47 protein-coding genes and 1 pseudogene are annotated in these 56,197 nt (G+C 45.6%); 11 read left to right on the top strand and 37 right to left on the bottom strand.

All coding sequences use genetic code 11. The features are described 5' to 3' along the window. Positions 1-118: 118 nt before the first annotated feature. The 9 genes from KVG29_RS09655 to rbsK all read right to left on the bottom strand — a co-directional run bounded on the left by KVG29_RS09655 (position 119) and on the right by rbsK (position 10,255). A complete protein-coding gene (locus KVG29_RS09655) occupies positions 119-394 on the bottom strand; it encodes an ADP-ribosylglycohydrolase family protein (protein WP_252228211.1) in 276 nt (91 codons plus the stop codon). A 51-nt stretch (positions 395-445) separates the two neighbouring features. Continuing rightward, positions 446-1,825, bottom strand: coding sequence for an alpha-amylase family glycosyl hydrolase (locus tag KVG29_RS09650; RefSeq protein ID WP_252228210.1), 1,380 nt, complete (start codon positions 1,823-1,825; stop codon positions 446-448). A gap of 151 nt (positions 1,826-1,976) precedes the next feature. Then, a complete protein-coding gene (locus KVG29_RS09645) occupies positions 1,977-3,761 on the bottom strand; it encodes an extracellular solute-binding protein (RefSeq protein WP_252228209.1) in 1,785 nt (594 codons plus the stop codon). 65 nt (positions 3,762-3,826) lie between these two features. Continuing rightward, the gene (locus tag KVG29_RS09640; RefSeq protein ID WP_252228207.1) at positions 3,827-4,720 is read right to left on the bottom strand and encodes a carbohydrate ABC transporter permease; all 894 of its coding nucleotides are present in this window, start codon (positions 4,718-4,720) and stop codon (positions 3,827-3,829) included. A gap of 15 nt (positions 4,721-4,735) precedes the next feature. After that, positions 4,736-5,689: an ABC transporter permease gene (locus KVG29_RS09635; RefSeq protein WP_252228206.1), complete on the bottom strand. Its 954-nt coding sequence runs from the start codon at positions 5,687-5,689 to the stop codon at positions 4,736-4,738. Between the two features lie 117 nt (positions 5,690-5,806). After that, the gene (locus KVG29_RS09630) at positions 5,807-7,606 is read right to left on the bottom strand and encodes a sensor histidine kinase (RefSeq protein WP_252228205.1); all 1,800 of its coding nucleotides are present in this window, start codon (positions 7,604-7,606) and stop codon (positions 5,807-5,809) included. Beyond that, positions 7,603-8,340, bottom strand: coding sequence for an AraC family transcriptional regulator (locus tag KVG29_RS09625; protein ID WP_252228204.1), 738 nt, complete (start codon positions 8,338-8,340; stop codon positions 7,603-7,605). The genes KVG29_RS09630 and KVG29_RS09625 overlap by 4 nt, the downstream gene beginning before the upstream one ends. After that, on the bottom strand, positions 8,322-9,239 hold the full coding sequence (locus KVG29_RS09620; protein ID WP_252228202.1) for a response regulator: 918 nt from the start codon (positions 9,237-9,239) through the stop codon (positions 8,322-8,324). Before KVG29_RS09620 ends, KVG29_RS09625 begins: the two co-directional genes overlap by 19 nt. 92 nt (positions 9,240-9,331) lie before the next feature. Continuing rightward, positions 9,332-10,255: a ribokinase gene (gene rbsK / locus KVG29_RS09615; protein WP_252228201.1), complete on the bottom strand. Its 924-nt coding sequence runs from the start codon at positions 10,253-10,255 to the stop codon at positions 9,332-9,334. A 219-nt stretch (positions 10,256-10,474) separates the two neighbouring features. Here rbsK and KVG29_RS09610 point away from each other — a divergent pair, with 219 nt between their 5' ends. Continuing rightward, the gene (locus KVG29_RS09610; protein ID WP_252228200.1) at positions 10,475-10,909 is read left to right on the top strand and encodes a hypothetical protein; all 435 of its coding nucleotides are present in this window, start codon (positions 10,475-10,477) and stop codon (positions 10,907-10,909) included. Positions 10,910-11,025: 116 nt separating this feature from the next. Here KVG29_RS09610 and KVG29_RS09605 read toward each other — a convergent pair whose 3' ends face one another. The 5 genes from KVG29_RS09605 to xylB form a co-directional block, all read right to left on the bottom strand. Beyond that, on the bottom strand, positions 11,026-11,268 hold the full coding sequence (locus KVG29_RS09605) for a hypothetical protein (protein ID WP_252228217.1): 243 nt from the start codon (positions 11,266-11,268) through the stop codon (positions 11,026-11,028). A gap of 221 nt (positions 11,269-11,489) precedes the next feature. Continuing rightward, positions 11,490-12,497 carry a uroporphyrinogen decarboxylase family protein gene (locus KVG29_RS09600; protein ID WP_252228199.1) on the bottom strand — a complete coding sequence of 336 codons (1,008 nt, stop codon included), beginning with the start codon at positions 12,495-12,497 and terminating at the stop codon, positions 11,490-11,492. Beyond that, positions 12,494-13,099, bottom strand: a complete 606-nt coding sequence (locus KVG29_RS09595) for an FGGY family carbohydrate kinase (RefSeq protein WP_252228198.1) — start codon at positions 13,097-13,099, stop codon at positions 12,494-12,496. The genes KVG29_RS09600 and KVG29_RS09595 overlap by 4 nt, the downstream gene beginning before the upstream one ends. A gap of 116 nt (positions 13,100-13,215) precedes the next feature. Further along, positions 13,216-13,353 (bottom strand): hypothetical protein, encoded by a 138-nt coding sequence (locus KVG29_RS09590; protein WP_252228194.1) that lies wholly within the window; start codon positions 13,351-13,353, stop codon positions 13,216-13,218. Between the two features lie 29 nt (positions 13,354-13,382). Next, positions 13,383-14,864 (bottom strand): xylulokinase, encoded by a 1,482-nt coding sequence (gene xylB, locus KVG29_RS09585; RefSeq protein WP_252228192.1) that lies wholly within the window; start codon positions 14,862-14,864, stop codon positions 13,383-13,385. A 247-nt stretch (positions 14,865-15,111) separates the two neighbouring features. Between xylB and KVG29_RS09580 the strand changes: the two genes are divergently transcribed. Both KVG29_RS09580 and KVG29_RS09575 read left to right on the top strand, forming a co-directional pair. Beyond that, positions 15,112-16,464 carry a uroporphyrinogen decarboxylase family protein gene (locus tag KVG29_RS09580; RefSeq protein ID WP_420840550.1) on the top strand — a complete coding sequence of 451 codons (1,353 nt, stop codon included), beginning with the start codon at positions 15,112-15,114 and terminating at the stop codon, positions 16,462-16,464. Continuing rightward, on the top strand, positions 16,461-17,393 hold the full coding sequence (locus KVG29_RS09575; RefSeq protein WP_252228189.1) for a CobW family GTP-binding protein: 933 nt from the start codon (positions 16,461-16,463) through the stop codon (positions 17,391-17,393). The genes KVG29_RS09580 and KVG29_RS09575 overlap by 4 nt, the downstream gene beginning before the upstream one ends. 140 nt (positions 17,394-17,533) lie before the next feature. Here the strand turns inward: KVG29_RS09575 and KVG29_RS09570 are convergent, their stop codons facing one another. From KVG29_RS09570 to KVG29_RS09490, 18 genes and pseudogenes are all read right to left on the bottom strand, one after another. Then, complete coding sequence (locus KVG29_RS09570; RefSeq protein ID WP_252228188.1) at positions 17,534-18,169, bottom strand: cobalamin B12-binding domain-containing protein; 636 nt, start codon at positions 18,167-18,169, stop codon at positions 17,534-17,536. A gap of 176 nt (positions 18,170-18,345) precedes the next feature. Continuing rightward, complete coding sequence (locus tag KVG29_RS09565) at positions 18,346-19,671, bottom strand: PocR ligand-binding domain-containing protein (protein ID WP_252228187.1); 1,326 nt, start codon at positions 19,669-19,671, stop codon at positions 18,346-18,348. A gap of 114 nt (positions 19,672-19,785) precedes the next feature. Further along, positions 19,786-21,522, bottom strand: a complete 1,737-nt coding sequence (locus KVG29_RS09560) for an LCP family protein (protein WP_252228186.1) — start codon at positions 21,520-21,522, stop codon at positions 19,786-19,788. 126 nt (positions 21,523-21,648) lie between these two features. Next, on the bottom strand, positions 21,649-22,839 hold the full coding sequence (locus tag KVG29_RS09555) for a LysM peptidoglycan-binding domain-containing protein (protein WP_252228184.1): 1,191 nt from the start codon (positions 22,837-22,839) through the stop codon (positions 21,649-21,651). Positions 22,840-23,088: 249 nt separating this feature from the next. Beyond that, a complete protein-coding gene (locus tag KVG29_RS09550; RefSeq protein ID WP_252228182.1) occupies positions 23,089-24,924 on the bottom strand; it encodes an ABC transporter ATP-binding protein in 1,836 nt (611 codons plus the stop codon). Next, positions 24,925-26,766: an ABC transporter ATP-binding protein gene (locus KVG29_RS09545; protein WP_252228181.1), complete on the bottom strand. Its 1,842-nt coding sequence runs from the start codon at positions 26,764-26,766 to the stop codon at positions 24,925-24,927. An 81-nt stretch (positions 26,767-26,847) separates the two neighbouring features. Continuing rightward, complete coding sequence (locus KVG29_RS12630; RefSeq protein ID WP_420840549.1) at positions 26,848-27,039, bottom strand: 4Fe-4S binding protein; 192 nt, start codon at positions 27,037-27,039, stop codon at positions 26,848-26,850. Between the two features lie 159 nt (positions 27,040-27,198). Further along, positions 27,199-27,882: pseudogene (locus KVG29_RS12625) on the bottom strand (DUF362 domain-containing protein); the annotation flags it as partial. A 591-nt stretch (positions 27,883-28,473) separates the two neighbouring features. Then, complete coding sequence (locus tag KVG29_RS09535; protein ID WP_252228178.1) at positions 28,474-29,322, bottom strand: rhomboid family intramembrane serine protease; 849 nt, start codon at positions 29,320-29,322, stop codon at positions 28,474-28,476. Between the two features lie 14 nt (positions 29,323-29,336). Further along, a complete protein-coding gene (locus KVG29_RS09530) occupies positions 29,337-30,515 on the bottom strand; it encodes an aminotransferase class I/II-fold pyridoxal phosphate-dependent enzyme (protein WP_276576503.1) in 1,179 nt (392 codons plus the stop codon). Next, the gene (locus tag KVG29_RS09525) at positions 30,512-30,994 is read right to left on the bottom strand and encodes an Lrp/AsnC family transcriptional regulator (protein WP_252228177.1); all 483 of its coding nucleotides are present in this window, start codon (positions 30,992-30,994) and stop codon (positions 30,512-30,514) included. The genes KVG29_RS09530 and KVG29_RS09525 overlap by 4 nt, the downstream gene beginning before the upstream one ends. A 63-nt stretch (positions 30,995-31,057) precedes the next feature. After that, on the bottom strand, positions 31,058-32,431 hold the full coding sequence (locus KVG29_RS09520) for an RsmB/NOP family class I SAM-dependent RNA methyltransferase (RefSeq protein ID WP_252228175.1): 1,374 nt from the start codon (positions 32,429-32,431) through the stop codon (positions 31,058-31,060). Beyond that, positions 32,428-33,507, bottom strand: a complete 1,080-nt coding sequence (locus KVG29_RS09515; protein ID WP_252228174.1) for a type I phosphomannose isomerase catalytic subunit — start codon at positions 33,505-33,507, stop codon at positions 32,428-32,430. Before KVG29_RS09515 ends, KVG29_RS09520 begins: the two co-directional genes overlap by 4 nt. Positions 33,508-33,693: 186 nt before the next feature. After that, positions 33,694-35,253, bottom strand: a complete 1,560-nt coding sequence (locus tag KVG29_RS09510) for a VanW family protein (RefSeq protein ID WP_252228173.1) — start codon at positions 35,251-35,253, stop codon at positions 33,694-33,696. 238 nt (positions 35,254-35,491) lie between these two features. Beyond that, positions 35,492-36,232: a PRC-barrel domain-containing protein gene (locus KVG29_RS09505; protein ID WP_252228171.1), complete on the bottom strand. Its 741-nt coding sequence runs from the start codon at positions 36,230-36,232 to the stop codon at positions 35,492-35,494. Positions 36,233-36,277: 45 nt separating this feature from the next. Further along, positions 36,278-36,916 carry a redox-sensing transcriptional repressor Rex gene (locus KVG29_RS09500; RefSeq protein ID WP_252228214.1) on the bottom strand — a complete coding sequence of 213 codons (639 nt, stop codon included), beginning with the start codon at positions 36,914-36,916 and terminating at the stop codon, positions 36,278-36,280. Between the two features lie 168 nt (positions 36,917-37,084). Further along, the gene (locus KVG29_RS09495; protein WP_252228213.1) at positions 37,085-37,750 is read right to left on the bottom strand and encodes a GntR family transcriptional regulator; all 666 of its coding nucleotides are present in this window, start codon (positions 37,748-37,750) and stop codon (positions 37,085-37,087) included. 74 nt (positions 37,751-37,824) lie between these two features. Beyond that, positions 37,825-39,756, bottom strand: coding sequence for an aconitate hydratase (locus tag KVG29_RS09490; RefSeq protein WP_252228169.1), 1,932 nt, complete (start codon positions 39,754-39,756; stop codon positions 37,825-37,827). Between the two features lie 211 nt (positions 39,757-39,967). Here KVG29_RS09490 and KVG29_RS09485 point away from each other — a divergent pair, with 211 nt between their 5' ends. Then, on the top strand, positions 39,968-41,239 hold the full coding sequence (locus KVG29_RS09485; RefSeq protein WP_252228167.1) for a methyl-accepting chemotaxis protein: 1,272 nt from the start codon (positions 39,968-39,970) through the stop codon (positions 41,237-41,239). Next, entirely contained in the window at positions 41,223-41,390 is a 168-nt protein-coding gene (locus tag KVG29_RS09480) for a hypothetical protein (protein WP_252228166.1), read from the top strand. The genes KVG29_RS09485 and KVG29_RS09480 overlap by 17 nt, the downstream gene beginning before the upstream one ends. A gap of 93 nt (positions 41,391-41,483) precedes the next feature. Here KVG29_RS09480 and KVG29_RS09475 read toward each other — a convergent pair whose 3' ends face one another. From KVG29_RS09475 to KVG29_RS09465, 3 genes are all read right to left on the bottom strand, one after another. Beyond that, the gene (locus KVG29_RS09475) at positions 41,484-42,380 is read right to left on the bottom strand and encodes an ABC transporter ATP-binding protein (protein ID WP_420840548.1); all 897 of its coding nucleotides are present in this window, start codon (positions 42,378-42,380) and stop codon (positions 41,484-41,486) included. 13 nt (positions 42,381-42,393) lie between these two features. Then, entirely contained in the window at positions 42,394-43,077 is a 684-nt protein-coding gene (locus KVG29_RS09470) for an ABC transporter ATP-binding protein (protein ID WP_252228163.1), read from the bottom strand. A 253-nt stretch (positions 43,078-43,330) separates the two neighbouring features. Continuing rightward, the gene (locus KVG29_RS09465) at positions 43,331-44,620 is read right to left on the bottom strand and encodes a Gfo/Idh/MocA family protein (RefSeq protein WP_252228162.1); all 1,290 of its coding nucleotides are present in this window, start codon (positions 44,618-44,620) and stop codon (positions 43,331-43,333) included. Positions 44,621-44,791: 171 nt separating this feature from the next. Between KVG29_RS09465 and KVG29_RS09460 the strand changes: the two genes are divergently transcribed. The 4 genes from KVG29_RS09460 to gatB all read left to right on the top strand — a co-directional run bounded on the left by KVG29_RS09460 (position 44,792) and on the right by gatB (position 49,354). After that, positions 44,792-45,679 (top strand): AraC family transcriptional regulator, encoded by an 888-nt coding sequence (locus tag KVG29_RS09460; protein ID WP_252228161.1) that lies wholly within the window; start codon positions 44,792-44,794, stop codon positions 45,677-45,679. Between the two features lie 234 nt (positions 45,680-45,913). Continuing rightward, positions 45,914-46,213: an Asp-tRNA(Asn)/Glu-tRNA(Gln) amidotransferase subunit GatC gene (gene gatC, locus KVG29_RS09455; RefSeq protein ID WP_252228160.1), complete on the top strand. Its 300-nt coding sequence runs from the start codon at positions 45,914-45,916 to the stop codon at positions 46,211-46,213. Between the two features lie 194 nt (positions 46,214-46,407). Next, positions 46,408-47,874: an Asp-tRNA(Asn)/Glu-tRNA(Gln) amidotransferase subunit GatA gene (gene gatA, locus KVG29_RS09450; protein WP_252228158.1), complete on the top strand. Its 1,467-nt coding sequence runs from the start codon at positions 46,408-46,410 to the stop codon at positions 47,872-47,874. 31 nt (positions 47,875-47,905) lie between these two features. Further along, on the top strand, positions 47,906-49,354 hold the full coding sequence (gatB, locus tag KVG29_RS09445; RefSeq protein WP_276576502.1) for an Asp-tRNA(Asn)/Glu-tRNA(Gln) amidotransferase subunit GatB: 1,449 nt from the start codon (positions 47,906-47,908) through the stop codon (positions 49,352-49,354). A gap of 235 nt (positions 49,355-49,589) precedes the next feature. Here gatB and KVG29_RS09440 read toward each other — a convergent pair whose 3' ends face one another. Both KVG29_RS09440 and asnB read right to left on the bottom strand, forming a co-directional pair. Then, positions 49,590-50,864: an adenylosuccinate synthase gene (locus tag KVG29_RS09440; RefSeq protein ID WP_252228157.1), complete on the bottom strand. Its 1,275-nt coding sequence runs from the start codon at positions 50,862-50,864 to the stop codon at positions 49,590-49,592. A 138-nt stretch (positions 50,865-51,002) separates the two neighbouring features. Further along, complete coding sequence (asnB, locus tag KVG29_RS09435; RefSeq protein ID WP_252228156.1) at positions 51,003-52,853, bottom strand: asparagine synthase (glutamine-hydrolyzing); 1,851 nt, start codon at positions 52,851-52,853, stop codon at positions 51,003-51,005. Between the two features lie 678 nt (positions 52,854-53,531). Here asnB and KVG29_RS09430 point away from each other — a divergent pair. Then, the gene (locus tag KVG29_RS09430) at positions 53,532-53,870 is read left to right on the top strand and encodes a P-II family nitrogen regulator (protein WP_252228152.1); all 339 of its coding nucleotides are present in this window, start codon (positions 53,532-53,534) and stop codon (positions 53,868-53,870) included. A gap of 301 nt (positions 53,871-54,171) precedes the next feature. Continuing rightward, the gene (locus KVG29_RS09425) at positions 54,172-55,437 is read left to right on the top strand and encodes an ammonium transporter (protein WP_252228151.1); all 1,266 of its coding nucleotides are present in this window, start codon (positions 54,172-54,174) and stop codon (positions 55,435-55,437) included. The last annotated feature ends 760 nt before the right edge of the window (positions 55,438-56,197 follow it).

The following is a 56,197-nucleotide window of genomic DNA, read 5'->3' as shown; positions in this document are numbered from 1 at the left end:
TGAGGATGAACCTTAGCCGGTCTTTTTGGCGTAAAAGAGAGAGAAATATACTGGAAATATTTAACATAGAAAATTAAGGCAAAATGTTATTATATGGTATTGTTAAAAAATTTACTCCTCATGGCTGTAGCAAGGTAAGTCCTATTTGCTCTGCTGTAATATCGGAAGTATAGGTATAATCCTCCAGAGCTCTTATGAAGAACATGGGTCCATTAGTGTCATCATCAGCCGCAAATTCCCGGTAATCCACCAAGTAACCATCAATCTCCCCATATACCTTTTCCAATCTTTCATAACTCCATCCCTCCACCGGTGCACCGTGCCGAACGCCAATAATTTTACCCAACAATCCTGCATAAACCTTTTCTATATAATTCTCAGGTATTCTTCCCATTACTTACTACACCTCTCCTTTTAATATAGTAGTATACACCATTTACGATAATTAGCTAGTTATTAAATATATGCCATACCCATAAGGTGGTAAGGAAATCTGTGCATTCTTTGACACTCTAATTTCTCTATTTGTAAAGACATCCTTTAATATCAATGAAGTATCAAGTTCTACATTTATATCAGCACTTACTTTCTGAAAATTCAAGACTACTAACACGCTCTGTAACCCATCCTTACTAGTACGAATGAATGCATAATATTTGGAATCATCATTTGTCCTTAACCTCCTTCTGCTGCCTGCCGTTTGAAGCGCGGGATAAGACTGTAAAGCCCTTATAATACTTTTGGCTTTATGCACATCCTCTTCAGGCCATGCTAAATTCAGAAGCCTGCTATCGGCATGAAACAGCTCACCCACTGTTGCGATGGTAGCTATTTCTAAAAGCCTCTGTTCATTCGATACTTCCTTATTCCAATAAGGCCCGAGATAGGTTACGCCTCTAGCAGCCACCACCCGGTCACGATATCTCCGTAGAGCTTCTTCAATCCCCGACGGATCTCCGGATTGTATGGCTTCTCCGATGACGTCATGCCCGCTCCACCATATGGAAAGCCCGTAATCCTGCACAGAATTATATCCACCTTCTGTGATCCACAATACGGAATCATCATTAAACCCGCCGGCTCCCTCGGGCTGAATATATTGATTAGGGTATTGACGAATAGCATCCGTTATGACTCTTTTGTTGATCTCCCAGTTGCAGTTGAGATACCAGTTAACAGCATCAAGGATCATGCCGTCAATCCCGGTCTCCAACCAGAATTTCAAAACCTTTGAGCACTCCTCCTGCCACCCCGGATCGCCAAAATTGAATTGCGGCAGTTCTACATCTCCATGAATCCCATTCCATTTTACCCAGTAATATTTCCCCGCCTCTTCATTATAGCACCAGTGTCCGTCGGTATCATTCATAAAATAAGGAGCCAGGCTTTTATCTAACTTCTCTGTGCCAGTATCACTCCAAAGAAACCACCGGGATTCCGTACTGTTAATACCTGCTTTGATATCCCTACATGCTTTGAGGAACGCCGGACAGTCCATTGCACAATATCCCATGTTTATAAAAATAATTATCGCCAACTCCTTTTCATGGCTGATTCTAATTAACTCCAAGAAGTCATCCATAGTACCGATTGCTGGGTCAATTGAATAATAATTGTAAACATCCAGCCCTCCATACTCTTTGCCGCCATGGTAAGGTGCAAATATCTCTATTGCATCAAACCCCCATTCCTTTACTTCATCGAGGCACTTTATGATATCTCTAATTGTTTGGCTATTCACTTTCGGCATAAACCTCATAATTCCCAAACACTGCTCCCACCACTGTTTCCTCATATCCCGGCGCATCATTCTCTCTTCAGGCATTTTTTCAACTCCCGCTAGTAATTAAAATAATCGAAATCAAATGTCGATTAATCCCGTTCAAAAATAAAAGCAAAAAACTTAAAACAGGAGAAGATATATAAAGCCGGGAAGGCCTTCCCGGCTTTTTTGTAACCCTCACAATCTTAGTATCTCATTGATTGTTATTGGACCTCCGGGAAGCAATTGTGTCATTAATGTATTTTTCCCACAGCGCTATCCCGTTTGTCTCCATCTGTTGAAGAGTCTCTTGATAGATCTGCTCTACTTCCACTTCGGACTCTGCCAATACCATCTTGGAAACAGCATCATCGATCAAGGCTTGCGCCTGTGCCAGCGCCATCGCCTCTGGGGATTCTGCGTCAACATAAATATCAACCTCATCATAGTCCTTGTAAAAAGTACCTACCCAGTCATTATGCCAGTTCAGGGGTGACTGTCTGACTTTCAAATCACGGGGATCCTTACCTTCCTCCGATTTATAATAAGGAGCCATCCAGTTATTAGCACCCTGTCCATCAGTAGTATAAGCGGGAATATTAATAACGCCTTGGAAAAATTGCAAACCACGCTTCCATCCATATTCCGGATCGGCCTGCATTTGTTGGTCTATTTCTGGGCTTATATCACGTTTGCCTTCGCTATTGATGATATAGTCTTCTCCTTCAATTCCCCAGCCATTCAGCACCAGACCTTCATCGCTGTACAGCCACTCAAAGAATCTAAACAACCGCGCAGGATCCGGACACTTATTTGTGACAACCATAGCGTTATTCCCTGTATACGCATAGTTGTACTGCCAGTGCTGTGTCACTCCCGGTGCCATCAGCTTCTGCGGGATATAAATCTTGTCTTTGGTACTCTCATCACGCAACAAACTATCATTTGCTGTATAGATCACGTCCCAGTTTCCAATCATGGAGAAGACCTTTCCACTGTTCATCTTCTGCTGGAACTGGTCATGCGTTTGAATAGGACCTTCTGGATCCATGAGTCCCTCCCTGTATAACTTATTGAGGAATTTAAAAAATTCCAGAAGTTCAGGAGCTTTGAAAACATACATGTAATTCTGCCCGTCTTTCGTTGCATACACCCCGCCGTATATCCCATGACTCAATACCTTGTACCCATACATGGATAAGGCTGCCCAAATCATATGCCCTCCCATCGTGCTGGACATGGACATGGCATAGTGATCGTTGTCTGGATACTTTTCCTTGTACGCTACCAGCGCATCATATAATTCATCCAGGTTGGTAATTTTTTTGCCGTAGACCTCTTCAACTTCCGGATACAGAACATACAGGACTCTATGCCACGGGAGCCACACCTGTTCATAATCGGAAGCCTCTAGATTTTCAACCGGTTCTTCTCCTTCCCTTAAGAGTTCCAGATCCTGAGTTAAATAATATAGCTTCCCTTCTTCATTTGAAAACCGATCAATGAGACTACCATTTTGAGGAAGATTGTATAGCTTATAAACCGTAGGAGCATACTTTTGAAGCAGGGGCTTTAAATCAATTAAATCGCCAGAACTTAAATATCTGTAGAACAAATTATCTCTCGGAAGCATGACAATATCAGTATAATCTTTGCTTGCAAGCATAATGCTCAATATTTCGCTGTCCTGTCCTCCACTTCCGCGAATGTCAAATGATACACCCGTCCTCTTAGCCATTTCGGCCAGAATTGGTGCATCACCTTTCATAGGATTTGCTCCACCTACAAAAATTGAAAAAGTTATTGGATTCTTGGCATCCTCAGCAATTGAAGGAATACCTTCTGTACCTGAGGCAGAGCCTTCTCCTTGCTGTTCATTTGAGCTCTGTTCCTCCTGAACCGATTCATTTTCTGTCTTGGCTCCACACCCCGCCAATAACGAAAGCAGTAAAGCCGCCGTCAAAATAATTACCAGAAACTTCCTAAACTCTTTTACCATTCATATCCCTCCTAAAATACAGTTTATGCAGGTTATTAACATGAAAGGTATTATCAGGTTATCCCTCACCCCTTCATGGAACCTACTAGCATTCCTTTGATGAAATATTTCTGAAGAAAAGGATAAACACATACAATAGGAACAGTTGTAACGATGGTGATAGCCATTCTAACAGATACTGGGTCTGCGGTCTGTACCTGTCGAATTCTTTGCATCTTCATTGCAGCTCTGGTAATCATCGTTCTGGCCTGGGCTTTCTGCATAACCTCCATCATTACAAACTGAAGGGTTTTAAGCGATTCCTTGGATGTAAAAAACAGAGTATCACGCCAGGAATTCCACTGATCCACAGCTGCAAATAAGGCAATTGTAGCAATCATAGGAGTAGATAATGGAAGTATAATTGTAAAGAAGATTCTCAGCTCATTTGCACCATCTATCAATGCAGCCTCTTCTAGAGCCTTCGGTAGCTGTATATAATAGGTCCTGAATAGTATGACAAACCACAGATTCACAAGGTAGGGTATAATGTAAACGGCAAAACTGTTTAAAAGGCCTAGAGACCGGTATAACATATAGACCGGGATCAAAGCTCCTCCACCCAAAAACATTGCCATAAAAAAGATGACCTTCATAGGTTTGTAGATTATATATTCAGGTTTTGTAAATACATAGGCAAACATGGCAGAACATAAAACAGTCAGTACAGTTCCTATAACAGTTCTACCCACGCTTACCAAGGCAGCATTCACAAGATCATTATTCTCAAAAACAATTCTGTAACTGTCCAAGGTAAACTTTCGGGGTAGAAAAAAGATCCCTCCCCTATTACTGTCGGCTGCCTCATTCAGCGATATGGCCAATACATATATAAATGGATATACCATGGAGGCAGCCATAACAGTCAACAGCACACCATTTACCCAATCAAAGATTTTCTCTCCCAAACTCTTTTTCATTTAGCTCCTCTCCTTCTACCATAGTGAATAGTCAGTAAATCTTTTGGCTAAGGTGTTGGATATGAATATGAGAATGAAACCTATGAAAATTTGCATTAAACTGACAGCAGTAGTAAAAGAATACATCCCCATATTTATACCATATCGATAAACATAGGTAGCAATGACATCTGAGGTATCCCGCGTCGCCGGATTACCCAGCAAATAGGATGCATCAAAACCTGCATTAAAGATATCTCCAAGACTTAAAATCCATAGCACAATTACAGTGGGTAAGATGGAAGGAATGGTGACATACCATATTTTCCTAAATCTACCACAGCCATCAACAGTAGCTGCTTCATATAGTTCTTGATCTACTCCTGCTATTGCTGCAAGATATATTATTGCTCCCCATCCGACCTCTTTCCACACATTGACCCCTGTTAACATATACCAGAATGTATTCTTATTCCACCAAAACTTGATTGGCTGTTTGACCAAGCCCAACTTTATCAGAATCTCATTTACCGGTCCCTGTAATCCAAGAATGGTAAGGAATAGATTTGCAATAACCACATAAGATACAAAATGAGGTAGGTAAGATATTGTTTGAATAGTCCGTTTAAACAGGATATTATTCACTTCATTAAGCATTAATGCCAATACCAATGGAAAAATATTTCCTGCTATAATATTTAAACCACTAATGGCTACTGTATTTCTCACAGCTCTTAACGCTTCAGGATTTTGGAAAAATGATATAAAATGGCGCAATCCTACCCATTCGCTCTTCCAAACCCCTTTATTAGGGTCATAATTTTGAAACGCCATTAGCCACCCATACATTGGCCCAAAGCAGAAAATAAAAATCCAAATTATAAACGGGACCGACATCAGTATAAGATATCGTTGTCTATACACGGTTCCCCATATTCGACTATTTGTAGCTCTTCCTGACTGGAGCTCCCTTCTTTTCTCCAATTTCATTGATTTCTCCCCCATAAGCTTAATCAACTTTGTTTTCATTATAGGCTACAAATAGTCAAAAAACAATATAAGAAATTTATCATTTCTATCGTAATTCAACACAATTGAGGCAACAATTCAAACATCTTGTTGAAGTGGAAGTAATATTCTAACTATTGTACCCACACCAGGCATGCTATTTAAACTTATTCCATACTCCGGCCCAAAATGGAGTTTTATCCTCTCGTCCACGTTCATAATTCCATATCCCCTCTGACTCTCGTGTTTATTCCTACTACCATTAAGAATGCTAATGATTTCTTCTTCATTCATTCCAATACCATCATCAATTACTTCTAATACTACATGATTGCCTTCGATATATCCTTTGATTTCTATATTCAATACGGATTCATCTTCCCTAATGGCATGATTGTAGCAATTTTCCACCAGTGGTTGCAAGGTAAGTTTCAAAATTTTGTAATTGTATAGGCATTCCTCAATGTTATAAGAAACGTATACTTTATCCCCAAAACGCATCCTCTGGATTCTTACATATGTCTTGATGTGCTCAATCTCTTGATGAAGCGTTATAATGTCAGTCCCACGGCTAAGGGAAAAGCGATAAAACTTAGCCAAATCAATAGCGGCATCTCTCAGTTCAGGAACGCCTCGCTTCAACGCAAGCCACCCTAAAGAGGAAAGCGAATTGTATAGAAAATGAGGATTGATCTGCGCCTGAAGGGCCCATAGTTCGGCTTGCTTTCTCTTAATATTGGCTTCATATACTTCTTCAAACATATATTCCAGTTTTTCAGTCATCTGATTATACAAAAGAGCAAGTTGTCCCACCTCATCACTACCGGTAAGGTTTATCTTATTCTTATAGTTGCCTTCTCCAACCTTTCGAACACCCTCCGCCAGCAAATTCAACCGTTGTGTTAGTTTCCCTGCCAACAGACGGGTCAGCACCCATAGACCAGCAATTGTCATCAAGCATATCATGAGGATAAAGTAATTTAATTTGGATGTATCCTTCATCAGATTTTTTAAAGGAATAACATATACAATCTTCCACTGATTATACATAGTGTTGTAAACAATCAGCGATTCATGTCCATTGACATTGAAAACAAACTCGCCACTATCATTTTCAAACACTCTTTTAATGTAGGGGAGGTTAACCAGGTTATCCCCAATAATTGTCTTGTCGCTTGCCGTAATCACATGTCCATTTGAGTGCAGAATATAGATGTCTTTATTATTGGATTCTGCTTCGATATACTCATGGATAATCTTCTGAGGTATCTCGATCTGCAAAATGCCAGCAATGTGAAAACCCCTCTTAAATTCATATAAAAGCGTGTGAAGTGCAATTACATCTTCTTTCTTCCAATTTTTATAGGTACTTGTCCATAGTTTTCCCGTATCGGTCTGCATTATTTCATGAAATAATGATGCCATGGTTTCTTCGTCTGCCAGTATAAAATATTCTCCATCGAACAAAAAGCTGTCATTAAAAAGCTGGACCGATATCCGACTGATATTGGAGTCTACAACCTTCAAAGTGTCCAATATAGTTCTCCCTTTCACAAAAGCATCATATGCTTCCAGTCTTCTTCTGTATCTCTTTGTTATCAGGTCTATCAATTCCTTATTAAAAAACACGCTCCTCGATATCTCCTCATACAATCCCAGCCTGTTTTTTATATTCTCTTCCAACTGAAGAACCGAGTAGCGTGCGTCCTCTTTTGCTAGCTCCAAAAGCACGGTGTTAATTCTCACATAAGAAAGAAACGCAATTGATAGGACAGCTATGGACACAAGAGCAAAATAGGAAACCGCCAGCTTTTTTTTAATCTTTGTGTTTTCCTCCCAGTGCTTGATTAAACCTCGTATTTTACAAAGCACTTTTCTAAATTTTATAAGCTTTTTCATAGTTCCTCCACCGATGCCATGTACTCTTTTGGCGAAACACCAAAGTACTGCTTGAATATCTGTCCAAAATAGGATACACTTCCATAGCCCACCTTCCGGGAAATATCGGATATCTTCAATGATGGGTCCTTCATCATTTCAGCGGCTTTTTTCATCCGAACCTGTGTAAGGTATTCCAGGATAGTCTGACCCGTTTCATTTTTAAAGATTTTTCTAATATAATTAGGAGAGAGATATACCTCTTGTGAAAGCAGTTCTACAGTAAGATCCTCAAAATACCGCTCATTGATAATATCAATAATCTTTTTAACAACACGGCTGTTTCTATCAGCACTTTTCCTGTGCATATACATGGCAAGTTCCTTCATCCTGGAAATAACCCATGATTTAACATCCAGAAAGGTTTCAAACGACAGAAGTTCTTCCAGCATTGTTACACGATCTCCAAATACATCAGACAGACATTCATTCCTTTCAGCCAGTAAACGTTCACCAATCTCCAAAATTCTCAAGCATAAATTCTGAATAAGTTTTTGAGAATTCTTTACCTTTGCTGGTAAATTATCAAAATATTGCTCCAAATACTCGCCTATTCCATGCTCATCTCCTGATAGAACAAATCTCGTAATGCCTGCCTGAAGATCTGCATATCTTAATTCTACCTCTTGTTCCATACCAATATCCCGCGGCACATCGGGTAATCCATTTGCCCATATCACCTTTCCGGAGCCCATATACCATTTTTATGCCTCGTTGCTGCCAAAGCTTCCTGATACAATTGGTGCAATTGTCTGCATGAGGATGCATTCTGGCTTATTCCAACGGTTGCAGTTATTCCATAATCTAACTCAATCCTTTCGATCATCTTTACCAAAACGGCTTCCATCGTTTGTTGCGTGTAACCTTCAGCTTGAGGAATAAGACAGGCGAAAAGATTATCTTCCATTTGCACTACTACACTACATAAATTACTGCCTACCATATCGTTGAAGCGATATAAGATTGACTGAGTTAACCTCAATTTTTGCTCCGTCGAAAACTTCTTTTCATAAATACGGTAATTATCCAGGCTTACTACAGCTACACGGTATGTGTTTGCCTCAAAAGAAATTCTGAATTCTCTTAACCGTGTCAACAACTCATCATTTAAATTGCTGGAACCCAAAAGCAAGCTTCTTAGAAATTGCTGCTGTAAAAGTGGAAGACTCTCTTCAATCTGTCGAGTTAGCATTTGTTTTTCTTCTTTGTTATGCTGCTCATATTCAAACTCATCTACCGCTTTCTTTATAACTGTAAAAAGTTCTTCCTTATCAATGGGTTTAAGCACATATCCACATACACCTAGAGAAATGGCTCTCTTTGCATACTCAAAATCCTGATATCCAGTGACAAAAATGATTTTGATATCAGGAAACTGCTTTTTTAAATGCGCTGCCAGCTCGATTCCGCTAATTCCTGGCATTCTTATGTCTGTAACAACAATATCTGGTTTTATCTGCTGTGCCATTTCCAATGCCTTTTTCCCGTTGGAAGCCTCACCCACCACTTCTATATTCAATTCCATCCACGCCAAAAGCTCCCTTATACCTTCCCGCTCCAACTTTTCATCATCCACTACCAGTATTTTGTACATAAAGACACACTCCTTAAGGCAAACAGTTGTGTAGCTAAATTTCTGGATATATGTATATAAAGCATATTCACCGGCGTGGTATATAACCAACTCTATCTCGTCTGCTGACCTATAAAGGTTTCCACCTGCCTCAGGGAAGGCATAGCAGACTGGGCTCCTTTAGCAGTAGTAGATATGGCTCCCACAGCATTAGCAAACTGAATACTTTCTATTATCCCCCTACCTTGAGCCAGTGCGAATGCAAATCCTGCATTGAATGAATCTCCAGCAGCTGTGGTATCAACTGCTTTCACACTGAAGCCGGGAACATGAACAAAATCATCACTTGTTACCAGATACGCTCCTTTCTTACCAGCTTTAGCAATAACATTTTTCACGCCTTTTTTAATAAGCCAGTGGCCACCCTCTTTCAAATCATCAACATCTTTTATTCTTATCCCCGTCAGAGTTTCCATCTCTGTTTCATTAGGGGTAATATAATCTATATTAAGGAAAATATCGTCAGGAAGGATTCTAGCGGGAGCAGGGTCTAGGATTATTATTTTCCCAGCCCTTTTGAGCTTTTTCACGGCATACAACACAGTATCTATGGGTATCTCCAATTGAAACAAAAAAATGTCTCGCTCTTCCATAAGGTGCCAATTTTCCTCGATGAAAGCTCTGTCGACTTTTCCATTGGCTCCTGGAATAATAACAATATGATTTTCACCGGTGCTGTCCACTTCTATCACAGCAATACCGGATGACACGCCTTCCTCTACCTTTACTCCATCTAAAATGACGCCGTTCTCTTTTAAGTTACTCAGATACTGTTCTCCAAAAAGATCATTTCCCAACTTCCCCACCATTAGCACATCTGCACCCAGCCGTCCCAGAGCTACAGCCTGGTTACCACCCTTTCCTCCAGGATATGTGGCGAATTCCCTGCCAGTAATGGTCTCTCCAGGCTCGGGAAACCTATCAACAGTTACTACCAAATCCATATTTAAACTACCGACTACACATATTTTTTTCATATAATCCCCTCCCAAATATTATATGTACGCTCTCGAAAAGTCCGAGAGCTTTATTTTTGCATATTCCAGGGCTCAGCTTTTCAGCTTCACCCCTACTTTTTATACGATTTTCATACACAAATTTCCCTCTATTTCCTTATATTACAGCTTCACTTTTTAAGCTTTTTCCCCCAAAATAGTTTCATGTTCACTAATTCTATTTCGTTTGGGGGGTTTTACATGCTAAGAAACTGGCAATCTCATTCTGATTATCAAAAACAACTTATACAACGCCTATCTGCCCATGCTCAAAAAGAAAAAGGCAAGCTTATCCAACTCGATAAAGCTATCTCTAAGCTCTATCTACTTAACCTGGATAACCTGCTCCCAATAATAAAACCACTTTACCCTAACTTCGGTCGCCCTGCTAAAAATCAACAGGGCATTATACGTTCTTTGGTATTAATGCTTGAACTACAAGTATATTCTATCACAAATTGGGCTAAAAGAATACAACATGATCAACTCCTTTTCGATATTTGTGGTTTCGATTCCGATAAAGCCCCTGGCGTCGGCTACTACGACCTCCTCTGGCGCCTCTGGCTTGCCATGGCCAAAAACCTCCTCAGGATTGTTTGTGTTCCAATAGCCCCTATGGCAAAGTCATTTATATAAAACCCGACTATGACCCTCGAATGTTTCCACCTGTTCCACGCCATACTAAGGCTTTCAAGGATAAATTCAAAACCGGAACATCGGTGGAACGTACTAATTAAGAGACTGTTTATCGACTACTCTATTGAAAGGGCTCGTTCCAGAAGCAATATGATGAGGTTTGCCATGGCTACCTTCGCTGCAGTCAATGTCCATCTTGATGCTTGGGTTAAACATACAAACTTTAGTTTTGTAGATACCTTTATCGGAGCAGCGTAGATAGCTTGGATTTCCTCTAAACCTTCCACAAAGCTGGCTGTTATACCCGGACAATCTTTCTGCAGTTCGTTAATCAATGCTTTTAATTCTTTTTCTCTCATCAAATAGGCTTCTATACTTTATGTCTTGCTCAAGCTTGAGCTTAACAAGATTATATATGTTTGCAACATCAATCTTTTGCTATCATTGCAGATTAACTCCCAAATTTAGAGAAATTGAGTATAAGTTTCAAACTCATTGATAGATAGGCAATCACCTTCCAATATGCAATGAAATGCCTCTATATATAAGCATTCTTATTGGGTGTATTAACTTAACAAGCTTAACCATCCTCTCTAACAGCCCTTTCCGCATACTCCCTAAACAATATGACATACATTCTGTAGTTATCAAGTGAAACCTCAGGAGGGGTCTGATGATCTACCGAAGGGATGTATCCGCCCGACTTCATGACAGGCAACAGCCTTTCAAACTCAGCCCGCATCTCTTTTTCGCTCTTAGACATAACCATCTTATCATATCCGCCCATCATAAGAAATTCAGGATATTCTCTGCGTATTCTAAGAATATCGACCCCAGCCTGCCTCTCCAAGGGATATACACCCTCTACTCCGGCTTCCTTCAACCAGGGAATCATACGAGTAATATCCCCATCGCTATCAACAAAAACTTTTACCCCATATTTTTTAATAAGAGGAATAATCCTTTGATAGTAAGGAGTCAAAAACTCTTTGAACAATTTGTACGACAGCATAGGACCATGGTTATAAGACATGTCTTCTGCAAATCCTACCATATCTGGAATTAATATTGAAAAAAGCTCTTCAATTACACGAATATTGAATTCTGTCAAATCGTTGTTTATACGATACATAAGCTCCGGATAATCGTAAAATGCATAGAAGTGATTTTCAATGCCAAAAAGGGTTCTGGGGAACCAAAAATATCCATCTAACCACAGCCTAATTATTATTTCCCCTTTATCGTGCTTTTCCTTTAAACCCATTGCTGCTCTTTTAATATTATCGATAATTGAATCAGTATATAGGTACTGCTTTATTTCTTCGTAGGATTTCTCGTCGGTAATAATAGGCGCACCATGCGAAGAAGGTCTAGGGCATTCAGGGGATATAGCACTACCATTTATCATAAGTAGAGGATCTAACCCAAAATACCTGAGAGATTCTTCCCATGTCATCCCTGTAGGAAGACCCTCATTATTCCATCGCTCTATAGTCTTGTTCCACCAGGGTGCCCATTCCACCATGGGAAGCCTGTCGTTTGGCTTCTCAAAATTGAGCACTTTCAAAAAACGTTCTCTTGGAGTCATATAGCTTTTGCCCCCACTATCTCGAGCAGTTCAACATTCCACGCATTGTTTTTTAAATCATAGGCAAAAGTTCGGGCAGCCAAGGTGTAATCGGTGGCCACTGCTCTGGTCAGCTTAAACGCAATATAGTCAGCCGCCGATAGCCATTTGACATTGCACGGTAGCTTCCCTTTTTTGTGTAGCAGCCACACCAGCTTGGGCAGGCCGTGTTTATAGCTTGCCCGCAACCCCGTCTTTGAAAATACCTCCAGTTGATCTATATTGGCTTCTATAAAACGCGTCTGTTCCATCGCCCTCATATCAAACCATGGAATAAACGGGGTGTAAGGGCTACCATCCTCGAGATTTACCAATAACCCAGTCTCGGCCATACTCGTTATGCCAATAGCTACCAGGTTATAACCTTCCGCCGACGACAAAACTTTGGCCATACCCTGCTGGACCGACTGCCAAATCTCTTCTGGATCATAATAATCTCCATCCTCAATAGAATCATCGAGAAAATTTATCACCTTAACCTCGGGGATAAATTCAGCTGCCAAATTTTTTAAGGGCTCAATGGTAACATGGGTCGTGTGTATGATTGCAAGCTTTTTATCCATATAAAACACTCCCTCACGTAGTAAGTAATCAACTGCTAACTTTATGCTACCACTGATCTTCATACTATGTCAAACGATACTATGTCAGACGCCATTCCACAATTCCCCTCCATGTTCTATTCGAGCGGCTGTGCCCAAGGAATTGGTTCGAATTGATCTGGCCAAGTGCTCAGCTCCTCTATCCATCTCTCATAGTAAAACCCAAAGTCAATTAATGGCACGTCATCACTGCCATTGATCGATATCCACTCCATGAATAGCTACCTCCCTTTATGCCGCCACTTCAAAACAAATCCCTATTGCACAAATACATCTTCCGATAAGCCTCAAACCTTTCCTGATATATCTCGTGATTTTCTTTGTTTGGAACTATCACCTCGGGATGCAAATGAACCATATGATTGCAGGCCTCCTCAAAACACGGGTAAAAGCCAACTCCCACCGCTGCTGTAATGGCAGCTCCAATACATGCCTGCTCATCATGCATGCTCCTGTATATCTCCTTGCCAAACACATCGGCCTGAATCTGTAAGAACAGCCTTCCCCTGGCGCCGCCTCCGGAGGCTATTACTCTTTCAAATTTAATGCCCAGCCTCTCAAATACCTCAAGCGAATCCTTTAGAGCAAATACGACGCCTTCCATAACACTGCGGATCAAGTGCTCTCTAGAATGCTTGAGGGTAAGCCCCAGGAATATCCCTTTTGCATCGGGGTCATTGTGGGGCGTGCGCTGCCCGCTGAGATAAGGCAGAAACAGCAAGCCCTCGCTGCCTGGCGGCACATTTTGGGCCAGCTCCATCATCTCATCGTAATCCTTCATCATCAAAACGCTATCTTTTAACCATTTCAAGGTGCCCCCGCCACTTAAACAGGCCCCCATAATTGTCCACAGGCCCTCCCTGGCATGGCAGAATGTATTTGTCCTGTACTTGTCATCATATAGCGGCTGGTCAAGCGCACAGGATACCTGGCTTGCCGTTCCAATGTTCGAAGAGAGAATGCCCGGGCCTATGATGCCGTTGCCTACCAACTGCATGATGGTATCGCCTCCACCAAACACTACAGGCGTTCCCTTTTTCAAGCCCAGTTCCCTCTCACATTCTACAGTTACAGCACCGGCAACTTCATAAGATTCTCGGCTGACAGGAAACATATTGTGCGCCAAGCCTAGCTTATCAATCAACTCCCATGCCCAATCCCTTTGTGCAACATCAAATATCACCGTACCTGAGGCATCTGATTTATCCGTTCCGATTTCCCCGCACAACCTGTACCGAATATAATCTTTGGGCAATACCACCTTAAATGTGCGTTTGAAATTCTCGGTTTCATGCTGCTTGACCCACATGAGAGAAGATATCAAAAAACCGGTGCTCAAAGCGTTTAAGGTAAATTTAGCATACTCCTCTTGCGGTATTATCTTATAAATTTGCTCTATTTCTTTCTTAGAACGTTGATCTGCCCAGATGATGGCATTTCTCACGGGCTTAAGCCTTTGATCAAGCAGCACCAGCCCATGCATCTGGCCCGACAGGCCAATTGCTCTTATACGTTCAGCAATACCGTCCTTTTGTGCCAGCGCCTCTTTTATCGCAAGTTTGGTGGACTCCCATAAGGCTTCAACATCCTGCTCTGCATATTTCAGTTGGGGCTTTAAGATATCATATTGCCGCTGAGCTGATGCCACCACTGTACCTTCCTCATCCACCACCACAGCCTTAACGCTGGATGTTCCAATATCGATACCCAAAAAATAATTGCTCATCGTAAGCTTTGCTCCCCTTCTTAAGTTGATCACTTTTTACTTCTTCGTCTATCATTATGAGGATATTTTACCACATCATTTTGAGCAAATCACTTCTTTATGAAGTTTTTTAAAACACCCCTCAACAAGATTTTACTAAACTTAACAAGATAGGATGCAGACATCCCGGATAGCAGTTGATACAATAAAAGGCAAACACAGAACAGCACATCCATAGCATCAAGGGGGTTATAAGGTTATGGAAGCCATAACAGGAAAAGAGCTGCTTATAAGGACCTTCAAACACGAGAAAAGCCTTCCAAGGGTACCTTGGGTGCCTTTTGCCGGTGTCCATGCTGGCAGGCTCAAAGGCTACAGCGCCATCGAGGTTTTAACCGACGGTGGAAAGCTCTTTGATTCCCTCATGGAAGTGAACAGGCTGTACCGCCCCGATGGGCAGCCGGTGCTGTTTGACCTGCAGGTAGAAGCCGAAATCCTGGGCTGCGGGCTAGTATGGGCTCAAAAAGCCCCACCATCTGTCCAATCCCATCCACTGGCTTTCCATAAAACCGTTCCTCAACGCCTGCCCGAAAAATCAAATGGCAGGCTTCCCATGATACTAGAAGTGATGAAAAGATTTAAAGCCGAAGTTGGCGAGACCACCGCTTTATTTGGACTGATATGTGGACCTTTGACCCTGGCATCCCATCTGAGAGGTACCGAGCTGTTCATGGATATGTTCATGGACCCCGATTATGTACATCAGCTCATTAGATACACCAGCGAGGTAGCCAAAAGGATGGCAGAATGCTACCTAGAAGCCGGGATGGACGTCATCGCAATTGTGGATCCTTTGGTCTCCCAGATCTCTCCACAGCACTTTGCACAGTTTATATCGGAACCTGCTGCCGAAATTTTTAGCTTTATTAAGCAAAACGGAGCCCTGTCCTCATTCTTCGTGTGCGGCAATGCTTCAAAGAACATCGAGGAGATGTGCAAAACCGGCCCTGATTCCATATTCATCGATGAAAACATAGACATGGTTGAAGCCAAAAAGATTACCGATAGATACAACATAGTGCTGGGCGGCAACATCCCCTTAACCTCCATCATGTTGTATGGCAGCCAGCAGGACAACATGAAATACGTGGTAGACCTGTTGGATAAGCTAAATCACCACAACCTGGCCATTGCACCAGGATGCGACATGCCGTACGACGTTCCACCCGAAAACCCCATCGGCATACAGCAAGCCATACGCAACACCGACGAGGTAAGAAAGATGCTGGAAAATTACCAGGGTACACAGCTGGACATTGAGGTTGAGCTGCCCGACTATGAAAACCTTGAAAAGCCGCTTATCGAGGTCTTCACACTGGATTCGGCTACCTGCGCTGCCTGTACCTACATGGTGAACGCCGTAAAAATCGCTAAAGAACACTTTGGCGACAAGATAGACTGGGTGGAACACAAGTTTACCACCCGCGAAGGTATAGCCCGCATCAAGAAGATGGGCATAAAGAATCTCCCGTGCATATACATCAACGGCAAGCTCAAGTATTCATCCATAATACCCAGCAGGAATGATTTGTTCAGAAGTATTGAGGAGTGTCTAAAATGAGTCGCAAGATATCGGTATATTTGATCACCGGTTTTCTGGGAGCGGGTAAGACCACGCTTTTAAAAAACCTGCTGGAATTTAGCCAAAATAAAAAGATAGGCATAATAATGAATGAGTTTGGCAGTGTGGGCATAGACGGTACACTGGTCAAAAAGGAAGGCATAGACCTGATCGAAATAAATAATGGCTCTATTTTTTGCAGCTGCCTTGCCTCCACTTTTGCCGAAGGGCTGATCGCAATGGCCAGCACCCCCATCGAGTGGCTGTTTATCGAAAGCTCAGGGTTTTCGGACCCATCGGGGATGGAAAAAATCCTTTACGATATACAACCAAAAACCGGCGATATCTACGATTTTAGAGGCACCATATGCATAGTCGACGCCACCTCGTTTATAGAGCTGTCACAGACGCTGGAGGTTGCACGCAAACAGATAGAATACAGCCACTTGATAGTGATAAACAAGGCGGATCTGGTGGATTCTGCGAGGCTCAACAGTGTGGAGGAAAGCATTCGCAGCTTAAATCCTGTCGCCCCCATAGTAACCACCTCTTACGGCAGATTGGATTACACCTGGTTGCAGCAAAATCTTGAAGATTTTCCGCTACCTCCAGCAACTTCCAACCTCAATTGTCCGTCCAACAGGCCAAAAACCCTGCTTCTTGAAGCCGATGGAGTATTTGAGAGGGAAAAGCTAAAGGGCTTTTTGCAAAGCCTTTCGGATTTCGCATTCAGAATAAAAGGATTTTTTAAGCTAAATGAAGGATGGCATTATGTGGACGGAGTAAATACTGCTATCTCTATAACGCCTATTAACATAGAGCGTAACATCTCACAGCTGGTAGTAATTTTAAAGACAAGGCAGCCGGTGATGGATACTATACAAAAAAGCTGGAAAAGGCATTTCAGCAACGAATTGCATATTAAGTGAACTATCAACCACATATGGAGATGGGACTTCATGAGGAATAAAGTAGCTTATCTCCATTTCGTTGAAGATGGAGTCTCTTTCCGTGTTTTTTGATAAAACAAAAAGAGGGCGTTTGACCTCCTTAAAACGCCCTCTTTTTATTACGCTACAAAAGTCTTTGCCAGATCAGCAGCCGATGCGGCATCGGGCGCATAGCCGTCAGCACCGATCTCATCAGCAAACTTCTGCGTGACCGGAGCCCCTCCTACCATAATCTTCACCTGGTCCCTTAATCCTGCTGCCTTCAAGGCCTCAATGGTATCCTTCATGGCCGGCATGGTGGTAGTGAGCAGCGCCGACATGGCAACGATACAGCCTGGCCCTGCAGCTTTTGCTGCATCGACGAATTTTTCGGGCGAAACGTCGATGCCAAGGTCGGTTACCTCAAATCCCGCCCCTTCAAGCATCATGGCAACCAGATTCTTCCCAATGTCGTGTAGATCGCCCTTCACGGTACCAATGACTACCTTTCCCATCGGCTTTACATCCCGTTCGGCCAGCAAGGGCTTTAAGATATTCAGTCCGGCGTACATAGCGCGAGCAGCGATGAGCACCTCTGGAACGTATATCTCGTTATTCTTGAACAGCTCACCTATCTCGCTCATTCCCACTATGAGCGCCTTATTCACAATATCCTCGGGGTTTACCCCCTCTGCCAGCGCTGCCTCGACCATTTCCTTCACCTTTGGAGCATTGCCGGCTTTCAAAGCATCAGCGATTGCCCTAAAATCAGCCATTTATTTAAATCCCCCTTCCCCCCTATTAAATATCACGATTTCATCGTCTCAACGATGCATGTCTGGTTCCCGCCATGTACATGCTTTCAAAGCTTACATTTTAAATTATAACAGGTTTAGCTAAAGCTGTACCGGTTAAATCTTGTGAATATGGGTAAAATCTTGTCAATACTATTCTAGAAATTCTTCCTGTATTGTCCAGGGGATATGCCGACGTATTTCTTGAACACCTTGCTGAAATAGCTGGCATCTTCATAGCCCACCTGAGATGCAATGGCTACAATAGAGAGCGATGTATCCTTGAGCAACTTTTTGGCCTCTTCCATTCTCACCATGGTCAAATATTCTAAAAACGTTATGTTAAGTTCCTCCTTAAATAAGTGGCTGAGATAATAAGGGCTTATATACACATTTCGCGCCACATCCTCAAGGGTGATATCTTTATTATAATTCTCACGAATATACTTTAAAGCCTCACCAAGGCTTTTGGCATTGCGAACTTTTTTGGTTTCGTACACGGTATCCATGAAGGTATCCAGCACCTTCACAACCCAGTGGCACACCTCATCAATGCTGTTCATCTGCGATAGTTCGGAAATGAAGTTGTAATTTAGGCCCAACAGCTTTTCCAGGCTGGCGCCACCTTCTACCGCTGCCCTCGATATGACAACAACCAGCTCCAATATCCTGGCCTTCATGAGGTCCATATTTCCAGCCGTACGGAAGAATATATCCCCCAGCAGGTCATTTAGAATCTCCTTTGCACCGGTACGGTTTCCCAGCCTGACCTTGCTTAAAAGCTCCTGTTCTTTGTCTATAGGATACATTGGCTCCTGAGCCTTGGCTTCAAGCGCCTTGATGGTCTCCTCGGCTCGCTTTCTCTCAAATATCGCTTCGGCCAGCTTTGCCTGCTGTTCATTGAGCTCCTTCCTGTACTGCAGCGTAAGCATACCGGTTTTTGCAATGTGATTGGCCACTATGAAGATGAGCCGGGCCGCTGCCTGTACGCTCCTGCTTGATAGCATCTTGACCTGCCTGCTGGCCACCACCAGGGCTTCACGGTTGATGTTGAGGTCCCGGGTTAGATTCAAAAACTCCTGAAGGGCAATCTCATCCCATTCCCACATGATGACAGGTCCACACGAGATGCTGCCAAGGTATATGTCCTTGAACATTATAGGGGCAGCAAACTCTATCAGCCCAGCATGACACCGAAAGATATAGGGCTCACCCAGCTGCGCCGCCTGCTTTCCCGCATAGCTCATGGACTGATTACACCGCTTAAGGCCCTCGGGATCAGAGCGCACTATTTTACAGAACGGGCACTGGCCTTCGTATTCATCCGGAACAACGATGGGCTCACCTTTAGCGTTTGCGCATATCGCCCCCAGCCCCGTGGCCAGCACAAAGCAGTTGAGTATGCCCTTCAATTCCTTTACATCGATAACGTCCTCGATGCTGATATTTTCCATGTCATAAATTTTACTGTCGTACTCAGCCACCCCACAATCCCCCTGTTAAAACCGGCTTAATTTGTTTAATTGCAATTTTAATAAACTCTCGTACTCGCCCTGTTTAAACTCTAATATCATTTCACAGTAAACGACAGCATCTCCTTAAGCATTACCTGCATCTGCCGGTTCTACCCCACCTTCACCAGGAGCCCCCTGAACCTTCTGATCATCCTCCACTGTTTCTGGACTGTCCTGCCCATTACCCGGAGTTTCTTGATTATCATCAGGTACCTGAGAATTGCCTTCATCATTTTCCGGCACTTGGCTGCCATTTGATCCGTCTGTAGCATCCTGTGGCGGAGAACTATTGCCTTCTTCTTTTTGTTGTTCCATGGCATTGAATATGGCCTCAGCCTGTTTTTTCAATTCGGCCGTTTTATTCATAATATCTTGGACGTTTTGGCCTTTTAATGCTTCATTTACGCTTGCAATTGATGCCTCAATCCTTTGCCTGTCTTGGGGGGATAGTCTGTCGCCCTTTTCTTCAATCTGCGCGGTGACCCACTGTATTACTTGCTGAGCGTCCTTTCGGGCTTTTGCAAGGACCTGCTCATGTGCCTTTCTCTCCTCATCCTCTTTCTTGCGCTGTTCAAATATTTGAGAGAGGTTATCTATATAATTTTTTAACTCTCTTGTTGCCGTCTTGATAGATGCCGTATCTTCAACATCTATGCTTTGGCGCACTTTACCAATGCGCGACTCAACGCCGGCCTTTTCTTCCTCCTTTATATATGCAGAATACGTAGACATAACCTCTTGCGCTTTGTCTATCACATCATTGGCTTCACTGATAGCCGCTGCAAGCGCTTTGAGCTTCTCCTCCAGTTCCCTCTTTATATACCTTACATCATCTTTGGGGTCTATCTCTATTTCAACGCCAAATATCTCCTTTACAAGGTCTTTTTTCCCGTACTGATTTACTCCCCAGTAGCCTATCCCGTCAATATTGAGAAAATCACCGGGTATGCTGTAAGTATGGATGTTTGAAAGGTCCAGCTTCATCCCAAAAACTCCCAAAGCAGCAATCTGCTTTGCGTTTAAATTGGTATAAACTTTGCTCTTTAACACTTCATAATATTTCGAAACATTAAGGAGCTGTTTTGAAGACTTGAGCTGATCAAACATGGCCAGCAGCATCTTTTGCTGGTTCTTAACTCTCTGGATGTCTCCCCAGGGGAAATGCCTGTTCCTGCAGTAATCCAGTACCTGCTGTCCATTGAGCCGTTGCAGCCCAGGCTTTAGCTCCCTTCCTCCTATTTTGACGGGAACGTCCACCTCAAATTCCACACCGCCCATGATGTCGACTATCTCTACAAAGGCGTTCATATCAATCCCAACGTAATAGTGTATGGGAATTCCGCCCAAAAAGTCGCTCACCGTTTCTGTGGTTCTCTCAAAACCCCTGCCGTTAAACCCGCCACCCCATACAAAGGCGGTGTTGATCCTATCCCTCTGTTGTCTTCCAGGTATCTTAACATAGCTGTCCCTAGGAATTGAGATGAGATACACCTGATTGGCTTGAAAGTCAATGGACAATAAAATGATTGTATCGGTTCTGAATGCTCTCATGGTCTCATAGCGTTCTTGATCCGCATCCAACCCAAGCAAGAGAATGTTTATTCTGTCCTCATCAAAACGGTACTGCTCTTCTGGCTGCTGGATGTGCACAGAAACTTCTTTATCGTTTTGTGCAGGGCTGTTGTTATCCACATCTTCTTCGGTATGCGGCTGCGTTTCAAACAGGGTCTCGGGATTGAGAACCTGATAGATAGTGTAGGCTACATAAGACACTCCCGACACCAGAAGCAGGGCAATTAAAATTAATGCCTTCCTTTTCATGAGAGGCGCCATCCTTTCGCACATCATTTCAATTCTATATTATACATTATTATCTCCCATTCTGTCTTTACATTTAAACAACAAATTGTTTACCGTTGTATTAAATGTTATGCATAAGTTTACCGTCTATTGCCCTGCGGCTATCCTTATCATGGCCTGGTGCTCGACATCCACCTGCCCGTCTTTGTGGCGCACGCTGTTCAAAAAATGAATATCGAAGTGTCCATCTGCTCCATTTCCCTTTATCTTATCGTAATTTATCCCTGGCCCATAATCACCGCTTCTCCAGCTCACATAGGCTCCATCGGGTGCCGAATCCAAACCCGCATGTAGCGCCGCAGTGGCAGAAGCAGCCAGCTTGCGCCCGTTTATCAGCACCAGCACCGGGCGCCTTGCCCAGTAGTTTACGGCACCGTTTGCCAGCCTCTCATACTTCTCCCAGATGCTCTTCATTATGCGAGTATCCTCGTAAGTCAGCGGTTCTACATCGGCATGCCCCGTTCCATATGTCCTTACCACTTTAAAGCTGATGCCGGTATAAAAATCCACTACGGTTGCCGTGGAATTGAGCGGAAAAACGTACTGGGCTTCCTCCCACCAGTCCAGCAGCTCGCCATATTGAGGTCCAGGTGTAGGCTTCACAGATATATCCTTCTTGGGAATCTTTAATACCTGGCCTACATACAGCACAGCCGAAGTAGTTATGCCATTGGCCTGGGCAATGTCCTGAACAGGCACACCGTACTTGTATGACAGGTTCCACAGGGTGTCGCCCTTAACTACGGTGTGGGTTATGTATGTAACCCTTGGTGCATCTATAGGTGCACCGCCCCGGGGAATGATGATTTTCTGCCCTGGATAAATTACAGTCGAGCTGGTCATATTGTTAGCTGCACATAGCTCGTCCAGCGAAACCCCGAAACGCTGGCTGATCTTCCACAGGGAGTCACCCGGTTGTACAATATAAACGCTGGTAGTGTCGCCCCGTGAAGGAGTCGAGCCGGCCAGGAGCTTATTCATGACGCCGCGGGTAATAGGGCCTATGATGCCGTCAGCAGCCAGCCCGTTTGCCCTTTGAAAAGCCTTTACAGCCGTCTCGGTTATACTGCCAAAGTAACCTGTGATCTGAGGGTATGTAAAAAAGCCCAGGTCCTTGAGAAGGCGCTGCACAACGGCCACATCTTCGCCGCTCATCCCCTTTCTCAAATCCCTGGTAAGCTGATACCCTGCAGCTGAAGCCTGCGAAACAGCCACACACATGAACAAAATGAGGGTTAAGGCCGCAACTACCGACAATGCAAGCTTTTTTGTAAACACACTCTCTTCCCCCCTCTCCCAGATAATTGAAATGATGTGCTAAAAAGGATGGCTTGTATCTTAGTGTAAGTATATTATAACCTGGTCGAGGGAGAATCTTCTAGTTGAAAAATATGGTATATGAAACGCCAATGCTCACTATAATAATGTCACAACCACGAGATAATGTTAACCACAAGCATATTTAGATGGAAATCGACATTCACACTTGAACAAATCGCCTGGACCAGCTGACGACTTGCTATCAAATCAACCGCGAGTCTGTGACATAATCTCCCTCTCCTTTTCCTCCATAAACTGGTTTGTGTACAGCCTGTAATAGTACCCCCTTCGCCTGAGCAGCTCGAAATGGGTGCCCTGCTCAACCACACGCCCATTGCGAATCACCAGTATGCGATCAGCTGACCTTATGGTTGACAAACGGTGGGCTATCACGAAGCTGGTCCTGCCACGGAGCACCTTTTGTATGGCATTCTGGATGATTTGCTCGGTTTCGGTATCCACCGAAGAGGTGGCCTCGTCCAATACAAATATCCTGGGGTTGGCCAGAACGGCACGGGCAAACGAGATGAGCTGCTTTTGGCCAGTGGACAGCCTGTTTCCACCTTCGCCTACTTCGGTATCATATCCTTTCTCGAGCCTCATGATAAAATCGTGGGCATTGACCAGCTTGGCGGCTTCTATCACCTCTTCATCGCTGGCATCCAGCCTCCCGTACCTTATATTCTCCTTTACGGTTCCGCTGAACAGGTGAGGAGTCTGAAGCACATACCCTATGTTGGATTGCAGCCACAGCTGGGAACGCTTGCGGTAATCCACCCCATCAATCCTGACCTCACCTTCAGTAGGCTCATAAAAGCGGCACAGCAGATTTACGATGGTGCTCTTGCCGGCCCCCGTCTCACCTACCAGAGCAATGGTTTCCCCTGCTTTCACCTCCAGATTAAAATCTTTAAGCACTTCCTCTCCCTCTTTATACGAGAAGGATACGTTGTGGAAAGTCACATCCCCTTTTATGGGCGGCCAGTTCTCCTTTTTAGGGGTGAACAGATCGCCGTATTTTTCGATAACCTCCGGCGAGTCCTTAACATCAGGCTGGGTTTCCAGCATGGAAAAAACCCTTTCTGCTGAAGCCTGAGAATTTTGCAGCTCAGCAAATATTCGGGCCAGCTCGCGGATGGGCTCAAAGAATTGCATGGTATAGTTTATAAACGCCACTAAAGTGCCGTAGCTGATGGATTTCCCAATGACGCCCTCGCCCCCCAGCCACAGAACCAGCCCGGTTCCAATGCTGCCCAGAGCCATTACAACCGGCATATAAATGGATGACACCACAACCGCTCGAACCGACGAATGCCTCATCCTTTCGGTGAGCTCTTTAAACTCCCTCAGGTTTTCCTCTTCCCTGGCAAGGGTCTTGGTGGTCTTGGCCCCCATTATCCCCTCGTTAAAAGCCCCGGTGATCTGGGAGTTGATCCTGCGCACCTGACGGTAAGCCATCAATATTACTCTCTGGAAATAAATGCTGACCGCCGCTAAAATCGGCACCACCGACAGGGTGATGAGGGCCAGCCTCCAGTTCAAATAAAGCATGACCCCTGTTGTAGCCACCATCATGGCGCTCCCCCACATCAGGTCCACAAGGCCCCAGGCAACCGTTTCGCCCAGGCGCTGGATGTCGGAGGTCATCCTGGCCATGATCCAGCCGACCGGAGTCTTATCAAAATACGAAAATGACAGCTCCTGCAGCTTTTTAAAGCCCATCTTCCTGATATCATAACACAGGCCAGTCTCAATCCGACCGGCAATGCATATAAGCATCCATACGTTGAAAGCTTGAATCGAGATCAGCATCACATTAATTAAAGCAAAAATCCAAAGTCCATCCAGTTTCCCCGGCACAATAAAGTTATCAACTGCATACCTGTTCATGAGCGGAAAGACGGCATCAATGCCGCCCGACGCTGCCATAACGGCCGCCAGAAGCAGCAAGTCCCTTCTATAAGGCCAAGCATAACGTATCAGCTTTTTCCACAAATCCATGTTAAACGGCTGGGTATATTCCTGTTCCTGGTAGGTGCTCATTCACATCACTCCCCTCTCCTGTGCTGGATACTCGAGGTCTTTGTACTCATCTGCCAGCTCCTCTTCCAGCCTGCTCTGCAAAGCCCATATCCGCTGGTATAGGCCTGGCTGCCTGATGAGCTCTTCATGGGTACCTGATTGAATCAGCCGTCCCTGATCCAGCACCAGTATCAAATCCGCTTCAGCCAGGGTGGTGATGCGATGGGATATAATAAATGTGGTTATCCCCTTCCGCCTTTCCTTCAAAGCCCTGCGGATGGCTGCATCGGTTTCGGTATCCACAGCGCTGAGAGAATCATCGAAGATCAATATGGAGCTGTTCCTGACAAGCGCTCTGGCAATTGCAACCCTCTGCTTCTGCCCTCCAGAGAGGGTTACACCCCTCTCGCCCACCAGCGTATCATAGCCCTCTTCAAATTGCTGTATGACATCGCTGAGGGCGGCCACTCGCATTGCTTCCAATATTTCTGCCTCAGTAACATCGCTTCTTCCCAAAGCTACGTTTTCCTTTATCGTCCTGGAGAACAGGAAAGGCTCCTGAAGCACGATCCCGATATTCTGGCGCAGCCATTTCTTGTTTATCTTTTTAAGCTCAACTCCGCCGATGGTGATGGAGCCCCGCTGATAGTCATATAACCTCAAAAGCAGATGTACCAGCGATGACTTTCCCGAACCGGTAGGACCAAGAATGGCAACAGTTTGCCCCTTTTTCACCTTAAAGGATATATCCTGGAGCACAGGATGCCCTTTTTCATACTCAAAATACACGTTTTTAAATTCGATATCGGCATTGAGGTCAGGGGTGAGCCCATCCTCGTCCATATCCTCCCTTGGCTTATCAAGCAGCTCTTTAATCCTCGTCAAAGAAATCTGAGCCCGGCCCATGTCGGTCAGTATCCTGCCCATCTGGCGAACAGGCCACAGCAGCATACCCTCATAGCTCATAAAGGTCAGCAAAGTCCCTAGCGTCATGGTACCCCGTGATGCCCAGTAGACACCTGTAACCATTACTATTACCATCTGAACCATGATAAGGAAATCCGAAAGCGCCCAGTAATTGGCCATCAACCGTACCAAGCGATACGATAAATCCCTGTACTCCCTGTTTTTGCCATCAAACTTTTCAACCTCGTAAGCCTGTCGCCCAAAGGCCTTTACAACCCTTATCCCCGTCAAGTTTTCCTGCAAAACGGTAGTCAATTTTCCCTCGGCCTCATCAGCCAGACGAAAAGCCTCCTTTACTTTTGAGAAAAACACATAGGAAAAGGCAAGTATGACGGGGACTACAGCCATGGAAATGAAGGTCATCTTTACATTAAGGCTGAACATTATGGTCAAAGCCATGACAAGCAGAAACCCCGTCCTCCCAATTTCTACCATTTGAACAGCCAAAAAACGCCTTATGGTTTCCACATCAGAAGTGCAGCGCTGTACCCAGTCGCCGGTCTCAGCCTTCACATGCTCATCATAGGGCAAATTCTGAAGATGGTCGTAAAGCAGGTCCCTCAAATTCCTTGCCATGGACTCGGAAGCCTGTGCCGTCCATTTGCCCCTTACATACATCGCCGCTCCGTTTATCAGGCTTATAGCCAGCAAAGCCACGCCGCATACCCAAAGGTTGTGCGCTAGAGCATCTCTACCCCCTAAACGCAGTACAGCATCCTCCACCCAGCCAGGCACATCCATTGGCTTATCGCCAATGATGGAATCCACTGTGGTCCTTATAACCAGCGTCGGTATAAGGGAAAGCAGAGCAGAAAAGGCTGTAGCAACCACAGCACCTGCATACCGCATTCTGTTTCCCCTCATGAGGTCCCACAGCAACCCCCATCTGTTAAACATCATCCCACTCCTCTGGTTTTGAATACATCTCCTCTCCGGTTAATTGTTACCTGAAATTCATCTCCCCAGATGGTGAATGCATCATTTAAACAGCCTGAAAAACCAGTTTCGCCTTATGACAACAGCCTTGTGAGGACATAGCTCTTGGCAGCAATAACAGCGAATACAGGCATTCAAATCAATGCGTGGCTTTCCCTCCGCCATTTTTATGGCCTTGGGTGGGCAATACCTGGCACAATCGCCACATCCGGCACACGCCTCATACCTTATCATAGGATGAGGGCCCAAATAGAACTTCAAAAATTCCGAAACCCTGTTGTTGCTTTCAAGGGCTCTCACCAGAAAGCCCAGCTTTTTGGAATCGGGCAGCTTAAAGTCAGACACATAGAGCTCATCAAACGAATCCCCTATAATCTCCATATCCTCCAGCTTGCTGCTGCACAGACCCCGTTCCTCAGCCCGCTGCACAGTGCATATCCTTTCAACCGGCAGTCCTACCAACGCGGCCGAAACCACATCCAGGGCATAAGGGCTTGGGCTCATGAGCAATACCCCTACATGGCGCGGCCTGCCGGCCGATGGGCCATTGCCCTCCATTCCCTCTATCCCATCCATCACTGAAAGGACGGGCTTTACGTAGGTACATATATCGACAAGCAAATCTGAAAACTCTTCAAGCCTCTTCATGCGCAGGTGGTATTCCGCCTTGGTCATGCCCGGGATGACGCCAAAAAGGTTTTTGACTGCGCCGGTAAACAGGGTCAGCTCGTGGGTCTTTAGCTTTGCCAGGGATATGACGGCATCCACATCCTGCAACACCTTTATCACCGTTATGCGCTTTGCCACCTTGCCCTCAGGGTGGCTGACCTCAACTATATCGGTGTTGTAATTGAGCAGAGCCCCCGTCCTCTCATGTACCTCTTCCATACCACAGACCCTGTATATGCCTTTTAAAACCCTTTCGGTGTACAGTCCCCCGGGGCTGTCGGCAATTATAGGTATAGCCCCTACCGACTGCACAGCCCTCACCACAGCCTCCACCACAGCAGGGTGCACCGTCACGGCCTCCTCGGGCTTTTTCCTGGACAGCAGGTTGCACTTTAGCAAAACCCTCATCCCGGGCTTTATATACCTTTCAATGCCGCCCAGCAGCTCCACAGCCCGTTTCACAGCGTTCTGTACTTCCTGGCGGTCATAGCTCTCGCACCTGGCCAGCGCTACCGGTCCGTATTTCATAATATACGAGCGCAGGAGACTCCATCTTCTTCAAGATGGAGAGGAATGCGCTCTTCCCTCCTTTCTAACATTAACGTCTTTGCCCTCTCTATAAGTCTTAACTTGCTATGTTTTGCACTGTCATGTATCTTCTCACCTGAAAGACTTCTTACAGCAAAATACCCGCTACTCCTTAAACCTGCTATTATCCCAACCTTGCCTTTGAAATTACATACACCATACGCGGTAAGCCTCCTTACGGAGTTAGGTGCTCATCGCCAATGTTAGACAGGCTTATCAGGCACAGGTCACTATCCCTACCCCTCAGGACTGTTTAAACCTGTACGACAGAATTAACTGATGCTTCTTACAGCGAAAAAATACCAGAGAAAAAATACCAGATATGATGACTTCAGATATGGTTCTAATTTTATCCAGCGTCAATTTTCAAGTACACAGGTCAAAACAATTCCCATAACACAAATAATTCCCTTACATTCCACGCTCTTCACCATAAAAGAGCACCCCATACGCTGGACCTTGATGAAGACCCTCTATATACATAACCATTTTACCGTATTTCCTCTGCCCAATCCACAGGCCCAGCACAAAGATTATAACGATAAGCGCCCATACAACCGCTTTATCTGACAGCCTGCGCTCTCTGTACAACCCCACAGCATTTGCGGCCAAAAATCCCCCTATCAGGCCTCCTATATGTCCCCAATTGTCAATACCCGGCTGAATAAACCCAAACAGCAGATTGATGCCGATTATGATAAACAAACCCGGTCCAAACGCACGCTGAAACAAGGTGCGCCTCCGTTTGCGGAAGTAAAGCAGAGAACCCATAAGCCCGAATATGGCGCCAGAGGCGCCGGCTGCCGGGTTAGGGCTAAAGAGGTAGCTGAACAGACTACCCATCAGCCCCGACAATACATATATTATTACAAACCGGATTTGCCCGTATAGCTTCTCCACTATCGGCCCGTATACATAGAGGGCATATGAATTGAACAACAGGTGCATGGCCCCGACATGCAGGAACATGGCGGTAAAAAGACGCCAGTACTCCCCTTGAGCAATCAGCTCATTTACCTTGGCACCAAAGTACAGCAGCTGATAGTTTAAACTAATATCAAATACCGTACCTATAAAGCTCATGACAAGCCATACGGCAACATTCAATCCCAGAATTGCATATGTAACATGCGGCGGACCGGGGTCCAGCCGTATATCTCTGTTTTCCCAGCTATCATGTGTTCCGCCCGCGTCCCATTCATCAATCACCTCATACTCTCCCTCTATGATGTCCGGGTCGCGGTCCCATTCATACCTCATGATAACCTCCTTAATCACAGTATCTTTTTCAAAAAGTTGCCTATTCGCTTTATGGCTTCGTTGATGTTGTCTATTGAATAAGCATAGGAACACCTTATAAACCCTTCACCGCTGGCTCCAAAAGCTGTGCCCGGAACCACGGCAACCTTCTGATCCATCAGCAGCTTTTCGCAAAACTCCTCCGACGTCATGCCGGTTTTCTTTATCGATGGAAAAACGTAGAAGGCCCCTTTGGGTTCATAGCATTCCAGGCCTATCTCCCTGAAACCGTTTACCATGACCTTGCGGCGCATGTTGTACTGCTTAACCATGTACTCCACCGAGGCAAAGCCATCTTCGAACCCCTTCCTAAGGGCTTCGATAGCCGCCACCTGGGCCATTATTGGGGCACACAGAGTGGTATACTGATGAATCTTCACCATAGCGCTGATCAACGCGGGATGCCCTGCAGCATATCCTAGCCGCCAACCCGTCATGGCAAAAGCCTTGGAAAAGCCGTTTATGACTACAGTGCGTTCCTTCATATCTGGGAGGCTTGCTATGCTGACATGCCTCTGCCCATATGTCAATTCAGCGTAAATCTCATCGGATATGACTATAATATCAGTGCGGCGCAGTACCTGCGCAATTGCCTCCAAATCGTCGTGCGTCATGATGGCTCCAGTAGGATTGTTGGGATAGGGCAAAATGAGCGCTTTCGTTTTCGGAGTGATCTTCTGCTCCAGCTTGTCAGGGGTCAAACGAAACTCGTCTTCCGGCCTGCACTCCACCGCCACGGCCTTTGCCCCCGCAAAACGAACGCATGGCATATAAGCCACGTATGATGGATCGGGTATCAAAACCTCATCCTCTGGATTGAGGATTGCGCGCAATGCCAAATCTATGGCCTCGCTGGCGCCAACGGTTACCACTATTTCGTTCTTTGGGTTGTACTCCAACCCAAACCGCCTGCTCAAATAGCAGCTTATGGCTTTTCTGAGCTCCGGCATTCCCCAGTTTGAGGTATAACACGTCATCCCCTTTTCCAGGGAATATATACATGCCTCCCGCACGTTCCATGGAGTTACAAAGTCGGGTTCACCCACTCCCAGAGAAATAACACCCTCCATCTCGCTGGCTATATCAAAAAACTTCCGTATGCCTGACGGCGGTACCTCCTTCACCCGCTCGGCTATCATGCTCTCCACGTTCATGGTACGATCACCTGCCTGTAATCTTTTTCTTCATCTTCCAATATAACTCCATCTACTTTGTACTTCTTCAAGACAAAATGCGTGGCCGTGCTAAGCACTGAATCCAGCACCGACAGCTTTTCGGCTACGAAAAAGGCCACCTCCTTCATGGTTCGCCCTTCAATCATTACGGCCAGGTCATAGTCCCCAGACATAAGGTACACCGACTTAACCTCGGGGAACTTGTAAATCCGCTCCGCGATAGCATCAAATCCCTGATCCCTCTGAGGGGTCACCTTTACCTCTATAAGGGCTGTCACGTATTCCCTATCGGTTTTATCCCAGTTGACTATAGTATTGTATTTAACTATAACCTTGTTTTTCTCAAGCTCCTCTATTTTTTGCTTTACGGTCTCCACATCGGTGCCCAGCATCACGGCTATCTCTTCAGGGGTCCTCCTGCTATCCTCATTTAATATTTCAAGAATCTCATTGACCATAAGCCAACCCTCTCCTTCTTTTTATGAAGGTATATTTAAATAATTGTATCACCTGTTTATCCTTTACGTCAATACGCGTCGCAGCCCCTTGGGATAATAATTCTTCAGCATACCATCCGACAGCTTACCCCACCCCAAGGAATAGCCATCCACGGTTACCAGCACCCATCCCTTTCCATCAAACCCTATAAGGGTAAACCCCTCCAGATACTGCATTACCTCTCTTGAATCGCTTGAAAAGTCAATGGTTTGTGCTACAGATTCCTTCCTGGAGGACATGGCCAGCGCATGTCCTGGTATAAACCTTCCCTTCTTGATGGTCCCCAGCCTTAAACCCGGCCGCAATACCTTAAGCCCGCTTAAATCCGGAAGGGAAGGCGGTATCCAGTACAGCTGATCCTTATGCACATAAAGATGATCTTCTATGAACTCCCTCATATACTCCTTCATAAAACACTCATACTCAACCGGCGGCTTGCTTATTCCTCTGCGTTTATAGAAAAGGGGTAAGCTGCTTGCACCGCCATCTGCCCTCTTTTCAAATAACGCCATAAAATGCCCTTCGCCCTTTATCTTATGCGGCCAAAGCCGGTAAGTCTTCACAAGTTCCGGACTTCCGTTTACCCATTCGGGTACTCCCCTGTCAAACCACTTGAAGTAAACATCCTCCACCAGCGAAAAATCAGGGTGCTCCTTTAAAAACCAGTCCACCACTCCCTCGTTTTCTTCTGGAGAAAAGGTGCAGGTTGAATACACCATTCTCCCACCCGGGGCCAGCATTTCGGCTGCATGCTTTAATATGCTCTTTTGTCTCACGCTGATTCTATCGGGGAGGGTATAAGACCACACCGAGCACATATCCGGCCTCTTTCGAAACATGCCCTCACCTGAACATGGGGCATCCACCAGTATGCGGTCAAAGTAGTTCTTGAACACCGCCGCCAGCCTACCCGGCGTCTCCTGGGTAATGGCGGCATTCCTGACGCCCAGCCTCTCCAAATTTTCACCCAGCACTATAACGCGTGAGGCGTCGATTTCGTTAGACAGCAAGAAACCCTCACCCTTTAGCCGTGCAGCTATCTGGAATGATTTCCCACCAGGTGCGGCGCACAAATCGAGCACTTTGTGTCCCGGCCTTACCCCTAAAAGCTCAGCCGGCGCCATGGCACTGGGCTCCTGAATGTAATACAGCCCGGCATAGTAGTAAGGGTGCTTTCCCGGGCGATCTTCATCACCGTAGTAAAAGCCGCCTTCCGCCCATGGAACGGGCTGCAGCTCAAAAGGAGCAAGGGACAAAAAATCCTCTATGGTGATCTTTAAGGTATTTACCCTTAAGCCCTGGTAAGGCGGATTTTTAAAACAGCCCATAAACCTTGGATATTCCGGGCCCAGCAGGCCCTTCATTTTATCTACAAAAGCCTCAGGCAAATTGCTCACTTTTTCGCATCATCTCCTTCAAATAAGCCTGCGATGGCTTTAAGCTGGTCTTTGGTAAAACCTTTGGCTTTAAGCGGCTCAATTATGTCCCTCTCCCTGCTGGGGACATACGCTTTTATTATGGTACACTCCCCTTTAATCATATAATCTCCTAGACAGGCAGGTATAAGTACCGAATCCCCGGCTTTGAAAGGCTGGCTTCCCTGGCTGTACACTATCTCGCCCTGCCCCTCCACCGCCGTTAACGTAAAGAATTTAGACCCATCGGCCGTCTCCTTCATACAGCCATGGCACTCCAGCTTTTGAGCGGCGAAATAGCTGCAGGCCACATAGTATGTACGCCTGCCGCCTTCTTCTTCAACGGACAGCCCGGGCAGCTTGTCCTTTGCAAGCCTTCCACTGAAATCTATCACGTCCAGTGCTTTGTCCACATGGAGCGTTCTGGGCTTACCATCATCTCCGAGTCGGTTCCAGTCATACACCCTGTATGTGGTATCGGAATTCTGCTGAATCTCGCATATAAGAATTCCCGGCCCTATGGCGTGCACTACCCCTGCCGGTATATACAGCACGTCTCCGGCCTGCACTTCAACGCTTCTTAAATACTTCTCCAACTGTCCAGCCCTTACTGCCTCCTCAAATTCTCGCCTGGTGGTTCCCGGCACAAGGCCGTAAATCAGGCTGGCACCAGGCTGCGCATGGATGATATACCACATCTCTGTTTTACCCGGTTGACCTCCCTCGTGCAATGCCGCATACTCATCGTCAGGATGCACCTGCACAGAGAGGAACTCTGTAGCATCAAGAAGCTTTATGAGCAAAGGGAACTCATTCCCAAACCTCTTTTGCACCTCTTGTCCTAACAGCTGGCTTCCATAGGAATCAATGAGCTGCCTCAAGGTCATTCCCTTGAGAGGGCCGTTGGCCACCACGCTGGTACCGTTCGGATGGCAGGCCACATCCCAGCTTTCCCCTATCTTGTCGGATGGAAGCTTCCTACCATATTTCTCTTGAAGGGTACTACCACCCCATATCTTCTCCTTTAATATGGGATCAAACAGCAAAGGATACAGCATCATACTCTCCCCCCGCTTATTACTTCGCATTTTATCACAAAAATTTTGCCGGCCAGTCACCCTTTTATTATAACGATTTAAGGCCAAAAAATGAAGGACAATGTTTCAAACAAAAAACTTCCGGTTGAACCCGGAAGCGTGAGTACCAATTCAAGATGCAAATGTTTAGTTTTCCTGGCCTTGTTCTCACTCTGACATTTCGTCCGACGGCGAATCGGTGCTGTTTTCAGTTGACGGCGCACTGCCATTGCCCACATCGTTGGCAGGCTGCCCATCCGGTTTTTGCGTCCCCAAAGGAGTTTGAGCCTCTGGAACCGCCTCTTCAGGAGGTTTTGGAGGTCCTACCCTTTTCTTGCCCACAATCCTAGGATAATTGCTGTATGCCTCTTTGACCCTCTTGATTTCCTTTCCGTCCTTGTAATACACGCGATAGGTCTGAACCTTGATGCCCGGCCTGGACTCGTATTCTATAATCTCTTCGCCGGGCTTCAAGGTATTGTCCTGCACCACTTTTTCGGGTGGCTTTTCGGTCCGCTGCAATATTACCGACACCACCTCTATCTTATCGTAATCGGAGGGCGCCTTGCCATATACTTCAACGTAAAGCCTTCCGCCGCTGATATACCTGTTGAAAAATACCGGCGTGTCCTTGTTGTTTCTGATCTTTAGGTCAAGAGTAGGATAGTTCACTGTAGCATCTTGACCTACTTCCGTATAAGCAGAAGGCCATGAATGATGCCACCGTTCCACTATCTCCAGGTCAGCGCGTACAGCAGCGCCGTATAAAGTAGTGGAGGTCTGGCAATTGCCTCCTCCTGGCTCGTCTACCAGCTTTTTACCTTCTTTGATGACCGGGGCATCCAGATACCCGTGCGCCTTGTCCCTGGGGCCTGTTGCCTCGTTAAATGAGAACACTTCCCCTGGATCGAGGCGAAGCCCATCAAAGCTCTTGGAAGAAAGGGTTATATTATGAATTCTCTCAGGGGTACCACTTAACTTGGTGGAATAAACGGCAATCCTGCTGGTCCAGGTTTTGACCTCCTCCAGAGTATATTTAGGGTAAAGCGTTTGAACTGGGATCTCATAAGGAGTAAAGTCCCTCGCATCCACCTTAGCATTTATATCGGCCATAACCTGTTCAATCAGCATCCCTTTTCCTATGACCTCTTTCGTGAATGTAAACTTTTGTTTGCTATCGGGATGAAACTCGATCTGGGCATCTACGGGCTGGACGTTTATTTGCTGAGCGATTGCCTCCAGCTCGTCCTTGAGAAGAGAGACGTCATAGGTCAAAGCAGTGGTAAAATGTCGCCCTTTTTTACCAGCTTCATATATCTCCATAAGCCGCTCAAAGATGTTGCCCCGCCGTCCCACCTGATAGGCTTCTTCCACAACATCCTCTATGTTGAAACTGGCACCGATATCCCGGTAGCTGTATTCCCATTGGTGCTCTCCATGCCGCAGTATTAACTTCATCTCATCCAGTTCAGGTTGACGAAGGTCACGGATGGCTTTCAGCCCTTCCTCAAACGTCAACCCTTGCAATGATAGGCCGTCAACCGTCACTCCAGGATAAAATTCGTCGCTGTTTAAAATGTGATAGGCATAAGCACCCGCTCCCAAAACCACCAAAAAAATGACGGTGAAAATCATCATCAATATCGCTTTGTACATTGCATCTTTTTTCTTCCGCTGTACAGCCTTTCTCCGCACCGCTTCTCGCTTAGACTGAGTTGTGGATTGCATCCATCTTACCTCCGCTCATTACAGGGGCCTACCCATTTATTTTTATATTTATACCATTTACCACTTTGTTTTTCACACAATCAATTTATATAGTAGAATAACCTCAAGCAGAAGTAAATATATTATGCGATAAAATAATAAAAGCTTAACAGTCTGAAGCAAAACTGTAAAGTTTTTTAAAACTTTCGTAACAGTTTTACTCCAGGCCTGTCAAGCTTCATTGTTTATATGCGCCCTTTCATACGGCCTCAATATTCATGGTAAGCTCGACAAGCTTTCCCCCCGCTTTTACCTTATCGATAAGCTCATCGGTCACTATATCCCCCTCGACAGCCAGCAATTCTCCACTCTCGCTTATTATCCTTTTAGTCACCCTCTTCCCAAGAAGAAATCGCCTTTGCTTTTGTTCGAACAAAGAAGAGCCCTTATACTTGGATTGCTCATAATCAGCGTTCTCCGCAGACTTGTAAACTTCTTGAGGCAGTCCCTTGCTTGCATCAGCAGCTGCTTCACTAACGCCATTGCTAACAACCAGTATGCCTTTACCATAGGTAACAATTTGGGAGGCATCCAGCTCAAAACTCTTCTGGTTTTCCGCGTGTAGCTCGCATTTTACAACCCTTCCATCTTTCTCATCAAAGTAATATTCTTTCACATTTCCTATGTATTCGCCCTTTTGGGTATAGACCCTGGCACCGGTGAGGCCCATGCCCTGCCTTATCAAATCATGGGCTTCCTTGACCTGCGAAAAAGGCAATATATTTTCCTCGCTCTCTGTGATAACGGCATGGCGCCCTATCCCTAACACCTTATCGAAAGGCAATAGCTTGGCCCCCAAATACCATTCCTCATCTTCAATGATGAGGTATTGTATATTCCCCTCGCAGCAATTAATCAGCAGTTCTCTAACCCTGCCACACTCAATCCCTTCCCTTACGCATATCACCGGCAACCCTTCAACATCATGCATGGCCTTCATATTATCAACCCCGATTACAGCGCTATTGGCATTTTAGCATACTATTTACGACTTTGTTGCATTTATTCTGTAGCACAGGATGTAAAGGCTGTCGCTTAAGTGAACGTTTTCAACTATGACATCATCTGGTAGAACGACGTCAATCGGAGCAAAATTCCAAATGTATTTTATGCCGCAGCTTACCAAAAGTTCGGCCACTTCCTGTGCCTTCTCCTTTGGAGTACAGATCACCCCTATATCTATATTATGGCCTGCCACATAGCTTCTCAAATCATCCACGTCGTAGATCTCGATACCGCGTATGGACATACCTATCAAACGGGGATTGACATCAAACATGGCTCTTATAAAAAAGCCCTCTTTTTCAAAACCGCTGTAATTTGCTAGAGCCTGGCCTAAATTCCCGGCTCCTACCACTATCATGTTGTACTGCCTGTCCAATCCCAGTATTTTCTTAAACTCCTCACACAACTCTGCCACATTATAACCGTACCCCTGTTGCCCAAACCCCCCAAAACAGTTGAAATCCTGCCTAATCTGAGATGCTGTGAGCCCCATTTTCTGCCCCAACTCGCTGGACGATACCCTTTGTACACCATTTTTCTTAAGTTCCATAAGATACCTGTAATATTTGGGCAACCTCCGTATGACTGCCTCAGAAACTGTGCGCCTGCCTCTTTCCATCACAAAATCACCTCCCGAAGGGTTAAACGCCGTTTAAGGCATGTCAATCCCATTATTTCGAAATCATTACCATCAATACCAGTGTAACAAATAATACAGCCAAGTTCAATAGAAAACTACAAAAATAAAGCATTTCCGGCTTATTTCAAAACCGGAAATGCTTTTCCCTCAATCCTTTTCTTCATCCTGTTCCGTGAGAGAGTGGAGGTTTAAAATGGCACGGGAAATATGTTCAGCCATAAGCCTTTCAGCCTCTGCTGCATCCCTTTTCATAATCGCTTCAAAAATGCTCCTATGCTCATTGAGCGACTGATGAGCCCGCATGGGCACCTTTAATGAACCACGCCGTGCCCGTTCCACATACCTGAGCAGGTTGTCCAGCATATGCTTCAATACTTTGCTGTCACTGGCGTCATATATCACGCCGTGAAAGCGCGTATCCAGCTGGGTGAGCTGGTCAAAGTCGTTTTTCCTAGTATAATACTCCATGAGCTCCACGATCTCTTCCAGCTCTTTAAGAGCCTGCTCATCTATGCGCTGGGCTGCCCATCGAGCCGCCAATCCTTCAAGCATGGAACGAATGGTATATATGTCATCTATATCCTGCTGCGAAACCCCGTTTACCACCACCCCCTTGTTGGGGATGGAAATGACCAGCCCTTCCAGCTCCAGCTGCCGGATAGCCTCGCGTATGGGAGTCCTGCTCACCCCCAGCTCGTCGGCCAGCTTGGTCTCAACCAGCGCATCGCCGGGCTTGTAGCGGCCATTCAGTATGGCATCGCGAATATAATTGAACACATATGAATGCAAAGAATATCTCTCAAGCGATTGCATCTTGGCAAATCTCTTCGATTTTGCCACCCTGCTTTCTTCAAATTCTTCCATAATACCTCACTCTCTATGCTTTTTTATTGCCCAGAATTCTTTCGAGTATAATTGAGTAAACCTCCCGCCAGTATGACCTCCTTCAACCTGGGCGACAGGTTTAACCCCACCTTTATCTCCTTATTCTTTGTGAAGTTCTTGACAATGATCACATTACCCTGCCTTATCTGTTCGATGACATTTTCAATAACCAGTCGGTCATCCTGGTCGATGTCATCGTAATCCTTTTCATTTACAAATGTCAAAGGCAATATTCCCGAATTTATAAGGTTTGCCATGTGAATCCTGGCAAAGGACTTTGCTATTACACCTTTTATGCCCAGGTACAACGGCACCAAAGCTGCATGCTCCCTGCTGGAGCCCTGCCCGTAATTGTGCCCAGCCACCAGGAAACCGCCTCCTGCTTTCCTGGCACGCTCCGGAAAATCCTTATCCACCAGGGTGAGGCAATAATCCGCAAGATAAGGTATATTGGACCGGTAAGGAAGCAGCTTGGCATTGGATGGCATAATGTGGTCGGTAGTAATATTATCCTCCATTTTAAGCAGCACTATCCCCTCTACTGTATCGGAAAGCTCCTTGTTGACAGGGAAAGGCTTGATGTTGGGACCACGTACCACCTCTACATGCGTCCCCTCCGGTGCAGGCGGAATGATGCAGTTGTCGTTTATCTCGAAGGTCTCAGGCATTTCAACCTCGGGATACTCGCCTAAGGTACGCGGATCAGTCAGCACGCCGGTCAAGGCAGTAGCAGCCGCCACTTCGGGGCTGGTCAGATAGACCTTTGCGCTTGGAGTTCCACTGCGCCCATAGAAGTTACGGTTGAAGGTTCGCACCGACACCGCATTGGTAGCCGGCGCCTGGCCCATACCGATACACGGCCCGCAGGCACACTCCAGAATGCGCGCACCGGCCGCTATCAAATCTGCCAAAGCTCCGTTGCGTGCCAGCATGGTATAAACCTGCTTGGAACCAGGGGAGATTACCAGGCTGACGTCGGGATGTACCGTCTTGCCCTTCAGCATCTTTGCTACCCGCATCAAATCAAGGTAAGATGAATTGGTACAGCTTCCAATGGCCACCTGATCAACTTTGATAGGTCCCACATTCCTTACGGTATCCACGTTGTCAGGGCTGTGCGGCTGCGCCACCAAGGGCTCCAGCTTGCTCAAATCGACCTCGATCTCCTCATCGTACTGGGCATCAGGGTCAGCCTCCAGAGGAATCCACTCGCACTCACGCCCTTGAGCCCTCATGAAAGCTCTTGTCACCTCATCGCTGGGGAAGATGGATGTGGTGGCACCCAGCTCTGCGCCCATATTGGCTATGGTGGCCCTCTCGGGCACCGTCAACGTGGCAACGCCCTCGCCGGCATATTCCATGATCTTGCCCACGCCGCCTTTGACGGTGAGCCTCCTTAAAAGCTCGAGGATGATGTCTTTGGCGCTTACCCACGGCTGAAGCTTCCCCTTAAGCCAGACCCTGCATACCTTGGGCATGGTGAAGTAATAAGGTCCTCCGGCCATGGCCACCGCCACATCCAGCCCACCGGCTCCGATGGCCAGCATACCGATCCCACCGGCTGTAGGGGTGTGGCTGTCAGAGCCCAGCAGCGTCCACCCCGGTCTCCCGAATCGCTCCAGGTGCACCTGGTGACAGATTCCATTGCCCGGCCGCGAAAAGTATATTCCATATTTGGCCGCTACCGTTTGAATGTACTTGTGGTCATCGGCGTTTTCAAAACCTGTCTGAAGGGTATTGTGATCTATATAAGCCACCGATTTTTTAGTCCTAACGCGGGGTACGCCCATAGCCTCAAACTGAAGATATGCCATGGTTCCAGTCGAATCCTGCGTCAACGTCTGATCAATAGAAATGGCGATCTCCTCTCCCGGTATCATTCTGCCGGATACAAGATGGCTCTCTATGATCTTCTGTACTATATTTTTGCCCATTATCAATCCCCCTTTGCTGGAATTGGAGCCACATACAGCGGTCACATTAATTGTATACAATTATACAGGCTGTGTCAATGAATTTATTGCGAGTAACTCGTTGCTCAACAATTGACAAATTAAAAAAGGGAAAAAAGTTTTATTTTGCCAATTTGTATATTGTGATATAATAAGAAACAAGTCGAAAAATACAGCAAAAAGGAGGATGCATATGGAAGTCCTTGAACGGTTAAAACAAAAAATTATGAAATTTGCCGTAAAGCAACCATTCGTATTTGCAGCCATACTTGCAGTAATATCAGCTGTAATAGAAAAACTGATTGCACCAGATATTGGGATAATCGCCATCATCATTCTATTCTTATTCAAATTGGCCATACTGGAACTCATAGCGTACATATTGATGAAAGCAATACACTCAAAAGTGGAATCCATAGCCTACATAATGGACCGCATAAAAAACAGGGACCTGTCCTACACGGTAGACGTTTCGGAATTTGAAGATATGCAGGCAGTATCAGTCAGTTTCAACAACATGATAACCGACCTAAAATCCATAATGTCCTCATTGAAAAACATCACCAAACGGTTAGTGGACGCAGCCGAGCTTTTAAACAGCAATACCACCAGGGTTAACCAGGCCATCGATGACATATCGGCATCCATGAACGAGATAGCCCACGGGGCATCCGAACAGGCCGCAGAGGCCGAAAGAGGGGTAAGCCTGATAACCAGTCTATCAGAGCAGATCCAAGTGGTATATGAAAATACCAATAAAGTGGTGGAAGACTCCAACAATATGCGCGCATTGAATGAACAGGGGCTTGAAGCAGTCAAAACCCTGCGCGACTCCAACGAGCAAAGCCAGACGGCCGCCGCCAAAGTGCTGGAGTTCATCAATTCGTCGGCCGAGAAATCAAAGAGCATAGGTGAATTCGTCAGCACCATCAACAGCATAGCGGAGCAGACCAACCTGCTGGCCCTCAATGCGGCCATAGAAGCAGCAAGGGCAGGTGAAGCCGGCCGGGGGTTTGCGGTTGTTGCCGACGAGGTCAGAAAGCTGGCCGACGCCACCAAAAAAGCCACCGAACAGGTGGAAGAGATAATGACAAACATCATAGAGGAAGCCGACAGCGCGTCGGTTATAATAGATTCGGTGAGGACCGTCATGGAAAACCAGGTAAAAGCGGTGGACAATACATATGAAGCATTTTACGCCATCGCAAAGGGCATTGAAAACATAATAAGCCGCATAAACAATATAAGTCAATCTATGGCAGCCATAGAAGAGGATAAGAACAAGGTGATCGAAGCCATCCAGAACATCTCGGCGGTCTCTCAGCAGGCTGCTGCCGCTAGCCAGCAAGTGGCGGCCAGCACCACCGAGCAGAGGAGCGTGATAGAGCAAATCGCATCGTACTCAAAAACCTTAAGCGAGCTGTCTCTGGAGCTAAGGAAATACGTCGATGCCTATAAAATATAAAGCAATTGCGCCGGAATCCATATACGGCATGATGCCCGCAATGGTGTTTGGATGTTTGTCCTGGGCTGCCGGTGTGAATGCGCAAAACCCGGTTTCCCGAACAAATACAGGCAAATCGGTTGCAGGCCATAAAAAGTTTTATAGCGATTAATAATAGCTGAAGAACTTTTTGTGTAAAATAAAATGCCCTGGATTTTGCAAAAATGCATCATCCAGGGCATTTCTGCAGTCAACCCCTGATAGATTAACCCGGACTTACAGAACGATCCGGGTTCATGATCACAATCCTGTCTCCTTCCAGCTCAACCTTTACCCTGTTTTTGCCGGTTAACCCCAAGGCCTCAAGATATTCCCGTGGGAGCTGAAGTCGTCCCGCTCTATCGAGAACAGCCAGCTCTTCATGCGTATCCCTACCCACAGTCCCTATATCGTTGCTCAGCTCAGCCAACTCCTCAGCATAGGACTTCCTTCGAATAAACTCGCTGCTTGTCCTGCCATCGCGTATAGCCACCACCCTATCCACCTTTCTGGCGACTTGCCTGTCGTGAGTTACTATAATTATGGTGACGCCAAGAGCGCTGTTTATTTCCCTGAACACGTCCAGTATCTGGGATGCCGTCTTGGTATCCACCGCCCCGGTGGGCTCGTCCGCCAGAAGCAGCTTGGGGTTATTGGCCAGGGCAATGGCGATGGCCACGCGCTGCTGCTCGCCACCCGATAGCTGCTCCAACTTATATTTTTTCCTGTGCGACAATCCTACCATGTCAAGCAGCTCTAATGCCCGTTCCCTTCTGGCCCTGCCGGTCAAGAGCATTGGGAGCTCCACGTTTTCCAGCGCAGTCAAATAGGGTATCAAGTTTCTGGCATTGTTTTGCCATACAAACCCCACAGTCTCCCTCTTATACCTGACCAATTGCTTATCTGTAAGCTTCAGCAAGTCCTCGCCGTTAACAAAAACCTTACCCGCCGAAGGTCGATCCAGCCCACCCAGTATATTAAGGAGGGTGGACTTGCCGCTGCCGCTGTTCCCGATGATGGCCATAAACTCGCCCTTTTCCACCACCAGGTCCAGGCCCTGTAGCGCCACCACCTCGATGTCGGCCACCTTGTATATCTTGACTAAATTGTCGCACACCACCATGTACTTTACCTCTTCATCGCTCATCCACAATCTCTCCATCCTCTAACGTAAATACTCTGTCGGCTATCTCCACCATGCTGGGGTCGTGAGTAGTCATGACCACCGTCAACCCCTCCTTCTCAACCAGGTCTTTGAAAACTTTTACCACCTGCAGGCCAGTATGGGTATCCAGTTCAGCGGTGGGCTCATCGGCAAACACCACCCGCGGGCGATGCGCAATAGCCCTTGCGATGGCCACGCGTTGCTGTTCCCCTCCAGACAGCTCATGAGGTCTGTGGTGCATCCTCTTTTGAAGCCCCACAAATGCAAGGCACTCCTCAGCCCTTTTCTTCCTCTCCTTGGGGTCATAGCCTGCCACCCTCAAGGCAAACTCCACATTTTCATAAGCCGACATCATGGAGATAAGTGCGATAGACTGAAAGACAAACCCCATCTCCTTCTGCCGTACCAGGTCCCGCTTGGATTCCGGCATACCGGTGATCTCGTTGCCGTTGAAGTATATCTTGCCGCTACTTGGTTTATCCAGAGCTCCCAGCAGATTTATGAGGGTGGTTTTGCCAGAACCTGAACGTCCTCTTAGTATGGTCAAAGTGCCTGCTTCTATAGAAATGCTGACGTTCTTCAAGGCGTACACCACTTCCCTGCCAGAAGGAAAACAGCGGCTTACGCCTTCCGTCCTGATTATAACAGGTTTCACCTCAATCACAACCTTTTTAAAGTCAAATGTGCATTTTATCTTTAATGATATACGACATCGTCACATGGCTGTTTTTAATAACGAGAACAACGGCAGTACAGTTATCGATGTTTTCATTTATTTTATATACGACATCGATACCCGTAATTCCTTTTTTTAATGTAATTTATTTATCCAAAAGAAAATGCTACCTTTCAGCCTTTTATCATCAAACCGAAAGGTAGCGTCGTTATCAAGACTAAAGAAAAAATCATTAAAACTTGACCAAGTCATCTATGTCAACGGGCATACCCGTCCTTATGGACTTGTTGGCCGCAATGCCCGTCAATATGGACATGGCGCCGTCTATGTGCGATGCCGCTCTCTTGAAAGGATCTTCAGCGGGAGTACCGAACAAATCATTGAGCATTATGGGGTCAGCTCCGCCATGGCCTCCCTCTCTCTCTTCAATAGGGACGTTGTAGGGTGCACCAAACATAGGAAATACCGTGATGCTCTTCTTCCTTACGGCACCCTCTTCGGTCACATCGCCACCTGCGTTTATATACGTTCTTTCAACCACCGTTACCTGTATACGCCCTTTGTTGCCGTTGAAGGCCACCCTGAAGCCCTCCCATGGCATATATGCATTCAGCGAATAGGTCATTATGGCATTGTTCTTGTAGCGAACCATGACGGCCATGGTATCCTCAATGCTTATACCGTCGCCGAATACGCTCTGGTCTCTCAAGTAACCATCTTCCTTCTCAGCATCCAGGTACATGGCTTTGAGCTGAGGATTCTTATCCAAGTGTATCGCAAAGGGGTCATCCTTAGCAAGTTCGCTGCCGTATGCCCTGTAATAGAACTTGTATATGCCCCGCTTTTCAGCATTCTCACGGCCATAGAACATGAGGTCCCCCATGCTGAATACCGTCTTGGGCTGAGTGTTTAGCCAGAAGTTGACCAGGTCAAAGTGGTGAGTTGCCTTGTGGACAAGCAGCCCACCGCTGTTGCGCTTATCCCTGTGCCAACGCCTGAAGTAGTCGGCGCCATGGTGGATATCGAGCAACCACTCAAAGTGCACAGACAGCACATCGCCGATGGTCCCGTTCATTATGAGCTCCTTTATCTTGGTGTTGTGAGGTGCATAGCGATAGTTAAAGGTGACCCTCAAATTCCTCCCGGTCTTCTTTATGGCATCCAAGATGGCCTGACATTTCACCTCGTCTATGGTCATGGGCTTCTCGGTTATTACGTCGCATCCCAGCTCCATGGCACGAATGATATAAATATGATGAGTGCGATCTATGGAGGTGACGATGACCACATCGGGTTTCTCTTTTCTGATCATATCATCGAATTGATCCGGCGTATAAGTGTTCACAGGCTTTGCCCCGTATTCCTCCTGCAAAACCTTGTTGGCATAGTCCATGCGCACCCTGTTGATATCGCAGAAACCGACGAGCTCACACGTATCCTTAAATGTGCTGGCAATGGCTCCGTAATACAGCCTGGCCCTGCCGCCTATGCCTACCATAGCATATCTCTTTCTTCTAGCCATTTTTGACTACCTCCCAATTGGATTTAAATCTCTTTTTGCGTTTATTATATAGCAATATTTTTATAATTTCTGCTTATTTTTTTGCTTAAATCGCTAAAAACACTTCATATTTTGCTTTATCAATCGGCAAATTTGAGTTAATATTTAATTGGGGAGGAGAATGAAGGGAAGATGACAGGATACAGAACACACAAGGTGAAGAGCGCTCCATTTTTGGTGAAAGTCACCCATTCAAAGAGGCGGGGGCATTTTACCATGCCCGTTCAGCACTACCACCAACATTATGAGATATACTATCTGCTAAACGGCGAGAGGAACTATTTCATCCAGGACAGGATTTACGCCATAAAAAAAGGCGATATAGTTCTCATATATAAGAATGTGGTGCACAGGACCATCGATAGCTCGATCCCCGACCATGAAAGGCTGCTCGTGGATTTTACCGATGAGGCCTTGAATGCCGTGTCTTCCGAGGAAAGAGCCCTGCTCCTGCAGGCCTTTGACATGAGCAGCCCGGTCATCAGGCTTGAACCCTATGAACAGATAATGGTAGAACACCTGCTAAACAAGATGCTGCAGGAGGAACAAGCAAAGGCGCCGGGGTCCAGCATCTGCCTTAGGGCCTATCTTCTTGAGCTGCTGGTATTGCTCGTCCGCTTAAGGGGACAAAAAAGGAAATCTCTGGCAGAGACGATAGAGGCCTCTGATCCCCTACACCAGAAGATTTCGGAGATCGTTCAGTATATAAACAGGCATTACAGCCAAGAACTAAGCCTCACAACGCTTTCCAAAACATTTTATATAAGCCCGTATTATTTAAGCAGGCTTTTTAAACGGGTAACGGGTTTCAATTTTGTAGAATATTTAAACCTCATAAGGGTAAAGGAGGCACAAAAGCTGCTTCAAGGCACCGACATGAAAATCATAGAAGTCGCTCAAAGAGTGGGGTTTGGAAGCGTGGCACACTTTGGAAGGACATTCAAGAGCATCACATCGCTATCCCCATCGGATTATAGAAAAAGCGTTAAACTCGGCCAAGAACCTGCAGCACAACGCTGATTTACTTTAAACCAACCGTGGCTTTACAAAGGTCCTTCCACGCTTCCATAAGCATAACTTAATGCTATCATAAGTATTTCTAAAGTATTTCTAAAATAAAAATGATGTTATAAGTATTTCTAAAATAAAATCGTAAAAATTTTTAAAAATAATTCTTGAAACCGGAAAATAAAAAGTTTATCCTCATATATGTGATGTTTTTGCGTTGATTTTTGATATTGGAGGTAAATTGTTATGGCAATAACAAAAGAAATAATCGAGTACATCGCGATGCTGGCAAGGCTGCAGCTTGATGAAAACGAAAAAAACAGCATGGTGGCAGACATAAGCAAAATTATCTCTTACTTTGACAAGTTAAAAGAGCTGGATACATCCAACATAAATGCCATGGAATTCCTTGTCATGGATGAAGACGTATTTGAGGGCGCTCTGCGGGACGACATCGTCGGCAAATCATACGATAGGGAGGATTTGCTGCATCCCGAAGAAGAGGAAGGTTCAGAATACTTCACTGTGCCACGGGTGGTTGAATAACTCTGGAATTGCATCATGGTAAAAACGAGGCTCCAAAAGCCAATCCGTCTATCCTTTAGTGCCGTTTTTTCTCTTTTACGGGCAAGATACGGTCTCAGAAAATTAGCATATAAAAATAACAACAAAAAGCTTTATTTACAACTTTTACCAAAAACAACATAACATCCAACGCTTAAGAGAACGGAGGGAAGTTCGTGAAGCTTCATGAATACACCATAAGCCAGCTGCATGACCTGATAAGCAAAAGAGAGATCAGCGTACCTGAACTGACGAGATACATGCTAGACAGAATAGAGAGCCTGGATTCAAAGCTTGAGTGCTATATAACCGTCACTGAAAAGCAGGCCATGGAACAGGCCGAAAAGGTCCAAAAGATGATAGACGAAGGCACTTTAAACTCTCCCTTGGCGGGCATACCCATGGGCATTAAAGACAATATATGTACCAGGGGCATACCTACCACCTGCGCTTCCAAAATGCTGAGCAATTTTGTACCGCCTTACGATGCCCATGTGGTTAAAAAGCTTTACGACAACGGGGCAGTGTTGCTTGGCAAGCTGAACATGGACGAGTTTGCCATGGGAAGCTCTACAGAAAGCTCCCACTTTAAAAAGACCAAAAACCCGTGGGATACCGAAAGGGTACCGGGCGGATCAAGCGGTGGATCGGCGGCCGCAGTAGCCGCAGGGGAAGCCATATACGCTCTTGGGTCGGACACCGGCGGTTCCATAAGGCAGCCTGCCTCATTTTGCGGCTGCGTCGGTTTAAAGCCGACTTACGGCCTGGTTTCGAGGTTCGGCCTTGTAGCCTATGCGTCTTCCTTTGACCAGATCGGACCTTTGACCAAGACGGTAACCGACTGTGCGCTGGTTTTGAACGCGATAGCAGGCCATGACCCCATGGATTTAACCTCCTCAAGAAGGCAACACCCCGACTACACAAAAGCGCTGGTAAACGATGTAAAAGGATTGAAGATAGGCCTACCCCGTGAATTTATCGATGACAGCGTACAAAAGGATATAAGGGATGCTGTGCTCAACGCCGTCAAAGTGTTCTCAGACCTGGGTGCGCAATGCGAAGAGATCTCAATCCCCATTATGGAGTATGTGGTGCCTACATACTACATAATAGCTCTTGCTGAAGCCAGTTCCAACCTTGCTAGATACGATGGCGTAAAATTTGGCTACAGGGCTGCCAACCCCAAAGACATGCTGGACTTTTGCATGCGGTCAAGGAGCGAAGGATTTGGCACCGAGGTAAAACGGCGGATACTCCTGGGCACATATGTATTGAGTTCGGGATACTATGACGCATACTACAAAAAGGCCCTCAAAGCAAGAACTATCATAACCCGTGAGTTCAATAAGGCTTTTGAGAAGTACGACATCATCATAGGACCGGTATCCCCCACAACAGCATACAGGATAGGCGAAAAGATCAACGACCCTGTTCAAATGTATATGGAAGATATATTCACGGTCCCCGTCAACATCGCCGGGCTTCCTGCCATTTCAATCCCCTGCGGGTTTGACAGCAAGTCCCTGCCCATAGGGCTTCAAATCATCGGAAAGCGATTTGACGAGACAACCGTTATAAGAGCGGCTTATACATTTGAGCAGAACACGGATTTTCACAAAGCGTGGCCCAGTTTAAACGAGTAAAATTAAATTCTAACCAAAATTGGACAAAACAATGATAGAGGTGAAACCGATGGAATACGAAGCGGTAATCGGATTGGAAGTACATGCTGAGCTATCCACCAAATCAAAGATATTCTGCTCATGTACCACCGAATTTGGTGGCCAGCCAAACACCCACTGTTGCCCCATTTGCCTTGGCATGCCGGGAACGCTGCCGGTTTTAAACAGGAAGGCAGTTGAATATGCAATAAAAGCCGGACTGGCCACAAACTGCACAATATCCCTTTTTACCAAGCAGGACCGAAAGAATTACTTTTACCCCGACCTGCCAAAGGGATATCAGATATCCCAGTACGACCTGCCGCTGTGCAAGGACGGGTACGTTGAAATCGAGACCGAAAACGGGAAAAAGAAAATACGCATAAACAGAATCCACATAGAGGAAGATGCCGGCAAGTTGGTACACAGCGAATACGGCAACTATTCCTTTGTGGATTACAACCGTACAGGGGTGCCGCTCATTGAAATAGTGAGCGAACCCGATATATCCTCGGCAGCAGAAGCAAAGGCCTACCTTGAGAAGCTCAAAGCCATACTGCAGTTCATAGGGGTTTCTGACTGCAAGATGGAGGAAGGTTCCCTCCGCGCCGACGTCAATATCTCTGTTCGTCCCAAAGGTTCCAAACAGTTGGGCGAGAGGACGGAAATGAAAAATTTGAACTCCTTCCGGGCTGTATACAGGGCCATAGAGGCCGAGGTGGCCAGACAAATCGAGGTCATAAAATCCGGTGGAGTGATCCACAGGGAAACCAGGCGCTGGGATGATGCCAAGGGAGAAAGCTATCCCATGAGAAGCAAGGAAGACGCGCAGGATTACAGGTATTTCCCCGAACCCGACCTGCCTCCCTTGATAATTAAAAAAGAGCTCATTGAAAGATTGAAAAATGAGCTGCCCGAGCTTCCCGACGCCAGAAAGCAGAGGTATATATCGGAGTACGGTTTACCCGAATACGATGCAGGGGTTTTAACATCCTCAAAGGAGCTGTCCGACTTTTTCGATGAGGCAGCAAAGGTAAGCACCAACGTCAAAGCAGTCAGCAACTGGGTCATGGGAGATATGCTGCGAATACTGAGGGAAAAGAACATGGAAATAGCCGAAATCCCATTCTCACCAGCATATCTGGCCAAGCTGGTGGCTTTGATAGACAAGGGAGTAATAAACGGCCCTACAGCCAAAAAAGTCTTTGAAGAGATGTTTGACACCGGCAAAGACCCCGAGACAATAGTCAAGGAGCAGGGCCTTGAGGTTTTAAACGATGAATCGGTCCTGCTCGAAGTAGTCGAAAGGGTAATCCAGGAAAATCCGAATTCAGTAGCCGACTACAAAAAGGGCAAGAAAAAGGCAATCGGCTTCCTGGTGGGGCAGGCCATGAAAGCCACCAAAGGCAAGGCCAACCCGCAACTTATAAACGAACTGCTGATAAAAAAATTAGAGGGCTAAAGCCTAAACAGCGCCTCTTCCATGGTAGACCCCTAAACCTCATAGGTCCTGCCATCGATGATCTTCATATACGGTTTTAAATACTGCGGCGGCAGGATACCTCTTTATGTAAGCTCAACCCGCAATCTTATTGGCTTTTCAAAGACAAATGGCTTCAGATGAGGCAATTTCAAAATTGCCTCTTTTGTTTTTTGTTTGATGAGGGCATAGGCTTCACCCCTGTATTCCAAAACATCTACCTCAATATTATGTCTTCCCTCTTCGGGCCGTTTGATATCATCTTAATTGGAATGCCTACGAACTCCTCTATAAACTCCACGTATCTTTTAGCATTATCAGGAAGGTCACCGTACTTCCTGACTCGACTTATATCACATCTCCAGCCAGGAAACATCTTATATACAGGTTTAGCTTTAGGAAGCAGGGGCGTAACAGGGAAGTCTTGCGTCACATCCCCTTGGATGTCGTAAGCAACGCATACGGGTATCTCATCGAGATATCCCAGCACGTCCAGCAACGTTAATGCTATACAAGTTGCACCCTGTATCCTGCAGCCATATCTTGTCGCCACCGCATCAAACCATCCCATCCTTCTTGGTCGACCGGTCGTGGCCCCGTATTCCCCTGCATCGCCACCCCTCTCTCGGAGCTCTGATGCCTCTTCTCCGAAAATCTCTGTTACAAAGGGGCCAGCCCCTACACATGTGGAATATGCCTTTACCACGGCTATGATTTCCTTAATTTCATAAGGCGGGATACCTGCACCAACAGTAGCAAAGCCGGCCAAGGGAGACGAAGATGTGGTATAGGGGTAAATTCCATGGTCTGGGTCCTTGAGAGCGCCTAGCTGCCCCTCCAGCAAAATCCTCTTGCCCTCCTTAATAGACTTGTGCAAAAAAGCAGTGGTATCAGACACCATATGCTCTATCTCTTGTCCCAGACTCAAAAAATCGTTATAAACCCTTTGCCCATCTATAGGAGGAGCATTGTAAAGAGTCTTGAGCCATAAATTCTTAACTTCCAGTATAGAATCTATTTTTTCCTTCAATACGGTAGGATAATAGAGGTCACACACCTGTATCCCAACCTTGTAGTACTTGTCCGAATAAAACGGCGCAATACCTGATTTGGTAGAGCCAAACTGCCTGCTGCCCAGCCTCTCTTCTTCATATCTGTCCAGCAGTATATGCCACGGCATTACCACCTCAGCGCGATCAGATATGAGAATGTTGGGCCGTGGCACCCCTTTCTCTTCCAAAGCTTTCAATTCTTTTATAAGCACCTCTATATTGAGAGCAACGCCCGGTCCTAAGATATTAGTGACATGCTGATAAAACACCCCCGAGGGCAGCATGTGCAGGGCAAACTTTCCGTAACCGTTTATTATTGTATGCCCTGCATTGCTCCCTCCCTGAAACCTGACCACTATATCCGATTCTGCCGCCAGCATATCGGTAATCTTGCCTTTCCCTTCATCGCCCCAATTAGCACCTACAATAGCTTTAACCATCGTATACCCTCCAAACAACAGTTTTTCATTTGCATTCTCACTGATAATTATATTTCTTCTGAGAGCGCCAGTAAAATTCACGGTTTTTATTCAACATATAAGTTATAGTTATATTCTCTGTGCACTCTATAAGTAAAATCAGACTATTACGTTAATGCCATATTGCCTAAGCCATATGTCGATTTGAATTAAATATGCGCAAAACTGGGGTCCGCTCATGAGCTGTCCAAACCACGGCGTATCATCCTGACCGCTTATTACCTGCTCAATCAAAGCCTTCACAGCACCAACATCTATCAACTGCACAAGGGGCGACGAAGAACAGCTTATTATCCTCTTTAGCTCACACACCACCGCTTGCGTATATGATGGGTTATACGTCTTTGGATAGGGATTCTTCTTCCGGCTCAAGACAGGCTTCGGCAGTACTCCCTCCAGCGCTCTTCGAAGAATCCCCTTTTCGCGCTGCCCCCATGTCTTCATCTCCCAGGGAATGTTCCATACATATTCCACCAGCCTGTGATCGCAAAAAGGCACCCGCACTTCAAGCCCTGTAGCCATGCTCATCCTGTCCTTTCTTTCCAGAAGCTGGGCCATAAACCACGTTATGTTAAGATAAAACATTTCCCTCCTTCGCTTCTCCAGCCAACCCTCCCCGTCAAGATAGGGTACTTCGGCCAGTGTATTTCTATACGCTTTATCCACATATCCTTTGAAATCTATTTTTGAACGCAGCTCTCTAGAAAGCACAGACAGCCGCTTATCAAGGAATCTAGACCAGGGAAAAGTATTACTTTGAAGCAAGTCCTCTCTATGGAACCAGGGATAGCCACCAAATATTTCATCAGCACACTCACCAGATAAAGCCACAGTTGCGTGCTTCTTTACTTCCCGAAACAAGAGATATAGCGAAGAATCTATGTCGGCCATTCCGGGCAAATCGCGGGCACGGACAGCCGTTGCCAAAGCATCCACCAGCTGGCGAGTGTCAACTTTGACTGTACGGTGGTACGTCCCTAGAAATTCCGAAACCAGCCTTACCCACCCTTCGTCCGAATCCGGCTGAAACTGGCTAGGTCGGAAATAACTCTCATTCCCTGTATATTCGATAGAAAAAGTGTGCAATGGTCCCATTCCTTTTTTATCATATGCTTGTGCTGCAAAAGCCGTTAAAGCACTGGAATCCAGGCCCCCTGACAGCAAGGTACATACCGGTACATCAGCTATCAACTGCCGCTCTACAGCATCTTGTAATAATTCACGCACCTTGAACGCTGTGGTATCGATGTCATCGGTATGGGGTAGGCTTTCTAAAGCCCAGTAACGCCACGCATTAATGCCCCGCCGCGTATACAGCATACAGTAACCTGGCTTCAATTCTTTTATATCCCGGAATACGCCATGGCCGGGCGTCCGGGTTGGACCCAGGGCAAAGATCTCGGCCAGGCCTTCTTCATCAACGCACGGATGTACATCAGGATGAGCCAGCAACGCCTTTATCTCTGAACCAAAAAGCAGGGCATTACCCTTTTTCACATAAAAAAGAGGTTTGACGCCAAACCTGTCCCGCGCTAGAAATAGGCATTGATTCATCTCATCCCAGATGCCAAAAGCAAATATGCCGTTTAACCTCTTTACGCATTCTGGTCCCCATTCTATATAGGAAACCAGAAGAACCTCGGTATCTGAATAGGATTGAAACTCATATCCCAGGTCCTTGAGCTGAGCCCTTAACTCCTGCGTATTGTACAGCTCTCCGTTGTACACTATAACGAAGCTTTTATCCCCTATCTTGCGTCCCATGGGTTGCCCTCCACCCTCAGGGTCCACTACTATAAGCCTTCTGTGCCCCAACGCTACGTGCCGGGATACCCACATTCCCGAAGCATCGGGGCCGCGATTTACAAGAGTATCCATCATATTTTTTAGTATCGCCGTCTGTCGCCTTAAATCATTTTCCCAATCTATCCAGCCCACAATCCCGCACAAATTCTTTCACCCCTTTTCAAGCCATAATCAAGATATTGAATCTAACAAGCCAATATGATTTAACAACAGGAATTTCAACTCCACGCAAATTACATTAAACAAATGTATTCGCATACAGTATTCAAGGTCCATACGAAAAAGTTATGTGTCTTATAAGCATATATAAAGCTATATTTATAGCATAACGTTAATAAAGCGTCATACCATAAAAGGAGAGTCATAATCGGATTAAAACAATGCAGTTTCCACATAGGATAATTAAGGTAAAAGACGAATTTTCAATCGGTCTTTACCGGTTATGCAAGTTAAATTTTTAAAAATTGCATATTGCAAATTATCGAAAAATATGTTAGTGTTATAATATAAATATATCGTCGTACAATGTGGTACGAGTTGGCTGGCAAAGGCGCTTTAAGGGACAGTTATCCCAAAAGCGCCTATTTATTTTGCTGTAATTACATCTGATTCTAACGAGATTTTTACAAAATTCCATCAGAAACCATCCATGGATGATAAAGGGTTAAAAAATAAAACCGGCCGGCCCAAGCCAGTAAAGTAAATCATAAAGTTATTTGTCCAATTATTGTAAATTATTTAAATTTTTAGGCAATTGCAAAATTATGATGCTATGATTTACGGCTAACATTAATTCCAAATTTTATGAAGGAGGGAAATGCCATGAAAAAGATAGAAGCCATAATAAGGCCTTCCAAACTTGAAGATGTAAAGGAAGCGCTGAATCAATTTGGGATACACGGTATGACGGTAACCCCCGTCACCGGCTGTGGCATGCAAAAGGGCCATAAGCAGTTTTACAGAGGCAGCGAATATTCCCTAAACTTGCTTCACAAAATCAAGATCGAAATTGTGGTAGAAGACGAGCGCGTTGAAGACATAATACGCATCTTTGAAAATACCGCTAAAACAGGAGAAGTAGGCGACGGCAAGATCTTCATATATGACGTCATAGATGCCATAAGGATCAGAACGGGCGAACGCGGCAATCTAGCATTATAGACCTTAAACTGTAAATTTTCCTGCTCTATGTATCTCTGTATATTATACGAGTCATTAGATAAATCTATATGCAAACTCAACTAAAATGACTTGCAAAATTCCGATGAACTGTAGTATTATCTATTTGTAATACAATAGTGATATAATAACGATGCAACGAGGCATCAACTATAAAGCAAAGGCGCTTTGTGGAGAAAATCCATAAAGCGCTTTTTTGCTTTATAAGTATAAAGCTCCTAAATCCGACTGGCGCCAGTCCCCTGTTTCGGAACTTTAATAAATTGTGAAAGGAGAGAATGACATGACTTTAGATGCGTTGATTAAAGCCATCGACAACGTTTGGGTTTTGATCGCTGCATTCCTTGTGTTCATCATGCAGGCAGGGTTTGCTATGGTAGAAACAGGACTTACCCGTGCCAAAAATGCGGGCAACATCGTCATGAAAAACCTCATGGATTTTTGCATAGGTTCGCTAATATATTGGGCAGTTGGATTTGCCATAATGTTCGGAAAAGATATAGGCGGTTTCTTGGGTGGCAGTGGATTTTTCATGCTCAACAGCTTTGAGCATTTGGAACTTAATATCCCCTTGGAGTCCTTCCTCATTTTCCAGACGGTGTTTGCCGCCACTTCGGCTACCATAGTATCAGGTGCCATGGCGGAAAGAACAAAATTTATCGCATATTGCATATACAGCGCCATCATATCGTTGATCATTTACCCCGTCGTCGGGCACTGGGCTTGGGGCGGTGGTTGGCTATCCAAACTGGGATTTATTGATTTTGCCGGTTCTACCGTAGTCCACTCAGTTGGCGGTTGGACCGCCATGATAGGCGCTTGGATGGTAGGCCCGCGTTTGGGGAAATACTCAAAAGATGGAAAAGTCAACGCCATTCCGGGCCACAGCATTACGTTAGCCGCCCTGGGCACATTCCTGTTATGGTTTGGTTGGTTTGGCTTTAACCCGGGCAGTACCTTATCAGGCACAACCGAAGCCATAGGCCACATCGCGGTTACCACTAATTTGGCCGCAGCCGCCGGCGCCACCTCTAGCATGATTTATACTTGGCTTAAGTACAAAAAGCCGGATGTCAGCATGACCTTAAACGGTGCTTTAGCTGGGTTGGTGGCCATCACGGCAGGCGCTGCGGCGGTAAATCCCGCCTCGGCCGTCATAATAGGCACAGCCGCGGGAATCTTGGTGGTGATATCGGTGGAATTCTTCGAGAAAAAAGCGAAAATTGACGACCCTGTGGGAGCCATTTCGGTTCACGCCGTGTGCAGCTCATTCGGAACCATCATGGTAGGCCTTTTTGCAACCGACGGAGGTCTATTCTTCGGGGGCGGCACAAGCCTATTGCTGATTCAACTACTGGGCGTTTTGACCACATTTATATGGACCGTAGCTACTTCGTTCATACTCTTTAGCGTCCTAAAAGCCACTGTAGGTCTGAGGGCTTCTTCTCATGAGGAAATTAAAGGCCTTGACCTGGAAGAGCATGGTTCAGTAGCATACGGCGACTTTGTAATAAAATCCTTCATGGAAGAACAAATTTCAATAAATTGACAGCCTGCAGCATAAGAACAAGGAAGGGGTATATTTGTGGGATATACCCTCTTCCTATCTCAATAAATTTTTCATCTTCATCAACAACATTTTAAAACCCAGAAACCAAACCGGTTTTATAGTCCACGTGATATTTTATCTGTTTGGCTTTATTTTAATAACTGATGCAAAAAAAGCGGCTTGTAAGCCGTTTTGAACACCATGTAAACCTTAGAAAAACATTAACCAGAAAAGCAAGGTAATTCCTGTTGTTACTCTCAGGGTAATTTTATACACCAATAATGATAAAAGTAAGATGTATTGTAGGAGAAAAAACTGGACATAACCTGTTTGTTATTTAGAGACTGTCCAAAATTTTGTGTATGGATGAATAATGAAGCTCCTTTCTGGTCAAAATTAACAACATAAAATCAGAAAGGGGTGTTTTATTATGGGTGTTCTACCAAAAGAATTGGTAACTCTTGTTCTGCAAATTTGAAAGTTAAATTACCAATATTGGTTATATAATCCTATATTGGTATAATAGCACTAAACATTTAAGCAACAAGCTTTAATTTGGAGTATATGTCCACCAATGGAACATCATTCTTTGCATGGTAATACACAAAATCTACAAAATCTTTTGTCAATAGTGGATTTAAATTGACCCATTTTTAACAGATAAAATTTGACCCACCCTGGCTTTTTTAAAAACTAGACGTTATTACGCGGGCTAGCATATAGCCCGGTTTTTAACCTGTCCTTTAGGCGGTAGCTGTTG

It is taken from the genome of Caldicoprobacter algeriensis (assembly GCF_023838525.1).
Taxonomy (GTDB): domain Bacteria; phylum Bacillota; class Clostridia; order Caldicoprobacterales; family Caldicoprobacteraceae; genus Caldicoprobacter; species Caldicoprobacter algeriensis.
Note: the sequence above shows the minus strand (reverse complement) of the source record. Positions and strands in the feature narration are given on the sequence as shown.

What these genes read in the sequence shown, in the direction of transcription:
- KVG29_RS09655 (WP_252228211.1), bottom strand. Translation starts at nt 394, where the DNA reads ATGGGAAGAATACCTGAGAATTATATAGAAAAGGTTTATGCAGGATTG.
- KVG29_RS09650 (WP_252228210.1), bottom strand. Translation starts at nt 1,825, where the DNA reads ATGCCTGAAGAGAGAATGATGCGCCGGGATATGAGGAAACAGTGGTGG.
- KVG29_RS09645 (WP_252228209.1), bottom strand. Translation starts at nt 3,761, where the DNA reads ATGGTAAAAGAGTTTAGGAAGTTTCTGGTAATTATTTTGACGGCGGCT.
- KVG29_RS09640 (WP_252228207.1), bottom strand. Translation starts at nt 4,720, where the DNA reads ATGAAAAAGAGTTTGGGAGAGAAAATCTTTGATTGGGTAAATGGTGTG.
- KVG29_RS09635 (WP_252228206.1), bottom strand. Translation starts at nt 5,689, where the DNA reads ATGAAATTGGAGAAAAGAAGGGAGCTCCAGTCAGGAAGAGCTACAAAT.
- KVG29_RS09630 (WP_252228205.1), bottom strand. Translation starts at nt 7,606, where the DNA reads ATGAAAAAGCTTATAAAATTTAGAAAAGTGCTTTGTAAAATACGAGGT.
- KVG29_RS09625 (WP_252228204.1), bottom strand. Translation starts at nt 8,340, where the DNA reads ATGGGCTCCGGAAAGGTGATATGGGCAAATGGATTACCCGATGTGCCG.
- KVG29_RS09620 (WP_252228202.1), bottom strand. Translation starts at nt 9,239, where the DNA reads ATGTACAAAATACTGGTAGTGGATGATGAAAAGTTGGAGCGGGAAGGT.
- rbsK (WP_252228201.1), bottom strand. Translation starts at nt 10,255, where the DNA reads ATGAAAAAAATATGTGTAGTCGGTAGTTTAAATATGGATTTGGTAGTA.
- KVG29_RS09610 (WP_252228200.1), top strand. Translation starts at nt 10,475, where the DNA reads ATGCTAAGAAACTGGCAATCTCATTCTGATTATCAAAAACAACTTATA.
- KVG29_RS09605 (WP_252228217.1), bottom strand. Translation starts at nt 11,268, where the DNA reads ATGAGAGAAAAAGAATTAAAAGCATTGATTAACGAACTGCAGAAAGAT.
- KVG29_RS09600 (WP_252228199.1), bottom strand. Translation starts at nt 12,497, where the DNA reads ATGACTCCAAGAGAACGTTTTTTGAAAGTGCTCAATTTTGAGAAGCCA.
- KVG29_RS09595 (WP_252228198.1), bottom strand. Translation starts at nt 13,099, where the DNA reads ATGGATAAAAAGCTTGCAATCATACACACGACCCATGTTACCATTGAG.
- KVG29_RS09590 (WP_252228194.1), bottom strand. Translation starts at nt 13,353, where the DNA reads ATGGAGTGGATATCGATCAATGGCAGTGATGACGTGCCATTAATTGAC.
- xylB (WP_252228192.1), bottom strand. Translation starts at nt 14,864, where the DNA reads ATGAGCAATTATTTTTTGGGTATCGATATTGGAACATCCAGCGTTAAG.
- KVG29_RS09575 (WP_252228189.1), top strand. Translation starts at nt 16,461, where the DNA reads ATGAGTCGCAAGATATCGGTATATTTGATCACCGGTTTTCTGGGAGCG.
- KVG29_RS09570 (WP_252228188.1), bottom strand. Translation starts at nt 18,169, where the DNA reads ATGGCTGATTTTAGGGCAATCGCTGATGCTTTGAAAGCCGGCAATGCT.
- KVG29_RS09560 (WP_252228186.1), bottom strand. Translation starts at nt 21,522, where the DNA reads ATGAAAAGGAAGGCATTAATTTTAATTGCCCTGCTTCTGGTGTCGGGA.
- KVG29_RS09550 (WP_252228182.1), bottom strand. Translation starts at nt 24,924, where the DNA reads ATGAGCACCTACCAGGAACAGGAATATACCCAGCCGTTTAACATGGAT.
- KVG29_RS09545 (WP_252228181.1), bottom strand. Translation starts at nt 26,766, where the DNA reads ATGTTTAACAGATGGGGGTTGCTGTGGGACCTCATGAGGGGAAACAGA.
- KVG29_RS12630 (WP_420840549.1), bottom strand. Translation starts at nt 27,039, where the DNA reads ATGATAAGGTATGAGGCGTGTGCCGGATGTGGCGATTGTGCCAGGTAT.
- KVG29_RS09535 (WP_252228178.1), bottom strand. Translation starts at nt 29,322, where the DNA reads ATGAGGTATGAATGGGACCGCGACCCGGACATCATAGAGGGAGAGTAT.
- KVG29_RS09530 (WP_276576503.1), bottom strand. Translation starts at nt 30,515, where the DNA reads ATGAACGTGGAGAGCATGATAGCCGAGCGGGTGAAGGAGGTACCGCCG.
- KVG29_RS09525 (WP_252228177.1), bottom strand. Translation starts at nt 30,994, where the DNA reads ATGGTCAATGAGATTCTTGAAATATTAAATGAGGATAGCAGGAGGACC.
- KVG29_RS09515 (WP_252228174.1), bottom strand. Translation starts at nt 33,507, where the DNA reads ATGCTGTATCCTTTGCTGTTTGATCCCATATTAAAGGAGAAGATATGG.
- KVG29_RS09510 (WP_252228173.1), bottom strand. Translation starts at nt 35,253, where the DNA reads ATGCAATCCACAACTCAGTCTAAGCGAGAAGCGGTGCGGAGAAAGGCT.
- KVG29_RS09505 (WP_252228171.1), bottom strand. Translation starts at nt 36,232, where the DNA reads ATGAAGGCCATGCATGATGTTGAAGGGTTGCCGGTGATATGCGTAAGG.
- KVG29_RS09500 (WP_252228214.1), bottom strand. Translation starts at nt 36,916, where the DNA reads ATGGAAAGAGGCAGGCGCACAGTTTCTGAGGCAGTCATACGGAGGTTG.
- KVG29_RS09495 (WP_252228213.1), bottom strand. Translation starts at nt 37,750, where the DNA reads ATGCAATCGCTTGAGAGATATTCTTTGCATTCATATGTGTTCAATTAT.
- KVG29_RS09490 (WP_252228169.1), bottom strand. Translation starts at nt 39,756, where the DNA reads ATGGGCAAAAATATAGTACAGAAGATCATAGAGAGCCATCTTGTATCC.
- KVG29_RS09485 (WP_252228167.1), top strand. Translation starts at nt 39,968, where the DNA reads ATGGAAGTCCTTGAACGGTTAAAACAAAAAATTATGAAATTTGCCGTA.
- KVG29_RS09480 (WP_252228166.1), top strand. Translation starts at nt 41,223, where the DNA reads ATGCCTATAAAATATAAAGCAATTGCGCCGGAATCCATATACGGCATG.
- KVG29_RS09475 (WP_420840548.1), bottom strand. Translation starts at nt 42,380, where the DNA reads ATGGTGGTGTGCGACAATTTAGTCAAGATATACAAGGTGGCCGACATC.
- KVG29_RS09465 (WP_252228162.1), bottom strand. Translation starts at nt 44,620, where the DNA reads ATGGCTAGAAGAAAGAGATATGCTATGGTAGGCATAGGCGGCAGGGCC.
- KVG29_RS09460 (WP_252228161.1), top strand. Translation starts at nt 44,792, where the DNA reads ATGACAGGATACAGAACACACAAGGTGAAGAGCGCTCCATTTTTGGTG.
- gatC (WP_252228160.1), top strand. Translation starts at nt 45,914, where the DNA reads ATGGCAATAACAAAAGAAATAATCGAGTACATCGCGATGCTGGCAAGG.
- gatB (WP_276576502.1), top strand. Translation starts at nt 47,906, where the DNA reads ATGATAGAGGTGAAACCGATGGAATACGAAGCGGTAATCGGATTGGAA.
- KVG29_RS09440 (WP_252228157.1), bottom strand. Translation starts at nt 50,864, where the DNA reads ATGGTTAAAGCTATTGTAGGTGCTAATTGGGGCGATGAAGGGAAAGGC.
- KVG29_RS09430 (WP_252228152.1), top strand. Translation starts at nt 53,532, where the DNA reads ATGAAAAAGATAGAAGCCATAATAAGGCCTTCCAAACTTGAAGATGTA.
- KVG29_RS09425 (WP_252228151.1), top strand. Translation starts at nt 54,172, where the DNA reads ATGACTTTAGATGCGTTGATTAAAGCCATCGACAACGTTTGGGTTTTG.